This window comes from Streptomyces sp. 7R007 (genome assembly GCF_054850255.1).
The window spans coordinates 1-55,863 of record NZ_JBTWMV010000047.1 but is presented as its reverse complement, the minus strand read 5'-3'; the positions used below and the strand labels follow the sequence as shown (position 1 = coordinate 55,863).

At 71.7% G+C, this 55,863-nt stretch carries 52 protein-coding genes, 1 tRNA gene and 2 pseudogenes (1 of these 55 only partly in view); 39 read left to right on the top strand and 16 right to left on the bottom strand.

The annotated features are described in order from the left end of the window. Positions 1-1,469 carry the 3' portion of a glycosyltransferase gene (locus ACYF6T_RS36665; protein ID WP_461702006.1) on the top strand. The gene continues 730 nt to the left of window position 1, outside the view, so only the last 1,469 of its 2,199 coding nucleotides appear in the window; its start codon lies beyond the left edge, outside the window; it ends in the stop codon at positions 1,467-1,469. Further along, positions 1,466-2,677 (top strand): acyltransferase family protein, encoded by a 1,212-nt coding sequence (locus tag ACYF6T_RS36660; protein ID WP_461702005.1) that lies wholly within the window; start codon positions 1,466-1,468, stop codon positions 2,675-2,677. Before ACYF6T_RS36665 ends, ACYF6T_RS36660 begins: the two co-directional genes overlap by 4 nt. Here the strand turns inward: ACYF6T_RS36660 and ACYF6T_RS36655 are convergent, their stop codons facing one another. Continuing rightward, complete coding sequence (locus ACYF6T_RS36655; protein ID WP_461702003.1) at positions 2,678-3,316, bottom strand: TetR/AcrR family transcriptional regulator; 639 nt, start codon at positions 3,314-3,316, stop codon at positions 2,678-2,680. A 50-nt stretch (positions 3,317-3,366) separates the two neighbouring features. Between ACYF6T_RS36655 and ACYF6T_RS36650 the strand changes: the two genes are divergently transcribed. The 3 genes from ACYF6T_RS36650 (at position 3,367) to ACYF6T_RS36640 (ending at position 5,690) form a co-directional block, all read left to right on the top strand. Further along, complete coding sequence (locus ACYF6T_RS36650; RefSeq protein ID WP_461702001.1) at positions 3,367-4,221, top strand: ABC transporter ATP-binding protein; 855 nt, start codon at positions 3,367-3,369, stop codon at positions 4,219-4,221. After that, positions 4,208-4,969, top strand: coding sequence for an ABC transporter permease (locus ACYF6T_RS36645; RefSeq protein WP_461702000.1), 762 nt, complete (start codon positions 4,208-4,210; stop codon positions 4,967-4,969). Before ACYF6T_RS36650 ends, ACYF6T_RS36645 begins: the two co-directional genes overlap by 14 nt. 94 nt (positions 4,970-5,063) lie before the next feature. Continuing rightward, positions 5,064-5,690 (top strand): Uma2 family endonuclease, encoded by a 627-nt coding sequence (locus ACYF6T_RS36640; protein WP_461701998.1) that lies wholly within the window; start codon positions 5,064-5,066, stop codon positions 5,688-5,690. 15 nt (positions 5,691-5,705) lie between these two features. Here the strand turns inward: ACYF6T_RS36640 and ACYF6T_RS36635 are convergent, their stop codons facing one another. The 3 genes from ACYF6T_RS36635 to ACYF6T_RS36625 form a co-directional block, all read right to left on the bottom strand. After that, on the bottom strand, positions 5,706-6,860 hold the full coding sequence (locus ACYF6T_RS36635; RefSeq protein WP_461701996.1) for a uroporphyrinogen-III synthase: 1,155 nt from the start codon (positions 6,858-6,860) through the stop codon (positions 5,706-5,708). 115 nt (positions 6,861-6,975) lie between these two features. Next, the gene (locus ACYF6T_RS36630) at positions 6,976-8,355 is read right to left on the bottom strand and encodes a nitrate/nitrite transporter (protein WP_461701994.1); all 1,380 of its coding nucleotides are present in this window, start codon (positions 8,353-8,355) and stop codon (positions 6,976-6,978) included. Positions 8,356-8,543: 188 nt separating this feature from the next. Next, positions 8,544-9,365 (bottom strand): hypothetical protein, encoded by an 822-nt coding sequence (locus tag ACYF6T_RS36625; protein WP_461701992.1) that lies wholly within the window; start codon positions 9,363-9,365, stop codon positions 8,544-8,546. Between the two features lie 287 nt (positions 9,366-9,652). Between ACYF6T_RS36625 and ACYF6T_RS36620 the strand changes: the two genes are divergently transcribed. The 6 genes from ACYF6T_RS36620 to ACYF6T_RS36595 all read left to right on the top strand — a co-directional run bounded on the left by ACYF6T_RS36620 (position 9,653) and on the right by ACYF6T_RS36595 (position 16,757). Next, positions 9,653-10,249: a CGNR zinc finger domain-containing protein gene (locus ACYF6T_RS36620; protein ID WP_461701991.1), complete on the top strand. Its 597-nt coding sequence runs from the start codon at positions 9,653-9,655 to the stop codon at positions 10,247-10,249. A 318-nt stretch (positions 10,250-10,567) separates the two neighbouring features. Continuing rightward, positions 10,568-11,089 (top strand): sigma-70 family RNA polymerase sigma factor, encoded by a 522-nt coding sequence (locus ACYF6T_RS36615; protein WP_010039908.1) that lies wholly within the window; start codon positions 10,568-10,570, stop codon positions 11,087-11,089. Further along, on the top strand, positions 11,089-11,913 hold the full coding sequence (locus ACYF6T_RS36610) for an anti-sigma factor family protein (protein ID WP_461701988.1): 825 nt from the start codon (positions 11,089-11,091) through the stop codon (positions 11,911-11,913). Before ACYF6T_RS36615 ends, ACYF6T_RS36610 begins: the two co-directional genes overlap by 1 nt. A gap of 69 nt (positions 11,914-11,982) precedes the next feature. After that, positions 11,983-14,448 (top strand): HelD family protein, encoded by a 2,466-nt coding sequence (locus ACYF6T_RS36605; protein ID WP_461701987.1) that lies wholly within the window; start codon positions 11,983-11,985, stop codon positions 14,446-14,448. A gap of 318 nt (positions 14,449-14,766) precedes the next feature. Then, positions 14,767-16,185 carry a malic enzyme-like NAD(P)-binding protein gene (locus tag ACYF6T_RS36600; RefSeq protein WP_461701985.1) on the top strand — a complete coding sequence of 473 codons (1,419 nt, stop codon included), beginning with the start codon at positions 14,767-14,769 and terminating at the stop codon, positions 16,183-16,185. Positions 16,186-16,475: 290 nt separating this feature from the next. Further along, a complete protein-coding gene (locus ACYF6T_RS36595; protein WP_351222056.1) occupies positions 16,476-16,757 on the top strand; it encodes an HU family DNA-binding protein in 282 nt (93 codons plus the stop codon). Between the two features lie 107 nt (positions 16,758-16,864). On the opposite strand, the gene murA is transcribed toward ACYF6T_RS36595, so the two are convergent. Beyond that, a complete protein-coding gene (murA, locus tag ACYF6T_RS36590; protein WP_461701983.1) occupies positions 16,865-18,205 on the bottom strand; it encodes a UDP-N-acetylglucosamine 1-carboxyvinyltransferase in 1,341 nt (446 codons plus the stop codon). 255 nt (positions 18,206-18,460) lie between these two features. Here murA and ACYF6T_RS36585 point away from each other — a divergent pair, with 255 nt between their 5' ends. The 7 genes from ACYF6T_RS36585 to ACYF6T_RS36555 all read left to right on the top strand — a co-directional run bounded on the left by ACYF6T_RS36585 (position 18,461) and on the right by ACYF6T_RS36555 (position 27,952). Next, on the top strand, positions 18,461-19,033 hold the full coding sequence (locus ACYF6T_RS36585; RefSeq protein WP_461701981.1) for a YqgE/AlgH family protein: 573 nt from the start codon (positions 18,461-18,463) through the stop codon (positions 19,031-19,033). Between the two features lie 30 nt (positions 19,034-19,063). Further along, on the top strand, positions 19,064-19,348 hold the full coding sequence (locus tag ACYF6T_RS36580) for a DUF3039 domain-containing protein (RefSeq protein ID WP_461701980.1): 285 nt from the start codon (positions 19,064-19,066) through the stop codon (positions 19,346-19,348). Positions 19,349-19,636: 288 nt separating this feature from the next. Next, positions 19,637-21,292, top strand: coding sequence for a beta-N-acetylhexosaminidase (locus ACYF6T_RS36575; RefSeq protein WP_461701979.1), 1,656 nt, complete (start codon positions 19,637-19,639; stop codon positions 21,290-21,292). A gap of 308 nt (positions 21,293-21,600) precedes the next feature. Beyond that, positions 21,601-22,494, top strand: coding sequence for an FAD binding domain-containing protein (locus ACYF6T_RS36570; RefSeq protein ID WP_461701978.1), 894 nt, complete (start codon positions 21,601-21,603; stop codon positions 22,492-22,494). Next, the gene (locus ACYF6T_RS36565) at positions 22,491-24,674 is read left to right on the top strand and encodes a (2Fe-2S)-binding protein (RefSeq protein WP_461701977.1); all 2,184 of its coding nucleotides are present in this window, start codon (positions 22,491-22,493) and stop codon (positions 24,672-24,674) included. The genes ACYF6T_RS36570 and ACYF6T_RS36565 overlap by 4 nt, the downstream gene beginning before the upstream one ends. After that, complete coding sequence (locus tag ACYF6T_RS36560) at positions 24,671-26,986, top strand: xanthine dehydrogenase family protein molybdopterin-binding subunit (protein ID WP_461701976.1); 2,316 nt, start codon at positions 24,671-24,673, stop codon at positions 26,984-26,986. Before ACYF6T_RS36565 ends, ACYF6T_RS36560 begins: the two co-directional genes overlap by 4 nt. A 474-nt stretch (positions 26,987-27,460) precedes the next feature. Continuing rightward, positions 27,461-27,952: an SUKH-4 family immunity protein gene (locus ACYF6T_RS36555; RefSeq protein ID WP_461701975.1), complete on the top strand. Its 492-nt coding sequence runs from the start codon at positions 27,461-27,463 to the stop codon at positions 27,950-27,952. Between the two features lie 33 nt (positions 27,953-27,985). Here the strand turns inward: ACYF6T_RS36555 and ACYF6T_RS36550 are convergent. Beyond that, positions 27,986-28,057 (bottom strand) — tRNA-Cys (locus tag ACYF6T_RS36550). 292 nt (positions 28,058-28,349) lie between these two features. On the opposite strand from ACYF6T_RS36550, the gene ACYF6T_RS36545 reads away from it, so the two are divergent. From ACYF6T_RS36545 to ACYF6T_RS36535, 3 genes are all read left to right on the top strand, one after another. Continuing rightward, positions 28,350-30,158, top strand: a complete 1,809-nt coding sequence (locus tag ACYF6T_RS36545; protein WP_461701974.1) for a DEAD/DEAH box helicase — start codon at positions 28,350-28,352, stop codon at positions 30,156-30,158. A 338-nt stretch (positions 30,159-30,496) separates the two neighbouring features. Continuing rightward, complete coding sequence (locus tag ACYF6T_RS36540; protein WP_461701972.1) at positions 30,497-31,138, top strand: IclR family transcriptional regulator; 642 nt, start codon at positions 30,497-30,499, stop codon at positions 31,136-31,138. A gap of 99 nt (positions 31,139-31,237) precedes the next feature. After that, positions 31,238-32,029 (top strand): S16 family serine protease, encoded by a 792-nt coding sequence (locus ACYF6T_RS36535; RefSeq protein WP_461701971.1) that lies wholly within the window; start codon positions 31,238-31,240, stop codon positions 32,027-32,029. 23 nt (positions 32,030-32,052) lie between these two features. Here ACYF6T_RS36535 and ACYF6T_RS36530 read toward each other — a convergent pair whose 3' ends face one another. From ACYF6T_RS36530 to ACYF6T_RS36510, 5 genes are read right to left on the bottom strand one after another with little or no spacing between them, the layout of a single operon-like run. Continuing rightward, positions 32,053-33,012, bottom strand: a complete 960-nt coding sequence (locus tag ACYF6T_RS36530; RefSeq protein WP_461701969.1) for a glycine betaine ABC transporter substrate-binding protein — start codon at positions 33,010-33,012, stop codon at positions 32,053-32,055. Next, the gene (locus tag ACYF6T_RS36525; protein ID WP_461701968.1) at positions 33,009-33,824 is read right to left on the bottom strand and encodes an ABC transporter permease; all 816 of its coding nucleotides are present in this window, start codon (positions 33,822-33,824) and stop codon (positions 33,009-33,011) included. Before ACYF6T_RS36525 ends, ACYF6T_RS36530 begins: the two co-directional genes overlap by 4 nt. Further along, positions 33,821-35,062 carry a betaine/proline/choline family ABC transporter ATP-binding protein gene (locus ACYF6T_RS36520; RefSeq protein ID WP_461701966.1) on the bottom strand — a complete coding sequence of 414 codons (1,242 nt, stop codon included), beginning with the start codon at positions 35,060-35,062 and terminating at the stop codon, positions 33,821-33,823. Before ACYF6T_RS36520 ends, ACYF6T_RS36525 begins: the two co-directional genes overlap by 4 nt. Then, complete coding sequence (locus ACYF6T_RS36515) at positions 35,055-35,702, bottom strand: ABC transporter permease (RefSeq protein WP_461701964.1); 648 nt, start codon at positions 35,700-35,702, stop codon at positions 35,055-35,057. The genes ACYF6T_RS36520 and ACYF6T_RS36515 overlap by 8 nt, the downstream gene beginning before the upstream one ends. An 11-nt stretch (positions 35,703-35,713) precedes the next feature. Further along, a complete protein-coding gene (locus ACYF6T_RS36510; protein WP_461701963.1) occupies positions 35,714-36,196 on the bottom strand; it encodes an Lrp/AsnC family transcriptional regulator in 483 nt (160 codons plus the stop codon). Between the two features lie 125 nt (positions 36,197-36,321). Between ACYF6T_RS36510 and hppD the strand changes: the two genes are divergently transcribed. From hppD to nthA, 5 genes are all read left to right on the top strand, one after another. Further along, positions 36,322-37,467, top strand: coding sequence for a 4-hydroxyphenylpyruvate dioxygenase (gene hppD / locus ACYF6T_RS36505; RefSeq protein ID WP_461701962.1), 1,146 nt, complete (start codon positions 36,322-36,324; stop codon positions 37,465-37,467). An 82-nt stretch (positions 37,468-37,549) separates the two neighbouring features. Then, the gene (locus ACYF6T_RS36500) at positions 37,550-38,413 is read left to right on the top strand and encodes a phage baseplate protein (protein ID WP_461701961.1); all 864 of its coding nucleotides are present in this window, start codon (positions 37,550-37,552) and stop codon (positions 38,411-38,413) included. A gap of 9 nt (positions 38,414-38,422) precedes the next feature. Then, positions 38,423-38,722: a hypothetical protein gene (locus ACYF6T_RS36495; protein ID WP_461701959.1), complete on the top strand. Its 300-nt coding sequence runs from the start codon at positions 38,423-38,425 to the stop codon at positions 38,720-38,722. After that, positions 38,715-39,005, top strand: coding sequence for an SH3-like domain-containing protein (locus ACYF6T_RS36490; protein ID WP_461701958.1), 291 nt, complete (start codon positions 38,715-38,717; stop codon positions 39,003-39,005). Before ACYF6T_RS36495 ends, ACYF6T_RS36490 begins: the two co-directional genes overlap by 8 nt. Then, positions 38,995-39,576, top strand: a complete 582-nt coding sequence (gene nthA, locus ACYF6T_RS36485) for a nitrile hydratase subunit alpha (RefSeq protein WP_461701957.1) — start codon at positions 38,995-38,997, stop codon at positions 39,574-39,576. Before ACYF6T_RS36490 ends, nthA begins: the two co-directional genes overlap by 11 nt. 7 nt (positions 39,577-39,583) lie before the next feature. On the opposite strand, the gene ACYF6T_RS36480 is transcribed toward nthA, so the two are convergent. Beyond that, positions 39,584-41,032, bottom strand: a complete 1,449-nt coding sequence (locus tag ACYF6T_RS36480; RefSeq protein WP_461701956.1) for a tetratricopeptide repeat protein — start codon at positions 41,030-41,032, stop codon at positions 39,584-39,586. 92 nt (positions 41,033-41,124) lie between these two features. Between ACYF6T_RS36480 and ACYF6T_RS36475 the strand changes: the two genes are divergently transcribed. Then, the gene (locus tag ACYF6T_RS36475; protein WP_461701955.1) at positions 41,125-42,531 is read left to right on the top strand and encodes an FAD-binding oxidoreductase; all 1,407 of its coding nucleotides are present in this window, start codon (positions 41,125-41,127) and stop codon (positions 42,529-42,531) included. Positions 42,532-42,544: 13 nt separating this feature from the next. Here the strand turns inward: ACYF6T_RS36475 and ACYF6T_RS36470 are convergent, their stop codons facing one another. After that, positions 42,545-42,958, bottom strand: a complete 414-nt coding sequence (locus tag ACYF6T_RS36470) for an SsgA family sporulation/cell division regulator (protein ID WP_461701954.1) — start codon at positions 42,956-42,958, stop codon at positions 42,545-42,547. A 185-nt stretch (positions 42,959-43,143) separates the two neighbouring features. Between ACYF6T_RS36470 and ACYF6T_RS36465 the strand changes: the two are divergent. The 3 genes and pseudogenes from ACYF6T_RS36465 to ACYF6T_RS36455 all read left to right on the top strand — a co-directional run. Next, a pseudogene (locus ACYF6T_RS36465) lies at positions 43,144-43,317 on the top strand (DUF2510 domain-containing protein); the annotation flags it as partial. A 1,041-nt stretch (positions 43,318-44,358) separates the two neighbouring features. Continuing rightward, a pseudogene (locus tag ACYF6T_RS36460) lies at positions 44,359-45,402 on the top strand (RDD family protein); the annotation flags it as partial. 89 nt (positions 45,403-45,491) lie between these two features. Then, entirely contained in the window at positions 45,492-46,136 is a 645-nt protein-coding gene (locus tag ACYF6T_RS36455) for an RDD family protein (protein WP_461701952.1), read from the top strand. 30 nt (positions 46,137-46,166) lie between these two features. Here the strand turns inward: ACYF6T_RS36455 and ACYF6T_RS36450 are convergent, their stop codons facing one another. After that, positions 46,167-46,436, bottom strand: coding sequence for a hypothetical protein (locus ACYF6T_RS36450; protein ID WP_461701951.1), 270 nt, complete (start codon positions 46,434-46,436; stop codon positions 46,167-46,169). Positions 46,437-46,771: 335 nt separating this feature from the next. On the opposite strand from ACYF6T_RS36450, the gene ACYF6T_RS36445 reads away from it, so the two are divergent. Together ACYF6T_RS36445 and ACYF6T_RS36440 are read left to right on the top strand one after the other, a co-directional pair. After that, positions 46,772-49,117 carry an immune inhibitor A domain-containing protein gene (locus tag ACYF6T_RS36445; protein ID WP_461701950.1) on the top strand — a complete coding sequence of 782 codons (2,346 nt, stop codon included), beginning with the start codon at positions 46,772-46,774 and terminating at the stop codon, positions 49,115-49,117. Positions 49,118-49,238: 121 nt separating this feature from the next. Beyond that, positions 49,239-49,583 (top strand): hypothetical protein, encoded by a 345-nt coding sequence (locus tag ACYF6T_RS36440; RefSeq protein WP_461701949.1) that lies wholly within the window; start codon positions 49,239-49,241, stop codon positions 49,581-49,583. A gap of 26 nt (positions 49,584-49,609) precedes the next feature. Here the strand turns inward: ACYF6T_RS36440 and ACYF6T_RS36435 are convergent, their stop codons facing one another. Together ACYF6T_RS36435 and ACYF6T_RS36430 are read right to left on the bottom strand one after the other, a co-directional pair. After that, on the bottom strand, positions 49,610-50,200 hold the full coding sequence (locus ACYF6T_RS36435; RefSeq protein ID WP_461701948.1) for an isochorismatase family protein: 591 nt from the start codon (positions 50,198-50,200) through the stop codon (positions 49,610-49,612). Between the two features lie 74 nt (positions 50,201-50,274). Then, on the bottom strand, positions 50,275-51,621 hold the full coding sequence (locus ACYF6T_RS36430) for a nicotinate phosphoribosyltransferase (protein ID WP_461701947.1): 1,347 nt from the start codon (positions 51,619-51,621) through the stop codon (positions 50,275-50,277). A gap of 57 nt (positions 51,622-51,678) precedes the next feature. On the opposite strand from ACYF6T_RS36430, the gene clpS reads away from it, so the two are divergent. The 7 genes from clpS to ACYF6T_RS36395 form a co-directional block, all read left to right on the top strand. After that, a complete protein-coding gene (gene clpS / locus ACYF6T_RS36425; RefSeq protein WP_095754611.1) occupies positions 51,679-51,996 on the top strand; it encodes an ATP-dependent Clp protease adapter ClpS in 318 nt (105 codons plus the stop codon). Between the two features lie 31 nt (positions 51,997-52,027). Further along, positions 52,028-52,633: a DUF2017 domain-containing protein gene (locus ACYF6T_RS36420; protein WP_461701946.1), complete on the top strand. Its 606-nt coding sequence runs from the start codon at positions 52,028-52,030 to the stop codon at positions 52,631-52,633. A gap of 323 nt (positions 52,634-52,956) precedes the next feature. Next, positions 52,957-54,396, top strand: coding sequence for an amino acid permease (locus tag ACYF6T_RS36415; protein WP_461701945.1), 1,440 nt, complete (start codon positions 52,957-52,959; stop codon positions 54,394-54,396). A 73-nt stretch (positions 54,397-54,469) separates the two neighbouring features. Continuing rightward, positions 54,470-54,892, top strand: a complete 423-nt coding sequence (locus ACYF6T_RS36410; protein WP_461701943.1) for a M67 family metallopeptidase — start codon at positions 54,470-54,472, stop codon at positions 54,890-54,892. Between the two features lie 102 nt (positions 54,893-54,994). Continuing rightward, positions 54,995-55,090: a putative leader peptide gene (locus ACYF6T_RS36405; RefSeq protein WP_461701942.1), complete on the top strand. Its 96-nt coding sequence runs from the start codon at positions 54,995-54,997 to the stop codon at positions 55,088-55,090. A gap of 85 nt (positions 55,091-55,175) precedes the next feature. Next, positions 55,176-55,454: a MoaD/ThiS family protein gene (locus ACYF6T_RS36400; RefSeq protein WP_461701941.1), complete on the top strand. Its 279-nt coding sequence runs from the start codon at positions 55,176-55,178 to the stop codon at positions 55,452-55,454. Positions 55,455-55,459: 5 nt separating this feature from the next. Then, on the top strand, positions 55,460-55,863 hold a 404-nt coding region (locus ACYF6T_RS36395), incomplete at its 3' end, for a PLP-dependent cysteine synthase family protein (RefSeq protein WP_461701940.1).

Here is a 55,863-nt window from a genome sequence, read left to right as displayed (position 1 = left end):
AGGGCGCCATCGTCCTGATGCACGACTCCGGCGGCGACCGCCACCAGACGGTCGAGGCCCTCGACAGGTTCCTGCCGATGATGCAGGAGCGGGGCTACGAGCTCGACAACCTCACCGAGGCGCTCGACGCCCCCAGCGCGCTGACCAAGGTCTCCGGGCCCGAGCTGTGGAAGGGCAAGGCGTGGATCCTCCTGGTCCGGGCCTCCGACGACATCACCGGCACGATGGTGGTCTGCCTGGCGGTCGTGGGCGCGCTGGTCATCTCCCGGTTCGTGCTGATGCTGCTGCTGTCGGGCGCGCACGCCCGCCGGGTGCGGCGCCGTGGCTTCAGCTGGGGCCCGCCGGTGACGGAACCGGTGTCGGTCCTGGTGCCGGCGTACAACGAGGCCAAGTGCATCGAGAACACGGTCCGTTCCCTGATGGCGAGCGAGCACCCCATCGAGGTGATCGTCGTCGACGACGGTTCGAGTGACGGCACGGCCAGGATCGTCGAGGCGATGGGCCTGCCCAACGTCCGCGTCGTCCGCCAGCTGAACGCGGGCAAGCCGGCGGCGCTCAACCGAGGCCTGGCGAACGCCCGTTACGACATCGTCGTGATGATGGACGGCGACACGGTCTTCGAGCCGTCCACCGTACGGGAGCTGGTGCAGCCCTTCGGCGACCCGCGGGTCGGCGCGGTGGCCGGCAACGCCAAGGTCGGCAACCGGGACTCGCTGATCGGCGCCTGGCAGCACATCGAGTACGTGATGGGCTTCAACCTCGACCGCCGTATGTACGACATCCTGCGCTGCATGCCGACGATCCCCGGCGCGGTCGGGGCCTTCCGCCGCTCGGCGCTGGAACGGGTCGGCGGCATGAGCGACGACACCCTCGCCGAGGACACCGACATCACGATGGCCCTGCACCGGGACGGCTGGCGGGTGGTGTACGCCGAGCGGGCCCGGGCGTGGACGGAGGCACCGGAGACGGTGCAGCAGCTGTGGTCGCAGCGCTACCGCTGGTCGTACGGCACCATGCAGGCGATCTGGAAGCACCGCAGGGCCGTGCTGGAACGGGGCCCGTCGGGCCGCTTCGGCCGCGTGGGCCTGCCGCTGGTGTCGCTGTTCATGGTGGTGGCCCCGCTCCTGGCCCCCCTGATCGACGTGTTCCTGCTCTACGGCGTGGTGTTCGGCCCGACGCAGAAAACGATCGTGGCGTGGCTGGGCGTGCTCGCGATCCAGGCCGTGTGCGCCGCGTACGCCTTCCGTCTGGACCGCGAGCGCATGACCCCGCTCATCTCGCTGCCCCTGCAGCAGATCCTCTACCGCCAGCTCATGTACGTCGTGCTGCTCCAGTCCTGGATCACGGCACTCACCGGCGGCCGCCTGCGCTGGCAGAAGCTGCGGCGCACGGGTGTCGTGGAGGCGCCCGGCGGCCCCGTACCGCGCGAGCGGACCCGCGACACCAGTGATCGGAGGCCCGTGGCATGAAGCACGGATACACGACCGACCTCCCGCACCGGCCCGAGCCGGCGCCCGCGCCCGCCCCGCGCAAGCCGGGCGGCCGGGACCGCTACCTCGACCTCCTGCGCTCGCTGGCCCTGGTCCGCGTGGTCGTCTACCACCTCTTCGGCTGGGCCTGGCTGACGGTCCTGTTCCCGTCCATGGGCGTGATGTTCGCGCTGGCGGGCTCGCTGATGGCGCGGTCCCTCAACCGCCCCGCGCCGAGCGTGATCCGGGGCCGGGTGCGCCGGCTGCTGCCCCCGCTGTGGGCGTTCAGCGCGGTGGCGCTGGCGCTGATGTTCGCGGGCGGCTGGAACCCGGTGAAGGACCCGGACAACGGCGGCACGTGGGGCGTCGTCGACCTGGTCAACTACGTCGTCCCCATCGGCGCCCCGCCCTACCCCTGGCACCTCGGCTCCAAGTCGGGCCTGCTGGAGGACACCTGGGCGGTCCAGGCGTGCGGCCCGCTGTGGTACCTGCGGGCGTATCTGTGGTTCGTGGTGGCGTCCCCCCTGCTGCTGTGGGCGTTCCGCCGGGTGCCGTGGGCGACGCTGCTGGCTCCGCTCGCCCTGACGGCGGTCGTCGGCACGGGCCTGGTGACGATCCCCGGCGAGACGGGCAACGCGGTCACCGACTTCGCGGTGTACGGCGGCTGCTGGGTCCTGGGCTTCGCCCACCACGAGGGCATGCTGCGGCGCGTCCCGCGCTACCTCGCCGTCTCCTGTTCGGCGCTGCTGATGGCGTTCGGCCTGTGGTGGGCGTCGGGCCACCTGGGTCCCGACGGCTGGGACCTGAACGACATCCCGCTGGCCCAGGCGACCTGGAGCTTCGGCTTCGTCGTGATCCTGCTCCAGTACGCGCCGTCCTGGCAGGAGCTCCCCGGCCGCCTGGCCCGCTGGGACCGGCTGGTGACCCTCTCCAACAACCGGGCCGTCACCATCTACCTCTGGCACAACATGCTGATCATGGCCACGGTCCCGATCATCGACCAGGCCTACAACCTCCCCTTCATGCAGAGCGACCGCGCGGTGGCCGCCCTCGACTCCACGTACATGCTCTGGATGTTCTTCCTGGTCTGGCCCCTGATCGCGGTGGCGATCCTGGCCTTCGGGTGGATCGAGGACATCGCGGCGAAGCGCAGCCCGCGGCTGTGGCCGGACGGTTCCCGGCGCGCGGGGGCCCGCAGGAGGGCCTGATCAGGAGCCCTGAGCTGCCGCTGCCGCCGTCTCGACCAGGCGCCGGATGTCCGCCAGGTCGGCCTCGAACTCGGCGGTGAGGTCGGGGGGCAGGTCCAGCCAGGGCGCCAGGCGGGCGTGGCCGGGGAGTTCGGCGTCCGGGAGCCGGCCGCGCCGGCTGCGGGGGTCGAGGCTGCCGGCGCCGAAGCGGCCCGCGGCCTCGGAGGCGGCGAAGCCGATCACGAAGGTGCTCACCAGCCGTTCCAGCCGGGGCACTTGGGACTCCGGCACCCCGGCGTCGAGCAGCGCGGTGTAGATGACGTCCACCGCGCGCACGGCGTCCGGGGTGACGGCCGGCCGGGAGAAGAGCAGGTACGCGGCCCAGGGGTGCCGGCGGGTCACCTCGCGGAAGGCGTACGCGAGGGCGTTCAGGCGCTGGTCCCACGGCTGCTTCCCGTCCGGGTCCGTGGGCGTGAGCGCGGCCAGCAGGCGTCCCACCATGCCGTCCAGCAGGGCGGCCTTGTCCTTCACATGCCGGTACAACGCCATCGGCGTCACGCCGACCCGGTCGGCGACGGCACGCATGGAGACCGCGTCGAGCCCGTGCTCGTCGGCGATGGCCAGGGCCGCGTCCAGAATCTCTTCCCGCCTGCCGCTCATGGGTCTACAGTGTAGACGTATACGGCGTAGACATGTCTGGGGGGTCCGGGATGCTCACCGCAGAGGGACTGGTGAAGTGGTACGGCCGCGGTCGCGCGCTCGACGGTTTCGACCTCACCGTCGCGCCCGGCGAGATCGTCGGCCTGATCGGGCACAACGGCGCCGGCAAGACCACGTTCGTCGAGACGGTCACCGGTCTGGTCCGCCCCGACGCGGGCCGGATCCGCGTAGGGCCGTACGACGCCCTGCGCGACGGGCGGGCCGCGCGACGGCTCATCGGGGTCGCGCCCCAGGAGCTGGCGCTGTACGGCAGCGTCACCGTCCGCGAGAACCTGCGGCTGTTCGCCGGACTGACCGGGCTGCGTGGCCGGCGACGGGACGCCGAGATCGCCCGCGTCCTGGAGGAACTGCACCTCACCGCCGTGACGGACCGGCCCGTCGGCGTCCTGTCCGGAGGGCAGCGGCGCCGCGTGCAGGCGGCCACCGCCATGGTCGGCTCACCGTCGTTGCTGCTGCTGGACGAGCCGACGGCGGGGGCCGACCCGGAGACGCGGGCGGCGCTGCTGGCGGCGGTGCGGGCACGGGCACGGGCCGGCGCGGCCGTCGTCTACACCACCCACTACCTGCCCGAACTGGTCGACCTGGACGCCACGTTGGCCCTCGCCCGAGCCGGCCGCGTCATCGCCCGCGGCACCCAGCGGGAACTGACCCGCGACCTGCCGGGCGAACTCCGCGTCACCTTCGCCGACCCGTCCGAACCCGCCCTGCGCCGCCCGACCACGGACCCCGCGGCCGACCTGGCCGCCGTCCTCGCCTCGGGCCGCACCCCCGTCGCGGTCGACGTCCGCCGCCCCGACCTGGACGACCTCTACCGCTCACTGGAGCCCCGCCATGCCACCTCGTGACTCAGCGGCCCGCCTCGGCGTCGTCATCCGGCACAACACCCTCCTGATGCTGCGCGAACCCGGCCCGCTCCTCAGCCGCATGATCCTCCCGCTGGCCTTCCTCACCCTCCTGCGCCCGCTCTACGTGGCCGCGCAGGGCCGGACCGCGGGCACCGAGCAGGCGGTCGTCGGCACCCTGGTCACCTTCTCGCTGCTCGCCCTGAGCATCTCCGGCAACGCGATCCTCGCCGAACGGCTCGGCCGCACCTGGGACCGCCTGCGCGCCACGTCCCTGCACCCCGCCGCACTGCTCCTCGGCAAGGCGATCCCGGTCTTCACCGCCCTGCTGGCGCAGCAACTCCTGATCCTCGGCTTCGGCGTCCTCACCCTCGGCCTGAAGGTGCCCCACCCCCTTCTCCTGCTGAGCGTCCTGCTCACCTGGAGCTGCACCCTCCTCGGCCTCGGCGCCCTGACGGGCGTCCTGGTCCGCACGATGGGCGAACTCTCAGCGGCCTACGACATCGGCGGCATGCTCCTGAGCAGCGCGGGCGGCGCCCTGGTACCCCTCGCCGCCCTTCCCCCCTGGGTCGCCCACGTGGCCCCGGCGTCCCCCGGCTACTGGGCGGTCCACGGCCTGCACGCGGCCCTCGCCGGCGACCTCCCGGCCGTGACGGAGTCCTGCGGCACGCTGCTCGGGGCGGGGCTGGCCTGCGCGGCACTGGCGTCGACCCGCCTCCGGGGCCGCAGCGGCCGGCTGGTGGCCGTCTGACCTTCCGAGACGACCCGGCTGTGGGATCACCCTGTGCGGTGAGACGACGACGTACCCCTTCGGTACCCTGGGCCGACAGGCGAGACTCCGTCCCATGGGAGCACCGATGACCGCCGCGTCCGATGACAAGCCGGTCGACGAGCCGGCGTACCGCTGGCCCATCCCGCCCCCCGGGGGCTGGACAGCGGACGACCTCGACCGGATTCCGGGCCTCCCGCCGCACACGGAGCTGATCGACGGGAGCCTCGTCTTCATGAGTCCGCAGACGGCGTTTCACGCACGGTGCATGCGCCTGTTGGAGAACGGCCTCCTGGACCAGGCGCCGGGGCACCTCGACGTCATGCGGCAGATGACAGTCAAGCTGGATGCCAAGAACCGGCCGGAGCCGGACATCCTGGTCTTTCCCGTGGAAGCGAACACCGGCCCCGACCAGACCTGGTACAACCCCGAGGACATCCTCCTCGCCGTCGAAGTCGTGTCCGCCGACTCGCGTGAGCGTGACCGTGAGGTCAAGCCCCGCAAGTACGCGGCGGCCGGCGTGCCGCACTTCTGGCGCGTGGAGCAGGACGGCGACAAGGGCCTCCCCGTGGTCTACGTCTACGAGCTCGACCCGGCCACGAAGTCCTACGGCCTCACCGGGATCTTCCACGACAGGCTCAAGGTGTCCCTCCCCTTCGACATCGAGATCGACCTGACGGCCGTCGATCGCCGTGGGCGGTGACGTCCGGTGAGGCGGTCAGGTGTCGGCGTACTTCGCGTCGGCCGCCGGGTCCAGCGCCAGCCGGTAGCCCCGCTTCACCACCGTCTGGATCAGCTTCGGCGCCCCCAGTGCCGTCCGCAGCCGCGCCATCGCCGTCTCCACCGCGTGCTCGTCCCGCCCCGCACCGGGCAGCGCCCGCAGCAGCTCGGCCCGGGCCACCACCCACCCCGGCCGCCGCGCCAGCGCCCGCAGCAGTGACATGCCCGCCGGCGGCACCGGCTTGAGCTCGCCGTCGACGAGGACGGCGTGCCCGCGGATCTCCACCCGGTGCCCGGCGATGGGCAGGGACCGCGCCCGCCCCGGAAGCTCCTGGCACAGCAGCTGGACGAGCGGCCCGAGCCGGAACCGTTCGGGCTGGACCGTGTCGACCCCCCGGGCCTGCAACGGCAGCGCGGTCACCGGCCCCACACACGCCGGCACCACGTCGTGGTGGAGCGCGTCGAGCAGCTCGGCGAGCAGACCGCGCTCCTCGGCCCGGGACAGCAGGGAGGCCGCTGCGGGCGCGCTGGTGAAGGTGAGCGCGTCCAGGCCCCGCGAGACGGCCGCGTCCAGCAGCCGGTCCATCGGCCCGACGTCCTCCGGCGGCATCCACCGGTACACGGGCACCCCGACCACCTCGGCCCCGCCCGCCCTGAGCGCCTCCACGAACCCGGGCAACGGCTCCCCGTGCAGCTGGACGGCGATGCGGCGCCCGTCGACGCCCTCCTCCAGCAGCCGGTCGAGCACCTCCGCCATCGACTCGCTCGACGGCGACCACTCCTCCGTCAGCCCGGCCGCCCGTATCGCCCCCTTGACCTTGGGCCCGCGCGCGAGCAGCTCCACCCCGCGCAGCCGCTCCAGCAGCGGCTCGCCGAGGCCCCATCCGTCGGCGGCCTCGACCCAGCCGCGGAAGCCGATGGCGGTCGTGGCCACGACCACGTCCGGCGCCTGGTCGATCAGGTCCTTCGTCGCCGCCAGCAGTTCGCTGTCGTCGGCGAGCGGCACGATCCGCAGGGCCGGTGCGTGCAGGACGGCGGCTCCCCGTCGCTGCAGCAGCGCCCCCAGTTCGTCGGCGCGGCGCGCGGCCGTCACGCCCACGGTGAACCCGGCGAGGGGTCCGTGTCGTTCCGGTCGCTGCTGTTCGTCGTACATGGCTTCGTCCCGAAGTCGAGTCGTCGTACATGCAGTACGGCGGTACCTACATGCCGAACGAGCCTGTCAACGGTGCGTGACAGGCTCGGTTCGGCTTGATGTCGCCGGTGTTACGTCACACCTCGGCGTAGCTGAGCTGCGGCTTCGCCTCTGCGGCAGCGGCAGCCTGGCCCGTGGCGGCCGTGCGGCGAAGGTATACGGCCCACGTCACGGCGAAGCAGACGCCGTAGTAGGCGAGGAAGGCGACGAAGGCGCCGGTTCCGGAGCCGTAGGAGAGGAAGGACTGCCGGAAGGCGAGGTTGATGCCGACGCCGCCGAGCGCGCCGACCGCGCCGATCAGACCCATCGACGCCCCGGACAGCCGGCGCCCGTACTTGGCGGCCGCCTCGCCCTCCAGCCCCTTGGCGAGGGCCTTGGTCTGGAAGATGCCGGGGATCATCTTGAACGTGGAGCCGTTGCCGATGCCGGTCAGCGAGAACAGCACGACGAAGGCGACCACGAACAGCGGCAGCGACTTCTGCATGCTGGCGACGACCAGGATGGCGGTGGCGGCGGCCATGGCGGTGTAGTTGTAGAGGGTGATCTTCGCGCCGCCGTACTTGTCGGCGAGCCAGCCGCCGACGGGCCGGATCAGCGAGCCGAGCAGCGGACCCATGAAGGTCAGGTACGTCGCCTGCAGCGGCGTACGCCCGAACTGGTTCGTGAGCACCTGCCCGAAGGCGAAGCTGTAGCCGATGAAGGAGCCGAAGGTGCCGATGTAGAGGAAGGACATGATCCAGGTGTGGGCGTCCTTCGCGGCGTCCCTGGCGGCGCCGGTGTCGTTCTTGACGTTCTCGATGTTGTCCATGAACAGCGCGGCGAGGACGGCGGCGACGACGATGAGCGGGATGTAGATCCCGAGCAGCACCCGGGGACCGCCGCCCGCGCCGATGACGGCGAGCGCGACGAGCTGGATCGCGGCGACGCCGATGTTGCCGCCGCCCGCGTTGAGGCCGAGCGCCCAGCCCTTCTTCTTCAGCGGGAAGAAGGCGTTGATGTTGGTCATGGAGGAGGCGAAGTTGCCGCCGCCGATGCCGGCGAGGAGCCCGATCCACAGGAAGGTGTCGAAGGAGGTCCCCGGCTTCATGACCGCGAACGCGGCGACGCTCGGGATGAGCAGCAGGCCGGCCGAGATGATCGTCCAGTTCCGTCCGCCGAAGATCGCGACCGCGAAGGTGTAGGGGACGCGGACGACGGCGCCGACCAGGGTCACCATCGAGGTGAGCATGAACTTGTCGGCCGGGGTCAGGCCGTACTCCGGTCCCATGAAGAGCACCAGCACGGACCACAGGGTCCAGATAGAGAACCCGATGTGCTCGGAGAGTACGGAGAAGGCGAGGTTGCGCCGGGCGATCTTCTCCCCGGTCTCCTTCCAGAACGTCTCGTTCTCGGGATCCCAGTGCTGGATCCAGCGGCCTCCCCTGCTGGGTGCGGGGGCTGTGCTAGGGGCTGTCATGACGCCTCCACGGTGCTTCGGGGCTCGGTGGTGCATGGGGTGCTGAGCGGTATGAGTCCCGAAGGTAGGGAGAGCGCGTTTCCTGCCTGTGGCACTGAGTGACCGTAAAGGAACGTTGCTCTCACCCCGCGGCAGGACGGGATGAGAGGTTCCGTGCCGCTGCGTTACGAACGCCTCCCGGCGCGGAGTCAGCCCTGGGGAGGCTGCCAGGCGGGGTTCTGCTGGGGGTAGGGCTGCTGGGGGGCGTACGGGCCGGGGGCCTGCTGGGGGTAGCCGTGGGCCTGGGGCTGGGGGTAGGGCTGCGGGTAGGGCTGCTGATACGGCGCCGGAGCGGGAGGGGCGCCGTAGGGCGAACCGGCGTAGGGATTGCCCTGGCCGGGCGCGGGCATCGGCCCCGGCATCGCCATACCCGGCAGCTGCATGCCCGGCGGGAGGTACCGCACCCGCCCCGTCTCGTCCGTCGTCGGCACGAAACCGGCGGCCTGGAGCCGGCGGGCGAACTTGGCGTTGCGCTTGCGCGTGACGAGGAGACCGATGCCGAAGACCGCCATGAGGATCAGCCATACGATCCCCGCCGCGACGAAGTCGAAGGACTCCCCGCCGGCGCGGTACGCGAGAACCACGCACCCGACGGTGACACCGAGGGCCCCGTACCCCATCCGCTTCTCGGCGTTCTTGCCCGTGAGGTCGAACTGGATGCGGGCCTTGAGGAGTTCGACGGCGTCCGGCACCAGGGGCGGCAGGGAGACGCCGTCGGCGGCGTTCGGATACTGCGCCCAGTTCTGCGCGGCCCGCGCCCGTGCCTGGGGGCTGGGGTCGGGGACGATCAGCATCTTCAGCGCGTTGTTGCGGGAGCCGGTGTGCCGGGCGTCCACGTACTCGTAGCCGAACTGCTGGGCGATGAAGGCGAGTCGGGACAGCTTCTTCACGGAAGCCAGCGGACTGGTCAGCTCCACGGGCTCCCCGCCGGCCATCAACCGCAGCATGTTCCGAACCTGCCGCTTGCTCATCGCGCCTGCTCCCCCTCGGTCACCCTGTTCACTTGCGCAACCGAGGCAGTCTTTCACGGTCCGAGGGGACGGGGAATCACGGGCGGCGGGGCTTGACCGCGGCTTGACCGTGCCGGTCGCCGGGTTGACGAACGCGACCGGTACCGGTCCCCACCCCCGGTCCAGGGACTTCCGGCCGCGTCGGTGGGCAGGCACTGTTAGGAGGGAACGGAACGCACTCCCAGACCCTCACTGGCATCTCACCGGCCCCCTGCCGACCGGGGGCGACCCTAGGCGGTGACAGGCACATGGCACTGGGTACGGCCACGGCCCCCTACGAGCTGCGGTTCGACGCCGGGCGGATCTGCCTGGATCTGCTCGCCACCACCCACCCCGGGGAACGGTTCGACTCGGTCGAGGTACTGCGCGCGTGGGTCGTCGGGGCGGGGCTCGTGCCGCCGGGCACCGGACTGGCGCACGCCGACCCCTCCTGGCTGGTGGCGTTCCGGGAACTGCGCGGCTGGGTCGGCCAGTTGGTGCACGGAAGCATCGCCGCCGCGCCCTGGCCGTCGTACGACACCGCGCTCGCCCGCGTGAACGAGCTCGCCCGCGTCGCGCCCCCCGCCCCGCGGGCCGTGCGCGGGGCCGACGGGGCGCTCGTCAGGGAGCTGGCCGGGCCGCCCGCGTGCGCCGCGCTGCTCGGGGCGATCGCCCGGGACGCCGTGGAACTGCTCACCGACCCCGTCGCGCGGGCGGGGCTGCGGCAGTGCGAGGGCGACAACTGTCCGATCGTTTATGTCGATTCGTCCCGGGGGCGCAGGAGGCGCTGGTGCTCCAGTGAGGTCTGCGGGAACCGCGAAAGGGTGGCGAGGCACCGTCGGCGGGCCGCTCTGGCCCGCGCCTAGGTGCCCGGTATGCGGCTTCTGTGAGACCGGCATCGACGTGATTTCGATTACACCCCGTTTACCTACGGGACCGTAGGGGCACGTGGCGCGATCTTGCCGATGTGGCGGAAATGTAAAGATCGCGCGGGGGGAATGTGCTCCCATGTCCCCCTCGTCACGTCACTGCGAGAAAAACTGTCGCCTCACTTTGAACATGACGCAACCCACATCCGTACCCAACGCCGAGCGACCGACTGGGGGAACCCCCGGACATCGGAGGTGGGCGTGCGCAAGGATTCCGTCGTGGCCAATGAACGTGGATCGAGGGCCCGACATCGCATGTCCCAGCCCTCGGAACCTGATGAGGAGCTGATGCGTGCCCTGTACAGAGAGCACGCCGGACCCTTGCTCGCGTACGTGCTCCGACTGGTCGCCGGAGACCGTCAGCGTGCCGAGGACGTGGTCCAGGAGACGCTCATCCGTGCCTGGAAGAACGCCGGTCAGCTCAATCGGGCGACCGGATCTGTACGCCCCTGGCTGGTGACGGTCGCGCGCCGCATCGTCATCGACGGCCACCGAAGCCGGCAGGCCCGGCCGCAGGAGGTCGATCCGTCGCCGCTGGAGGTCATCCCCGCGGAGGACGAGATCGACAAGGCGCTGTGGCTGATGACGTTGTCCGACGCGCTCGACGACCTGACCCCGGCCCACCGGGAGGTGCTCGTCGAGACGTACTTCAAGGGGCGTACCGTCAACGAGGCGGCCGAGACGCTGGGCATCCCCAGTGGCACCGTGCGGTCTCGGGTGTTCTACGCCCTGCGGTCGATGAAGCTGGCACTGGAGGAGCGGGGGGTGACGGCGTGATGAGTGTTTACGGGGGAAACCAGGGATTCGGCACAGGTGGGTCGGGTATGTCTGGACCCATGATGGGATCTCCGGGCCCGAGCGAGCACGAGACGGTCGGTGCCTACGCCCTCGGCATCCTGGACGACGCCGAGGCAACCGCTTTCGAGGCACACCTCGCGACCTGCGAGTGGTGCGCCCAGCAGCTCGACGAGCTGGCCGGGATGGAGCCGATGCTGGCCGCGCTCGCGGACCTGCCGGGCTCCGGCAGCCCCGCGATCGGCGAATCGCTGTCGGCCAGGCCCTCCCCGCGCCTCGCGGAGAAGCTGGTCGACGAGGTCGCCGAACGGCGCGCCCAGAAGCGGCGGCGCAGCTTCTACCTGGTGGCCGCGGCGGCCGCCCTGATCATCGGCGGCCCGTTCGCCGCGATGGCCGCGACCGGGGGCGACTCGGGCGGCGGCACCAGCAACCAGGCGACGGCGAGCCCGGCCAAGGCGCTGTTCGACACGCTCGGCGACAAGGTGTCGGCCACCGACTCCTCGACCAAGGTCTCCGCCACGGTCGCCATGGCCGAGAAGGACTGGGGCACCAGCACCGCCCTGCAGCTGAAGAACGTCAAGGGCCCGCTGAAGTGCTCCCTGATCGCCGTCGGCAAGAACGGCGAGCGGGAGACCATCTCCACCTGGTCCGTCCCCAACTGGGGCTACGGCATCCCGAACGGCAAGACGGAGGAGGCCAAGAACCCGCTGTACGTCACGGGCGGCGCTGCCTTCAAGCCGAACGAGATCGACCATTTCGAGGTCATGACCTTCGACGGCAAGAAGCTCGTCGAGGTGGACGCGTAGCATACGTAGCTTTACCGGGTCCCCTTCGCGTACGGTTGACGGCTGCCCAGCACGTCAGAAGGGGGCCCGGTGGCCGCTCAGGCTCAACGATCCGCGGTCGGATCGGTCCACGACTCGGTTCGGGACCGGGAGATCAGCGTCGAACAGGAACACCTCGACCGGGTCTACCGGCGCCTCGAGGAGAAGATCCACGAGGCCGAGTTCCTGATGAACGACGCGGCCAAGCGCGGCCAGGTCGGCACGCCCGGCGCCCTCGCCGAACGGGACGCGCAGGTCTTCCGCGCCGGAGTCCACCTCAACCGGCTCAACAACGAGTTCGAGGACTTCCTCTTCGGCCGTATCGACCTGCTGCCCGGCAAGGACGGCAAGAAGGGACCCGACGGCGCCTACACCGCCGTCGAACCCGCCGAGGGAGCCGTCCGCGAGGACGGCACGGCCGACATCGCCGAGACCCTGCACATCGGGCGCATCGGCGTCCTCGACTCCGATTACGCGCCCCTGGTCATCGACTGGCGCGCCCCGGCCGCCGCCCCCTTCTACCGCTCCACCCCGGTCGACCCCGGCCGGGTCGTACGGCGCCGGGTCATCCGCTCCAAGGGGCGCCGCGTGCTGAGCGTCGAGGACGACCTCATGCGCCCCGAGCTGAAGGCGTTCCTCGACGGCCGGGAGCTGCCCGTCATCGGCGACGGCGCGCTGATGGCCGCCCTCGGCCAGGCCCGCGGCCACACCATGCGGGACATCGTCGCCTCCATCCAGGCCGAGCAGGACCTGGTCATCCGCGCCCCCGCCGCCTCCGTCACCTACGTCGAGGGCGGCCCCGGCACAGGAAAGACCGCCGTCGCCCTGCACCGCGCCGCCTACCTCCTCTACCAGGACCGGCGCCGCTACTCCGGCGGCATCCTCATCGTCTCGCCGACCCCGCTGCTGGTGTCCTACACCGAGGGCGTCCTGCCGTCCCTGGGCGAGGAGGGGCAGGTCGCCATCCGGGCGATCGGGTCCCTCGTCGACGGGGTCGAGGCCACGCTGTACGACTCCCCGGCCACCGCCCGCGCCAAGGGCTCCTCCCGCATGCTCAAGGTGCTGCGCAAGGCGGCGCGCGGCGCGCTGGAGCTGGGGCCCGGCGGCATGGGGGTGAACGGGGCGAGTCGGCCCGGGCCGGGAGACGCGGGGGCGGACCGCGCGGGACAGCTCGCCTTCGGCGACGGCGACTCCGACGCGCCCGCGCCGGTCCCCGCCGGACCCCCCACCCGCCTGCGCGTCGTCGCCTTCGGGCGCCGCCTCGAACTGGAGGCGGACGCGCTGGAACGTATCCGCCGCACCGCCCTCGGCGGCACCGCCCCCGTCAACCTGCTGCGCCCGCGCGCCCGCAAGCTGCTCCTGGACGCCCTGTGGGAGCAGTCCGGCGCCGCCGGCCGGCACACCGACCCCGAGCTCGCCGCCGAACTGCGCTCCTCCTTCGACGAGGACGTCTCCTCGGAGGACGCCTTCACCGAGTTCCTCGACGCCTGGTGGCCCGAGCTCACGCCCCGGGCCGTCCTGGAGGCCATGGCCGACGAGCGGCGCCTGGGCCGCTGGGCCCGCCGCGTCCTCAACCCCGGCGAGGTCCGCCGGGTCGCCCGGTCGCTGCGGCGGGACGGCTGGTCCGTGCACGACATCGCCCTGCTCGACGAGCTCCAGGCGATCCTCGGCCTGCCCGCCCGCCCGAAGAAGAAGCGCGAGCTGGACCCGCTCGACCAGCTGACCGGCCTGGAGGAGCTGATGCCGGTCCGCGAGGAGACCCAGCGCGAACGCGCCGAGCGCCTGGCCCAGGAGCGCACCGAGTACGCCCACGTCATCGTCGACGAGGCCCAGGACCTCACGCCGATGCAGTGGCGCATGGTCGGCCGCCGCGGCCGGCACGCCACCTGGACGGTCGTCGGCGACCCCGCCCAGTCCTCCTGGTCCGACCCCGACGAGGCGGCCGAGGCCCGCGACGAGGCCCTCGGCACCCGCCCGCCCGCCTCCCACCACCCTTCCAAGGAAGGCGCTTCGGGCCGCCCGTCCCGTGGCCGCCGCTTCGAACTCACCGTCAACTACCGCAACCCGGCCGAGATCGCCGAGCTCGCCGCCAGGGTGCTGGCGCTGGCCATGCCGGGCGCCACGTCCCCGTCGGCGGTGCGCTCCACCGGCGTACGGCCACGCTTCACCGTCGTACGCGACTCCCTCGCGCAGACCGTCCGGGACGAGGCCGCCCGGCTCCTCGACCTCGTCGACGGCACGGTCGGCGTCGTCGTCGCCATGCGGCGCCGCGAGGAGGCGGCCCGCTGGCTCGCCGGGCTCGGCGACCGGGTGGTGGCGCTCGGCAGCCTGGAGGCCAAGGGCCTGGAGTACGACGCCACGGTCGTCGTCTCCCCGGCGGAGATCGCGGACGAGTCCCCGGCCGGCCTGCGGGTGCTCTACGTCGCCCTGACCCGGGCCACCCAGCAGCTGACGGTGGTGTCGGGGGAGCGGGACCAGCCGGATACGGAGGGCGTTCCCGACCTGCTCCGCGATTAGCAGGGGATGTCCGATGAACTTGCGGTACGGGAATGGTCTTACGGGATCCGTTTGTTAGCCTGGATGTGGCACCGGCCCGATCCAAGCCCCCGGGCCCAACCTTCGTCGCTACGAGCGACCACTTGCCGCGAGGCGAGCATGGCGGGTCGGTGCCACTGAGCAACACGGGAGGCCCACGTCCTTGTGACGTGGGCCTCTCCTTGTTGCCGCCGCCCGCGAACAAAACGTTCGCAATCCGGGGCGGCTAACGCCTACTCGGCAGTAGGTGCGACGATCGGACGGCATACCCGCGTCACACCCTGAAAGAGGAAGTCGGCCATGGCAACGGCGCCCAGCGTCTCCTACTCGATGACCATCCGGCTGGAGGTGCCCGCGAGCGGAACCGCCGTCTCGCAGCTGACCACCGCCGTGGAGTCCTCCGGAGGCTCGGTCACCGGCCTCGACGTCACCGCCTCCGGCCACGAGAAGCTCCGCATCGACGTCACCATCGCCGCCACCTCCACCAAGCACGCCGACGAGATCGTCGAGCAGTTGCGCGGCATCGAGGGCGTGACTCTCGGCAAGGTCTCCGACCGTACGTTCCTGATGCACCTCGGCGGCAAGATCGAGATGGCGTCGAAGCACCCCATCCGCAACCGCGACGACCTGTCCATGGTCTACACGCCCGGCGTGGCCCGCGTCTGCATGGCGATCGCCGAGAACCCCGAGGACGCCCGCCGCCTGACCATCAAGCGCAACTCCGTTGCGGTCGTGACGGACGGCTCGGCCGTGCTGGGCCTGGGCAACATCGGCCCCAAGGCCGCCCTGCCCGTCATGGAGGGCAAGGCCGCCCTCTTCAAGCGGTTCGCCGGCATCGACGCCTGGCCGATCTGCCTCGACACCCAGGACACCGACGCGATCGTCGAGATCGTCAAGGCGATCGCCCCCGGCTTCGCCGGCATCAACCTGGAGGACATCTCCGCGCCCCGCTGCTTCGAGATCGAGGCACGGCTGCGCGAGGCCCTGGACATCCCCGTCTTCCACGACGACCAGCACGGCACCGCGATCGTCGTCCTGGCCGCCCTGAAGAACGCCCTGCGCTGCACCGGCAAGGCCATCGAGAACATCCGGGTCGTCATGTCCGGTGCCGGCGCGGCCGGCACCGCCATCCTCAAGCTGCTGCTCGCGGCGGGCGTGAAGAACGCCGTCGTCGCCGACATCCGCGGGGTCGTGCACGCCGGCCGCGAGGACCTCGTCGAGGCCCCGGCCGACTCGGCGCTGCGCTGGATCGCCGACAACACCAACCCGGAGAACCTCACCGGTTCGCTGAAGGAGGCCGTTCGCGGTGCGGACGTCTTCATCGGCGTCTCCGCCCCGAACGTGCTGGACGGCGACGACGTGGCCGCGATGGCCGAGGGTGCCATCGTGTTCGCGCTCGCGAACCCCGACCCCGAGGTGGACCCGGCGATCGCCCGGCAGACGGCGGCCGTCGTGGCCACCGGCCGCTCCGACTTCCCCAACCAGATCAACAACGTGCTGGTCTTCCCGGGCGTCTTCCGCGGCCTGCTGGACGCGCAGTCCCGCACGGTCAACACGGACATGATGCTGGCCGCCGCGACCGCGCTGGCGGACGTGGTGACCGAGGACGAGCTCAACCCCAACTACATCGTCCCCAGCGTCTTCAACGACAAGGTCGCGGGCGCAGTGGCCGGTGCGGTACGGGAGGCGGCGAAGGCGGCGGGCGCCGCGTCGTCGTAGGAGTGGCGTACTGTGCAAGGGCTGTGAGCATCACCACGACCGCTGTCGTGACGGCGAGTCGTGGAACCGGGCGCTCGTTGCCACCCTCTAGGGTGGCGGCCACGCTCAGCCCTCTTTTCGTGTGACTCCCTAGGGTGTTCTCACGACTCCTACGGGTGCCGGATTGGCTTTCCCGTCGCAGGTAGGGGCAGGATGCGTCCCTGGGCGCGAGCGCATCGGCTTCGCTGTGCCAATATGCGGTTTCGCCGCTTGGCACACCCCAACGGCAAGAAGAACACGGGAGTAACAACATGAACCGCAGTGAGCTGGTGGCCGCGCTGGCCGACCGCGCCGAGGTGACCCGCAAGGACGCCGACGCCGTTCTGGCCGCGTTCGCCGAGACCGTCGGTGAGGTCGTCGCCAAGGGCGACGAGAAGGTCACCATCCCCGGCTTCCTGACCTTCGAGCGCACCCACCGTGCCGCTCGCACCGCGCGCAACCCGCAGACCGGCGACCCGATCCAGATCCCGGCCGGCTACAGCGTCAAGGTCTCCGCGGGCAGCAAGCTGAAGGAAGCGGCCAAGGGCAACTAAGGGCGCCTGTTCGCCGCCTTGGCCCGGCGCCCCTTGAGGGGCGCCGCACTCAACGCCGATGGGGCGGTCACCCGGACTCGGGTGACCGCCCCATCGGCGTACGTACGTCAGCCGAGTGCCTTGCCCGGCAGTTCCACCTTCGCGCCCAGTTCCACGAGCTTCTCCATGAAGTTCTCGTAGCCCCGGTTGATGAGGTCGATGCCGTGGACCCGGGATGTGCCCTGGGCGGCGAGGGCGGCGATGAGGTAGGAGAAGCCGCCGCGCAGGTCGGGGATGACCAGGTCGGCGCCCTGGAGCTTGGTCGGGCCCGAAACGACCGCCGAGTGCAGGAAGTTGCGCTGGCCGAAGCGGCAGTCGGAGCCGCCCAGGCACTCGCGGTAGAGCTGGATGTGGGCGCCCATCTGGTTCAGCGCGGAGGTGAAGCCCAGGCGGGACTCGTAGACCGTCTCGTGGATGATCGACAGGCCGGTGGCCTGCGTGAGGGCGACGACCAGCGGCTGCTGCCAGTCCGTCTGGAAGCCGGGGTGCACGTCCGTCTCCAGCGCGATGGACTTCAGCTGCCCGCCGGGGTGCCAGAACCGGATGCCCTCGTCGTCGATCTCGAAGGCACCGCCCACCTTCCGGTAGGTGTTCAGGAACGTCATCATCGAGCGCTGCTGGGCGCCGCGGACGTAGATGTCGCCCTCGGTAGCGAGCGCCGCCGACGCCCAGGACGCGGCCTCCAGGCGGTCCGGGAGCGCGCGGTGGGTGTAGCCGCCGAGCTTGTCCACACCGGTGATGCGGATCGTGCGGTCGGTGTCCATCGCGATGATGGCGCCCATCTTCTGCAGGACGCAGATCAGGTCCTCGATCTCCGGCTCCACGGCGGCGTTGGACAGCTCCGTGACGCCCTCCGCGAGCACGGCCGTCAGCAGCACCTGCTCCGTCGCGCCGACCGACGGGTACGGCAGCCGGATCTTCGTGCCCCGCAGCCGCTGCGGCGCCTCCAGGTACTGCCCGTCCGCGCGCTTGTCGATCCGCGCGCCGAACTGCCGCAGCACGTCGAAGTGGAAGTCGATCGGCCGGCCGCCGATGTCGCAGCCGCCCAGACCGGGGATGAAGGCGTGACCGAGGCGGTGCAGCAGGGGCCCGCAGAACAGGATCGGGATGCGGCTGGAGCCCGCGTGGGCATCGATGTCAGCCACGTTCGCGCTCTCCACGTGGGTCGGGTCGAGCACCAGCTCGCCCGGCTCCTCACCCGGACGGACCGTCACCCCGTGCAGTTGCAGCAGACCGCGTACGACACGCACGTCACGGATGTCCGGAACGTTGCGCAGTCGACTCGGCGAGCTGCCCAGCAGGGCGGCGACCATGGCCTTCGGCACGAGGTTCTTCGCACCGCGGACACGGATCTCGCCCTCCAGCGGGGTTCCGCCGTGGACAAGCAGGACATCGTCGTTGACGGTCATGTATCTCGCGTTCCGATGAGTGGGGCAGGGGCCAGAAGGGAAAGGGTAATCGCCGCCCACCCCCCTTCAGTAAGCCCAAGTACCGCCCAGCTACGTCATAGCTGTGTCACAACACGAACCGTTCCCCGCCGGGCACATGCCGTCACGGCTCCTCCCGCGTGCGCCCGCCGTGCTTCTTTCCACCCTGAGCTGCAATCACCCTTCTTACCCGGATTGCCTCCCCGCTCCGCGGGAAGATGCGGGATCATGTCTGGCATGACCGAGGTGTCCTCGCTCACAGGGCGGCTGCTCGTGGCAACGCCCGCCCTGGCGGACCCGAACTTCGACCGTGCGGTGGTGCTCCTTCTCGACCACGACGAGGAGGGCTCCCTCGGTGTCGTCCTCAACCGTCCGACCCCGGTGGACGTGGGCGACATCCTTGAGGGCTGGGCGGACCTCGCCGGCGAACCCGGCGTTGTCTTCCAGGGCGGCCCGGTCTCGCTGGACTCGGCGCTCGGCGTCGCCGTCATCCCCGGCGGCGCGGCCGGCGAGCGCGCCCCGCTGGGCTGGCGCCGGGTGCACGGCGCGATCGGCCTGGTCGACCTGGAGGCCCCGCCGGAACTGCTCGCCTCGGCCCTGGGCTCCCTGCGGATCTTCGCCGGATACGCCGGCTGGGGCCCCGGCCAGCTGGAGGACGAACTGGTCGAGGGCGCCTGGTACGTCGTGGAGTCCGAACCCGGCGACGTCTCGTCCCCGGCGCCGGAGAGACTCTGGCGCGAGGTGCTGCGCCGCCAGCGCAACGAGCTGGCGATGGTGGCCACATATCCGGACGACCCTTCGCTCAACTGATGCGTGTGAGCTTCAGTACCCTTGGTCGGTATGAGCACTCTTGAGCCCGAGCGCGGGACTGGTACGGGGACCCTCGTAGAGCCGACGCCGCAGGTGTCCCACGGCGACGGCGACCACGAGCGCTTCGCCCACTACGTCCAGAAGGACAAGATCATGGCGAGCGCCCTCGACGGCACCCCCGTCGTGGCGCTGTGCGGCAAGGTGTGGGTGCCGGGCCGCGACCCGAAGAAGTACCCCGTGTGCCCCATGTGCAAGGAGATCTACGACTCCATGGGCAGCGGCGGCGGCGACAAGGGCAAGGACGGCGGCAAGTAGCCCCTGCCGCCCGAGAGGCCGGTCCTGGGATTCGCGATGCCCTCGGGACGCGCCGCGGCGTGCCCCGAGGGTTTTCGCATGCCGTCCCGTGCCGCGGTCCGGATCATGGCCGACGTGCCCCGAGCGGGGCCGGCGGCGGGTTTCCGGTCACTATTTCGTCAACGGTGTCGTGGGCAATCCGCGGCGGTGTCGCGGGTAATCCGCAGTGGTGTCGTGGGCAATCCGCAGGGTATTCCGCCTCCGGTTCCGCTCCGGTTCCGATCAGGTTCCGATCAGCAAAGGACTGGCGTGACCAAGGACTGGCGTGCTTCCGAGACGGGACTGATCCCGGCGCCCCTGAGCGTCCGCACCGCGGACGCACAGGCGTTCGTTCTCGACGAGGAGACGGAAATCGAGGCGGACCGCGGCAGCGGGCGCGTCGCCCGCTGGCTGCGGACGACCGTCGGCGCGGCGACCGGGCTGCCGTTGGATCCGTACACCGGCCGTGGAAAACGCGTCCGACTGCGCGTCCGGCCGTCTTTCGCGGACGAACTCGGCAGCCACGAGGCGTATCTGCTGACGGTGGACAGTCAGGAAATCACCATCGACGGCGCGAGCGAATCCGGCGTGTTCCACGGCGCCCAGACACTGCGCCAACTCCTCGGCCCCGACGCCTTCCGCCGCGCCCCGCTCGGCGCCGGATGCACCTGGTCGGTGCCGGCGGTCAGCGTGCGCGACGCGCCCCGTTTCCGCTGGCGCGGCCTCATGCTCGACGTCGCCCGGCACTTCATGCCCAAGGACGGTGTGCTGCGCTATCTGGACCTGATGGCCGCGCACAAACTCAACGTCCTGCACTTCCACCTGACGGACGACCAGGGCTGGCGGATCGAGATCAAGCGGTATCCCCGGCTGACCGAGACCGGCTCATGGCGGGCCCGCACGAAATTCGGGCACCGCGCCTCGCCGCTGTGGGAGGAGAAGCCGCACGGTGGCTTCTACACCCAGGACGACATCCGGGAGATCGTCGCCTACGCCGCCGAGCGGCATATCACCGTCGTCCCCGAAATCGACGTACCCGGGCACTCGCAGGCCGCCATCGCCGCGTACCCGGAACTCGGCAACACCGACGTCATCGACACCACCGCCCTCTCCGTCTGGGACAACTGGGGAATCTCCGCCAACGTACTCGCCCCCACCGACAACACCCTGCGTTTCTACGAGGGGGTGTTCGAGGAACTGCTGGATCTCTTCCCGTCGGAGTTCGTCCACGTCGGCGGCGACGAATGCCTCAAGGACCAGTGGCGCGCCTCCCCGGCCGCGCAGGCCCGCGTCAAGGAGCTCGGGGTCGCCGGCGAGGACGGTCTCCAGGCGTGGTTCATCGGCCACTTCGACACCTGGCTCGGCGCGCGCGGGCGCCGGCTCATCGGCTGGGACGAGATCCTGGAGGGCGGGCTCGCCCCGGGCGCCGCGGTGTCGTCGTGGCGCGGGTACGCCGGCGGGGTCGCGGCCGCGCGGGCCGGGCACGACGTGGTCATGTGCCCGGAGCAGTACGTGTACCTGGACCACCGTCAGGCGCCGGGCGAGGACGAGCCGGTGCCCATCGGGTACGTGCGCACCCTGGAGGACGTCTACCGCTTCGAGCCCGTGCCACCGCAGTTGACGCCGGAGGAGGCCCGGCACGTCCTCGGCACCCAGGCCAACGTCTGGACCGAGGTGATGGAGGACCACGCGCGCGTGGACTACCAGACGTTCCCGAGGCTCGCGGCCTTCGCCGAGGTGGCCTGGAGCTCCCTGCCGGCGCCGCGGCAGCGGGATTTCGCCGACTTCGAGCGGCGGATGGCCGTCCACTACCGGCGACTTGACGCCCTCGGGGTCGGATACCGGCCGCCCGCCGGGCCGTTGCCGTGGCAGCGACGCCCCGGGGTGCCGGGACGGCCCGTCGAGGGGGCGCCGCCCAACAGGTAGCCGGGGGCGGGGAGGAGTCGCCCTGACGGGTGCCGCACTGCCGGAAGGGGCGCCGGGCTTCCCGAACAGGCAGGGGAAAAACCTCGCAAGCATCACCGAAGGGTGCCAATGCGTGCGCTTTGGCGATGCCGTGCGAAAACGGACCATCTCCCTGGTGAGGCGGGCGAATGCCGCCTAGCGGACCCCTGTCTTCGGCCCCTGCGAAGATGTGCCAGAGTTGCCACGTCCGCCCTGTCAGCACGTACCGTACGGCAGCAACAGGCGGGACCAGCTGGGACCAGGTGGGGCAGCGGGAAGGGGCAGCCGGTTTGACCACGCACGCACCGCAGGCGGCGCAGTCCGTCACGCTGCCCACGACCCTGGACGAGGCCGTGGCGGCACTCGCCGCGCTGCCCACCGCCGTGCCCGTGGCGGGCGGCACCGACCTGATGGCCGCCGTCAACTCCGGGCAGCTCAGGCCCGCCGCGCTGGTCGGCCTCGGCCGGATCAGCGAGATCCGCGGCTGGCAGTACCAGGACGGCCACGCCCTGCTCGGCGCCGGCCTCACCCACGCGCGCATGGGCCGCCCCGACTTCGCCGCCCTGATCCCCGCGCTCGCCGCCGCCGCCCGCGCCGCGGGTCCCCCGCAGATCCGCAACGCGGGCACCCTGGGCGGCAACATCGCCACCTCGGCGCCCACCGGAGACGCCCTCCCGGTGCTGGCCGCCCTGGAGGCGACGCTGATCATCGCGGGCCCGGGCGGGGCTCGCCGGGAGATCCCGGTGTCGCATCTGCTGGCCGGCGTGGACATGCTGCGCGGCGGCGAACTCATCGGGTACGTGCGCGTGCCGCTGCTGCACGCGCCGCAGGTCTTCCTGAAGGCGACGGGACGGACCGGCCCGGGTCGCGCGATGGCCTCCGTGGCCCTCGTCCTCGACCCGGCCCGGCGCGGCGTGCGGTGCGCGGTCGGTGCCATAGCGCCGATGCCGCTGCGGCCCCTGGAGGCCGAGCACTGGGTCGCCCAGCTGATCGACTGGGACAACAACCGCACGATCGTCCCGGAGGCTCTCGGCGCCTTCGGCGAGTACGTCGCCGCGGCCTGCATCCCCGACCCGGCCCCCGAGGCCGACGGCTCCGTGCCGCAGCTGCCGCCCGCCGTACTGCACCTGCGGCGCACCGTCGCCGCGCTGGCCCGACGAGCACTGGGGAGGGCGCTGTCGTGACCGACGACCAGCACGGAGACCGGCACGGAGAGGGCACCCCCCAGGGTGCGAGCCGCTGGGACCCGCTGCCCCAGGGCGACTACGACGACGGCGCCACCGCCTTCGTCAAGCTCCCCGAGGGCGGCGTCGACGCGCTGCTCGCCGCGCCCGGGCACGGGTACGTGCCGCCGCGGATAACGGCACACCCCGCGCAGGACGCCGGCACCGATCCGGCCGGCCCTGCGGGTCCGGCGGGTCCCGGCGGGTGGGCGGCGCCGGCCGACGGCGCCCAGTGGCCCGACCCGAACGCCGTGCCCCAGGAGCCGGGCGACGACCGGTTCGCGTACAACCCCGGTGTCACGCAGCAGTGGAACTTCCAGGACACGGGTGCGTCGCCCTCCCGGCCCGGCCCCGGTCAGGACGTGACCGGCCAGTGGTCGATTCCCGTCGCCGACGGCGATCTCCCGGACGAGTCGGGTGAGTTCACCACCTCCTCCCTGGTCCAGCAGTGGGGCGGCACCCCACCGGCCACGCTCCCGGGCGGCGCGCCGGCCCCCTGGGCGACGGAGGCGGCGGGCCGCCCCTGGGACCAGCAGCAGACGGCGCCGGAGGACGGCGGCACGGGTGGTGCCGCGGGGGCTGAACAGCGGCCTGGGAGTGAGCAGCGACTTGGGGCTGAGCAGCGGCCTGGGAGTGAGCACCGGCTCGGGGCTGAGCAGCGGCCCGGGGGCGACGCGGAGCTGACTGGGCCGGGGCGAGGGTTTGAGGCGCCGGGTTCGGAGCGTGGTTTCGCGGCGCCGGGTTCCGAGAGTGGGTTTTCGGCGCCGGGCTCGGAGCACGGCTTCGAGGCGCCCGGTGAGGGCCGTGGTTTCGAGGCGCCCGGTGCGGGGCGTGGCTTCGCGGCGCCGGGCTCGGAGCAGGGGTTCGACGCACCGGGTGCCGGGCACGGGACGGCGGGCTCGGGCGGCGTGCGCGAGGCGTCGGGTACCGGTACGGGTACGGGCACAGGTGTGGGCACGGGCACGGCGCACGGGGCGGGCGACGGGCGGAGCGGTTCCGGGTTCGTACCGGAGAGCGCCTTCGAGTCCACGCAGCCCCTCGGCATCGCGCAGCCTGGCCCGCGCAGGGGCGAGCGGGATCACGCCGCCGCCCCGCACGCCGGCGAGGGCGCCGGAGTCCCGCTCCCGGCCGACGCGCAGGGCGCCGCCTCTCACCCGGCGACTCCCGCAGCCTCCCCGGCCACTCCCGACGAACCCGTCGCAGCCGCCGTAGCCGCCTCACAGGAGGTCCCTGAGGGCCGTGAGGGCGACGGGGCGGCAGAGGACGCTCCGAGGGGCGCCGAGGCCGCTGAGGGGGCCGTAGAGCCGTTCGAGGAGGCTGCCGCGGGCGCGCCCGGTGGCGAGGCCGCTTCCGGCGACGCGCATGAGTCCTCGCGGACGCCGACCGGTCACGAAGCCGGCTCCGCGGACTCCCCGGACTCCGCCAACCCGCCCCCGCACCCCGCCGAAGCCGGCGCCCACCCCACCCCCGAAGCCGACGCCGCCGACGAAGCGGCCCCGCCGCCCCCCGGCGAGGAACACCCCCTCGCCTCCTACGTCCTGCGCGTCAACGGCGTCGACCGCCCCGTCACCGACGCCTGGATCGGCGAGTCGCTGCTGTACGTGCTGCGCGAGCGGCTCGGCCTGGCCGGGGCCAAGGACGGCTGCTCGCAGGGCGAGTGCGGGGCGTGCAACGTTCAGGTCGACGGCCGCCTCGTCGCCTCCTGCCTGGTCCCCGCGGTCACCGCGGAGGGCAGCGAGGTGCGCACCGTCGAGGGCCTCGCCGTCGACGGCCAGCCCTCCGACGTGCAGCGGGCGCTCGCCCGATGCGGCGCCGTGCAGTGCGGCTTCTGCGTGCCCGGCATGGCGATGACCGTGCACGACCTCCTGGAGGGCAACCCCGCCCCGACCGAGCTGGAGACCCGCCAGGCCCTGTGCGGCAACCTGTGCCGCTGTTCCGGCTACCGGGGCGTCGTCGACGCCGTCAAGGAGGTCGTCGCCGAACGCGAGGCGCACGCCGCCGCCGACAGCGCCGAGCACGACGGCGACGAGGCGCGTATTCCTCACCAGGCGGGCCCGGGAGCCGGCGGCGTCAACCCGTCGGCGTTCGCGTCACCCGCACCGCACGACCAGGCGTACGGACAGGACGGAGGCCAGGCGTGAGCAACGAAGCCGCCACCGCGACCACCACCGCGGAGGCAGCACCCGCCCCCGAGCCGATCCCGCACGGCCTCGGCGCCTCCCTGCCGGCCGCCGACGCCCGCGCCAAGACCGAGGGCACGTTCCCGTACGCGGCCGACCTGTGGGCCGAGGGCCTGCTGTGGGCCGCCGTCCTGCGCTCACCGCACCCGCACGCGCGCATCGTGTCCATCGACACCTCCCACGCGCGCGAGATGCCCGGCGTACGGGCCGTCGTCACGCACGAGGACGTCCCCGGCGCCCCCCTGTACGGCCGCGGCAAGGCCGACCGCCCGGTCTTCGCCTCCGAGGTCGTACGCCACCACGGCGAGCCCATCGCCGCCGTCGCCGCCGACCACCCCGACACCGCGCGGATGGCCGCCGCGGCCATCATGGTCGAGTACGAGGTCGTCGACCCCGTCACCGACCCGGAGCAGGCCTTCGAAGCCGAGCCCCTGCACCCCGACGGCAACCTGATCCGGCACATCCCGCTGCGCCACGGCGACCCGGACGCGGCCGGCGAGATCGTCGTCGAGGGCCTCTACCGCATCGGCCGCCAGGACCCCGCCCCCATCGGCGCCGAGGCCGGCCTCGCCGTGCCCCGCCCCGACGGCGGAGTGGAGCTGTACCTCGCCTCCACCGACCCGCACGCCGACCGCGACACGGCCGCCGCCTGCTACGGCCTGGAACCCGAGCGCGTGAAGATCGTCGTCACCGGAGTCCCCGGCGCGACCGCCGACCGCGAGGACCAGGGCTTCCAGCTCCCGCTGGGCCTGCTGGCGCTGAAGACCGGCTGCCCGGTGAAACTGACCGCCACGCGCGAGGAGTCCTTCCTCGGCCACGCGCACCGCCACCCCACCCTCCTGCGCTACCGCCACCACGCCGACGCCGAGGGCAGGCTGGTCAAGGTCGAGGCGCAGATCCTGCTGGACGCGGGCGCGTACGCGGACACCTCCTCCGACGCGCTGGCCGCCGCGGTCGCCTTCGCCTGCGGCCCGTACGTCGTGCCGAACGCCTTCATCGAGGGCTGGGCCGTACGCACCAACAACCCGCCCTCGGGCCATGTGCGCGGCGAGGGCGCCATGCAGGTGTGCGCCGCCTACGAGGCGCAGATGGACAAGCTGGCGAAGAAGCTCGGCGTCGACCCGGCGGAGCTGCGCCTGCGCAACGTGATGGCCACGGGCGACGTGCTGCCCACCGGCCAGACGGTGACCTGCCCGGCGCCCGTCGCCGAACTCCTCCAGGCCGTCAGGGACTTCCCCCTCCCTCCGCTGCCCAAGGACACGCCCGAGGACGAGTGGCTGCTGCCCGGCGGCCCCGAGGGCGCGGGCGAGCCGGGCGCGGTGCGCCGGGGCGTGGGCTACGGCCTGGGCATGGTGCACATGCTCGGCGCCGAGGGCGCGGACGAGGTCTCCACGGCGACCGTGAAGGTGCAGGACGGGGTCGCGACGGTGCTGTGCGCGGCCGTCGAGACCGGCCAGGGCTTCACCACGCTGGCCCGCCAGATCGTCCAGGAGACGCTGGGCATCGACGAGGTGCACGTGGCGCCGGTCGACACCGACCAGCCGCCGGCCGGCGCGGGGTGCCGGGGCCGCCACACCTGGGTGTCGGGCGGCGCGGTGGAGCGGGCGGCGAAGATGGTCCGCACCCAGCTCCTCCAGCCCCTCGCCCACAAGTTCGGCATGTCCACGGAGCTGCTGCAGATCACCGACGGCAAGATCACGTCGTACGACGGCGTCCTGTCGACCACCGTCACCGAGGCGATGGACGGCAAGGAGCTGTGGGCGACGGCCCAGTGCCGCCCGCACCCCACCGAGCCCCTGAACGAGGCCGGCCAGGGCGACGCCTTCGTGGGCCTCGCCTTCTGCGCGATCCGCGCGGTCGTGGACGTCGACATCGAGCTGGGTTCGGTACGGGTGGTGGAGCTGGCGCTGGCCCAGGACGTGGGCCGCATCCTCAATCCCGCGCAGCTGAACGCGCGGATCGAGGCGGGCGTCACCCAGGGCGTGGGCATCGCGCTGACGGAGAACCTGCGCACGGCCCGCGGCCTGATCCGCCACCCGGACCTGACGGGTTACGCCCTGCCCACGGCCCTGGACGCCCCCGACATCCAGATCGTGAAGCTCGTCGAGGAACGGGACGTGGTGGCCCCCTTCGGCGCGAAGGCCGTCAGCGCGGTGCCGGTGGTGACGTCACCGGCGGCGATCGCCTCCGCGGTCCGCGCGGCAACGGGCCGCCCCGTCAACCGCCTCCCCATCCGCCCCCAGGCGGCGGTGGTGACGACACCGGCGCAGTGACGGGACGCACGGCGCCGTCCTCATCACGGGCGTCATGGCATCGGGCAGGTCGACGGTCGCGCGGGCACCGGCGGAGCGCTCGCCGAGGGCGGCGCACATACGCGGCGACGCGTCCCGCAGGATGACCGCGTCCGACCGAGCGGACCACAGCCCCCGACCGCCGCCGGCACAGACGACGCCGGCCGCCGACTCGATCTACGGCGCGGGGACGATCGCGGCCCTCGACACGACTGACACGACCCTCCCGCATCGGCCTGTGGCCGGACACGTCACGACTGACGGTGCCGGAGACGGTCGACGCGATCCTCGCCGGGGCGGAACGGGCGAGGGGCGCCTGACGTCTTGTGCTGCGGGGCGTTGTCAGTGGGGCGGCGTAGTGTTCCGGGCAGTGGGACGGAACGGCCGCGGACCTCACGGGACCCGGACGGTCGACCGTGCCCTGCACGGGGACGAGCGAGCAAGCACGGGGGACCAATGCACACGACGATCACACCACCGCCCGAGTCGGCGGCCTACGACAACCCGGCGCCGGCCCCCTCCGCAGCCGCCCTCCACCGCTTCGCCCGCCTCCTGGACCGCGAGTTCGGCCCCGGCCGGGTGGCCCGCTTCGAGGACGTCGACTTCCCACCGACCCTCACGCACGCCCCGACCCGCCGCTTCCTGACCGAGGTGGGCCTCCCGGAACACCCCGACCTCTTCCACCACGACTCGGCCACCCCTCTCCCGACCCTCGCCGAGTACTACACAGAAGAGCACCCGGACACCCTCCCCACCCACGAACTCCCGCCGCGGTCAACCCACTTGATACGCCTGGGAACCGTCCCCGGGGAGGACGCGGTCGTGGCCGACGGAGAAACGGGCGGACTCCTGACCTGGAACGAACTCACCAGGACCGTCCACCCACTGCACAACGAGGTCTCTGCCCTCGTCTTCACCCTCTGGCTCCGCCGCCACGAACGCCGGTAGACCAGAACAGACAAACCAGGCCAGACAAAACAGAGGCCGTGGCGGGAATCGAACCCGCGTAACTCGCTTTGCAGGCGAGTCCCTGAACCACTCGGGCACACGGCCGTGTTGATGTGACGACCGTAGGGCGGGGGCGGAAGGGGCGACAAGGGAGGCCCGGGGGCTGCAACGGGACTGCCATACGCCGTTCATGAAACGGGGGGCGCACCCGGCGAGCGGTGCGGGCGTATGCCGCGGAGTGTGAGGTGAATCGCACCCAGGGGTGACCCGGCGATGTCCGGGCATGGACCGGCCGGGGGCGCCGGTAGGGTGGCCCGGTTGTCATACGTAGCCCAGTAGCCCCAGTGGTCCAGTAAGCACACAGCGTCACCCGACCCGCCCGACCCCCACGGAGACCGTGACTACCACCGCCGCCAGCTCCGCCTCGCACCCGCACTCCCACCACCTCTCGCCCGCCTTCCCCGGCCGCGCCCCCTGGGGCACCGCCAGCAAGCTGCGTGCCTGGCAGCAGGGGGCGATGGAGAAGTACATCCAGGAGCAGCCGCGTGACTTCCTCGCGGTCGCCACGCCCGGCGCCGGCAAGACGACCTTCGCGCTGACGCTGGCCTCCTGGCTGCTGCACCACCACGTCGTGCAGCAGGTGACCGTGGTCGCGCCGACCGAGCACCTGAAGAAGCAGTGGGCCGAGGCGGCGGCGCGGATAGGGATCAAGCTGGACCCGGAGTACAGCGCGGGCCCGCTCGGCCGGGAGTACGACGGCGTCGCGGTCACCTACGCCGGTGTCGGCGTGCGCCCCATGCTGCACCGCAACCGCGTCGAACAGCGCAAGACCCTGGTCATCCTGGACGAGATCCACCACGCCGGCGACTCCAAGTCCTGGGGCGAGGCCTGCCTGGAGGCCTTCGAGCCGGCCACCCGCCGGCTCGCCCTGACCGGCACGCCGTTCCGCTCCGACACCAACCCCATCCCCTTCGTCACGTACGAGGAGGGCAACGACGGCATCCGGCGCTCGGCCGCCGACTACACCTACGGCTACGGCAGCGCGCTGTCGGACGGGGTCGTGCGCCCGGTCATCTTCCTCTCCTACAGCGGCAACATGCGCTGGCGGACCAAGGCTGGCGACGAGATCGCGGCCCGGCTCGGCGAGCCCATGACCAAGGACGCGATCAGCCAGGCCTGGCGTACGGCGCTGGATCCGCGCGGCGAGTGGATGCCGAGCGTGCTGCGCGCCGCCGACCAGCGGCTGACCGAGGTCAGGAAGGCCATCCCGGACGCGGGCGCCCTCGTCATCGCCTCCGACCAGGACTCGGCGCGGGCGTACGCCAAGCTGATCCGCGAGATCACCGGCACCAAGGCCACCCTCGTGCTGTCCGACGACGCCGGCGCCTCCAAGCGGATCGACGACTTCAGCAACAGCACCGACCGGTGGATGGTCGCCGTCCGCATGGTGTCCGAGGGCGTCGACGTGCCCCGCCTCGCCGTCGGCGTCTACGCCACCACCATCTCCACCCCGCTCTTCTTCGCGCAGGCCGTCGGCCGCTTCGTGCGCTCCCGGCGCCGCGGCGAGACCGCCTCCGTCTTCCTGCCCACCGTGCCCGACCTGCTGACCTTCGCCAACGAGATGGAGGTCGAGCGCGACCACGCCCTCGACAAGCCGAAGAAGGAGGGCGAGGAGGACCCGTACGCCGAGTCCGAGAAGGAGATGGAGGAGGCGAACAAGGAGCAGGACGAGGACACCGGCGAGCAGGAGCAGTTCTCCTTCGAGGCGCTGGAGTCCGACGCCGTCTTCGACCGGGTCCTCTACGACGGCGCCGAGTTCGGCATGCAGGCCCACCCGGGCAGCGAGGAGGAGCAGGACTACCTCGGCATCCCCGGACTGCTGGAGCCCGAGCAGGTGCAGCTGCTGCTGCAGAAGCGGCAGCAGCGGCAGATCGCGCACAGCCGCAAGAAGCCGGACGCCGAGGCCGACCTGCTGGAGCTGCCCGCCGAGCGCCGGCCCGTCGTCTCCCACAAGGAGATGATGGAGCTGCGCAAGAAGCTCAACACCATGGTCAGCGCGTACGTCCACCAGAGCGGCAAGCCGCACGGGGTGATCCACACCGAGCTGCGCCGGGTGTGCGGCGGACCGCCCAGCGCCGAGGCCACGGCCGGGCAGCTCAGGCAGCGGATCGCCAAGGTGCAGGAGTGGGCCACGCGGATGCGCTGAGGCGCGGCGGTGGCCGGGCGCGCCGCGGCGATGGCGCAAAAGCTGCTGATGACGGTTGTTGCACCCCGTACGAACCAGGACATACGGAGGTAGTCCCTCCTTACGGATGCCCGGATTCTGGACGGAGACTTCCGCTGAGCGAACCCGTTTCGCTACTGTCCCCGCTACGCACACGCCCCGTGGCAGCGCCGCCGCGGAGCGCAGCCGTGAAGCGACGCGGTCCGGGACGTTCCGGGCCGCCGGCCGATCGGCGGCCTCTGTTGCGCGTCACTGACGGGACTCGGTGACGCACCGCCGCGCGGAGGCCGTCGACCTCACCACTTGGAGGAGTGGGCGTCGTGACCGCGGAGACCTCTCAGACGCTCGACCGAGGACTGCGCGTCCTCAAGCTGCTGGCCGATACGGACCACGGGCTGACCGTCACCGAGCTTTCCAACAAACTGGGCGTGAACCGGACCGTCGTGTACCGGCTGCTCGCCACCCTGGAGCAACACGCGCTCGTACGGCGTGACCTGGGCGGTCGCGCCCGGGTCGGGCTCGGCGTGCTGCGGCTGGGCCGCCAGGTGCACCCCCTCGTACGGGAGGCCGCGCTGCCCGCGCTGCGGTCGCTGGCGGAGGACATCGGCGCGACCGCGCACCTCACGCTGGTCGACGGGGCCGACGCCCTCGCGGTGGCCGTCGTCGAGCCGACGTGGACGGACTACCACGTGGCCTACCGGGCCGGTTTCCGCCACCCGCTGGACCGGGGGGCCGCGGGCAAGGCGATACTCGCCGCGCGGCGGCAGCCGCTGAGCGAGCCCGGGTACACCCTCACCCACGGCGAGCTGGAGGCCGGCGCGAGCGGCGCCGCCGCACCGCTGCTGGGGGTCACGGGCGTCGAGGGCAGCGTGGGGGTCGTGATGCTGGCGGACGCGGTGCCGGACCGGGTCGGGCCGCGGGTCGTGGACGCCGCGCGGGAGGTCGCCGAGGCGTTGCGCTGACCGGGGCGGGACGGGGCGCAGGCACCGCGCGACACTGTACGTACGCCCCCGGCCGCAGGCCGGAATCCGCCCTGACCCGTCGTCCCGTAGATTGATCCCGTGCTCTCTCGCCTCACCCGCCTCCAGGCCCTCGCCGTCTGCGCTCTGCCCGTGGTCGGCCTGATCGCCACGGCCGTGTTCGCGCCGCTGCCGTTCTCGCTGGCGCAGCCCGGTATGACGGCGAACGTGCTGGGCGAGAACAAGAACACGCCGGTGATCACCATCTCCGGCGCGGCGACCCGCAAGACGAGCGGGGAGCTGCGGATGACGACGATCGAGGCGACCAATCCGGACACGCACGTCTCGCTCGGTGACGTGCTCTCCGCGTGGTTCGCCACGGACCGGGCGGTGATGCCGCACGACTCGGTCTATCCCGGCGGGCAGAGCACCAAGGAGATCGAGCAGCACAACACCGCGCAGATGAAGGAGTCCCAGGACGCGGCGACCCGGGCCGCCCTGGACTACCTGCACCTCAGCGACGAGAAGGTCAAGGTCACCCTCAGGCTCGCCGACGTGGGCGGCCCCAGCGCGGGGCTGCTGTTCACCCTCGGCATCATCGACAAGCTGGACGGCGACGGGAAGGGCGGCGACCTCACGGGCGGGCGCACCATCGCCGGCACGGGGACGATCGACGCCGACGGGACGGTGGGCGCGGTCGGGGGAGTGGCCCTGAAGACGCAGGCCGCCCGCCGCGACGGCGCGACGGTCTTCCTGGTCCCGAAGGCCGAGTGCTCCGACGCGAAGTCGGAACTCCCCAAGGGCCTGCGCCTGATCCCGGTGACGACCCTGAAGGGAGCGGTGAACTCCCTGGTGGCCCTCGAAAACAACAAGGGCTCCGTACCGAGCTGTTAGCCGACGGTCCGACGCACCGGCCCCTACTTGACGAACCCCTCCCGTTTCATCCAGTCCAGGGCCACCTGGTGGGGGTCCTCGCCGTTGACGTCCACCTTCGCGTTCAGGGTCTGGGCCACCGTGTTGTTCAGCTTCTTCGTGATGGGGGCGAGGATGGCCGTGATGGCGGGCCACTTCTTCAGGGTCTTGGAGTTGATCACCGGGGCCGCGTTGTAGTTGGGGAAGAACTTCTTGTCGTCCGCCATGACCGCGAGGTTCATGGACTTGATGCGGCCGTCGGTCGTGAAGACCTCGCCGTAGGTGCAACTCCCCTTCTGGACCTGCGTGTAGATGATCCCGGTGTCCATCTGCGTGATGTTCTTCGCCGGCACGCTCATCCCGTACGCCTTCTCCATCCCCGGCAGCCCGTCCGCCCGGTTGGCGAACTCGCCCTCCACGCACAGCGTCACCGCCCCGGGGTCCCTCTTCGCCAGCGCGGCCACGTCCGACAGCGTCTTCGTGCCGTACTTCTTGTACGCGGCCTGGTTCATGGCGAGCGCGTAGGTGTTGTTGAGGGCGGACGGCGCGAGCCACGTCAGGCCGTTCTTCGCGTCCGCGTCCCGCACCGCCTCCCACTGCCGGTACGGGTCGGCGATCGGATCGCTGTTGCCCTGGTACGTGATCCAGGCGGTGCCCGTGTACTCGTACATGGCGTCCGCGTCACCGGACTTGACCGCCTCGCGGGAGCCGATGGAGCCCTGGATGCCCGTGCGGTCCAGCACGTCCGCGCCGGCCGCCTGGAAGGCGATGCCCATCATCGCGCCGAGGACGAGGTTCTCGGTGAACGACTTGGACGTGACGGTCAGATGCGCGCCCTTGAGCGGCTCGCCCCGCCCGACCGCACCCGGCGCGACGTCGTCCGCCATGGGGGAGCCGCTGGTCAGCCCGCAGCCGCCGGCCGCCGTGAGCACCCCGGCCAGCAGCACACACGTACCGCGTCTCATGTTCCGGCCTCCAACCCCCGTGGCCGCAGCAGCAGTTCGGCCAGCGAGGCCAGCCAGTCCACCAGCAGGGCCAGGACGACGGTGAGGATCGAGCCCAGCATCAGTACCGGCATCCGCTGGTTGGTGATGCCTGTGGTGATCAGCACCCCCAGCCCGCCGCCCCCGCCGAACGTCGCCAGCGTCGCCGTGCCGACGTTCAGGACCAGGGCCGTGCGCACGCCCGCGAGGATCAGCGGGACCGCCAGCGGGAGTTCGACCTTCGCCAGCACGCCGAGCGGGGACATGCCGATGCCGCGGGCCGCCTCCAGCAGCGTCGGGTCGTTCGCCTTCAGACCGGCGATGGTGTTCGACAGCACGGGCAGGACGGCGTAGACGATGATGCCGATCAGCGCCGCCTTCATGCCCGTGCCGAGCCAGATCACCAGCAGGGCCAGCAGACCGATCGCGGGCGTCGCCTGGCCGGTGTTGGCCACCGCCATCGCCACGGGGGCCGCCTTCCGAAAGGCCCTGCGGGTGAGCAGGATGCCCAGCGGGATCGAGATGACCAGCACGAAGAACGTGGAGACGACGGTCAGTTCGACGTGCTGCCACAGCGCCTTCGTCACCTGGCCGTTGGAGAGCGCGTTGCGGGAGATGGAGTCCAGGTCGGCCTGCGCGAACCACAGCCAGGTCACCAGCAGCACCACGACCAGGGCGGCCGGCAGCACGGTCAGCTTCCGCCAGCCGACCCGCCGGCGTACCGGACGCGGCGGCGGGGCCCCCGGCTCGGCCGTCCGCTGCTCCTCCAGCTCCTCCAGGTCCTCGGCGCTCACGCCTTCGCCTCCCCTCCGGGGCCCTCCTGCTCGGCGTGCGTCTGCGCGGCCCGGGCCTCCTCCAGGTCGTGCTGGTGCTCCAGCGCGTCCAGCCGGTCGGCCTCCAGCAGCTCGTGCACGGAGTTCATCAGCGTCTCCATGTCGACGACGCCCTCGTACTCGCCGCGCCGCCCGGTCACCGCGACCCGCCCCGCGTTGTCCGTCAGCACCGCCTCCAGCGCGTCCCGCAGCGTCGCGTCCCGGGTCACCGTGTCGCTGACCATCGTGCCCGCGCGGGCCAGCGAGCCCCGGGCCCGCATGAGGTCGCCCCGCCGCAGCCACTTGTAGGGGCGGCGGCGCTTGTCGAGCAGCAGGATCTCGTTGGTGCCGCTGCCCCGCAGCCGGTTGAAGATCTCCTGGAGCGGGTCGTCGACGGTGACGGTCGGGTAGTCGGTGATCCCGACGTCCCGTACCCGGGTGAGGTTCAGGCGCTTGAGGGCCGCGCCCGCGCCGACGAAACCGGAGACGAAGTCGTCGGCCGGGTTGGTGAGGATCGCCTCCGGGGTGTCGAACTGGGCGATGTGCGAGCGCTCGCGCAGCACGGCGATGCGGTCACCCAGCTTGATCGCCTCGTCGAAGTCGTGGGTGACGAACACGATCGTCTTGTGCAGCTCGTGCTGGAGCCTGATCAGCTCGTCCTGGAGGTGGTCGCGGGTGATCGGGTCGACCGCGCCGAACGGCTCGTCCATCAGCAGCACCGGCGGATCGGCCGCCAGCGCCCGCGCCACGCCGACGCGCTGCTGCTGGCCGCCGGAGAGCTGGCGCGGATAGCGGCCGTGGAACTCGCCCGCGTCCAGCCCGACCAGGTCCAGCAGCTCCTCGACCCGTGCCTTGATCCGCCCCTTCGGCCAACCGATCATCCGCGGCACCAGGGCGATGTTCTGCGCGACCGTCATGTGCGGGAACAGCCCGGCCGACTGGATCGCGTAGCCCACCTTGCGGCGCAGCCTGACCGGGTCGATGTCGGTCACGTCCTCGCCGTTGATCCGGATGCGGCCGCTGGACGGCTCGATCAACCTGTTGATCATCTTGAGTGTCGTCGACTTACCGCAGCCGGACGGCCCGACGAAGATGACGGTCTCGCCCGCCTTGATCTCCATGGTGACGTTGTCGACGGACGGCTGGGGGTTGCCGGGATACCGCTTGGTCAGGTTCTCCAGCTCGATCGTGGCCCCCTGGCCGGCGGTGGACTCAGACACGGATCCCCCTGGGAATGGTCAGCCGTCCGATCAGGACGTACGCGGCGTCGAACAGCAGCGCCAGGACGATGATCCCGAGCGTGCCGGCGAGGACCTGGTTGAGCGCGTTCTTGCTGCCCAGCGAGGCGATCCCGCGGAAGATCTCGTTGCCGAGCCCCGGCCCGGAGGCGTAGGCGGCGATCGCGGCGATGCCCATCAGCATCTGCGTCGAGACCCGGATGCCGGTCAGGATCGGCGGCCAGGCCAGCGGCAGCTCCACCCGCACCAGCCGCGCCGCCCGCGACATCCCGATGCCCCGGGCCGCGTCCACCAGTGACGGGTCGACCCCGCGCAGGCCCACGATCGCGTTGCGCACGACCGGCAGCAGCCCGTACAGCGTCAGCGCGATCACCGTCGGCGGCACGCCCAGGCCCACGACCGGGACGAGCAGACCGATCATGGCCAGCGACGGAATGGTCAGGATGGTCGAGGTGGCCGTGGTGGCAAGGTTGCCCGCCCAGTCGCTGCGGTAGGTGACGACGCCGATCAGCACGCCGAGCACGGTCGCCACCACCATGCACTGGAAGACGGCGCTCGCGTGCTGGTAGGCGTCCGTGAGCAGCTGCTGGTGGCGGTTTCCCAGGTACTCCCAGAAGGTCACGTCGGCTCACCTCACGGCTGTCTCTCCTGGTCCTCCGCCGCCTGCTCCACCAGCGGGATGATCCGCAGCGGAACGGGGTTCTCCATCACGATCGCGGTGGACGCCCGGACGATCCCATCGAAACCGACGACCCGGTCGATCACACGTTGGAGATCGGCGTTGGAGCGGGCCACCAGCCGGCACAGCATGTCCCCGCTGCCGGTGGTGGTGTGCAGTTCCAGCACCTCCGGCACGGTCGCCAAGTGCGCCCGTACGTCCGCCCCTTGCCCCTGCCGGATCTGCAGCGTGGCGAAGGCGGTGACCGGGTAGCCGAGGGCCGCCGGGTCCACCTGCGGACCGAATCCGCGGATGACTCCGTTCGACTGAAGCCGGTCCAGCCGGGCCTGCACGGTCCCGCGGGCCACCCCCAGCCGCCGGGACATCTCCAGCACCCCGATACGCGGCTCCCGCGCGAGCAGCACGATGATGCGCCCGTCCAGCCCGTCGATTCCCATACCGCGCCTCCCAAGGTGGTCATCCTGTACAGAAAGGCCGCGCATACGGGCCTCACGCTCTACAAATTGCCCAGCGAATCCGCAAACTATTGCGCACCTTGCCGGGCACGCCTCACGCTTCCGCTATGACGCAGACCACACACCACACTCCCGACACCGCCCGGCAGGCCGACCCCTTCCCGGTCAAGGGAATGGACGCGGTCGTCTTCGCCGTGGGCAACGCCAAGCAGGCGGCGCACTACTACTCCACCGCCTTCGGCATGCAGCTGGTCGCCTACTCCGGACCGGAGAACGGCAGCCGCGAGACCGCGAGCTACGTCCTGGAGAACGGCTCCGCCCGCTTCGTCTTCACCTCGGTCATCAAGCCCGCCACCACCTGGGGCCACTTCCTCGCCGACCACGTGGCCGAGCACGGCGACGGCGTCGTCGACCTGGCCATCGAGGTCCCGGACGCGCGCGCCGCGTACACGTACGCCGTCGAGCACGGTGCGAAGAGCGTCGCCGAGCCCTACGAGCTCAAGGACGAGCACGGCACGGTCGTCCTCGCCGCGATCGCCACCTACGGCAAGACCCGGCACACCCTCGTCGACCGCTCCGGCTACGACGGCCCCTACCTGCCCGGCTACACCGCCGCCGCGCCGATCGTCCAGCCGCCCGCGCAGCGCACCTTCCAGGCCATCGACCACTGCGTCGGCAACGTCGAGCTCGGCCGGATGAACGAGTGGGTCGAGTTCTACAACAAGGTCATGGGCTTCACGAACATGAAGGAGTTCGTGGGCGACGACATCGCCACCGAGTACAGCGCGCTGATGTCGAAGGTGGTGGCCGACGGCACGCTCAAGGTCAAGTTCCCGATCAACGAGCCCGCCATCGCCAAGAAGAAGTCCCAGATCGACGAGTACCTGGAGTTCTACGGCGGCGCCGGCGTCCAGCACATCGCGCTCAACACCAACGACATCGTCCAGACGGTGCGCACCATGCGCGCGGCCGGCGTGCAGTTCCTCGACACCCCGGACTCGTACTACGACACCCTCGGCGAGTGGGTCGGCGACACCCGCGTCCCCGTCGAGACCCTGCGCGAGCTGAAGATCCTCGCCGACCGCGACGAGGACGGCTACCTGCTGCAGATCTTCACCAAGCCGGTCCAGGACCGGCCGACCGTCTTCTTCGAACTCATCGAGCGGCACGGCTCGATGGGCTTCGGCAAGGGCAACTTCAAGGCCCTGTTCGAGGCGATCGAGCGGGAGCAGGCCAAGCGCGGGAACCTGTGAACGGAAACGCTTGCAACCGGTGAACGGCAGTTGACACTCTCCTGTCCTGGGGGTGCCGAAGGGGCGCCCACAGGACCGGGGGATGCCAGTGCCCACCACCGCCATCGACCTCGCCGCGCCGTCCAACCGCTGGCTGTGGCAGAAGGCCACGCTCAAAGAACCCACGGTGCTCCAGTCGTTCGCCTTCGACGAGAAGAACAGGCACCTGTACGTCGTCCAGGTCACCGCCACCGGGCACGAGGACGGCGACCTGTGCCTCAACCAGCTCGACTACGAGGGCAAGCGGCTCGGGTACATGTACCTCAAGGGCTTCGGCCACGGCGTGGCGTTCGGCGTGCAGAACGACGAGGACGGCACCGCCTGGATCTGGACCGAGTGCGCGGCCGTGGGCGGCTACGGCCGGGGCGTCACCCGCTTCCGCTTCGCCGACGGCACCACCCTCACCAACGCCGACATCACCGTCCGCAGGCCGATACCCGGCTCCACCAGCAACCAGCCGTCCGTGGACATGACGTCGAAGCGCGTCTGCGTCCGCCACCGGATGCACGGCGTGCCCCGCTACCGCGTCTGGGACCTCGACGCCTTCACCGCCGAGAACTACGCCGACCCGATCGCCGACTTCGCCCAGACCGGCGCGCACCCCGACCCGGACATCGCCTTCCAGGGCTACGCGCTGCACGGCGACCAGGTCTACCAACTCGCCGGCACGGCCTACGACGACACCACCAACCCGCCCGCCGGCCACGGCAACGCCTACGTCTCCTGCCTCGACATCCACACCGGCGAGCTGCTCCAGCGCACCCGCACCCAGGCCGGCTACTCCCTCGTCTACCGCGAGCCGGAGGGCGTCGGCATCCGCGCCGGCAAGGTCCATCTGGGCTTCGCCTCCGGGGAGTTGGGGGCACGCCGGTTCTCCATCTACGTCAAGGAACCCGACGCGTCGTAGCCTGTCCGCATGGCCAGGATCAACGACGTGGGCGGCACGGAGGGCTTCGGCGCGATCGACACCACCGACGACACCGAGCCCTTCCACGCGGACTGGGAGGCCCGGGTCGTCGGGCTCTACAACGCCCTGCGCGCACAGGACGTCTTCAACACCAACGAGTTCCGCGACGCGATCGAGTCGATCCCGCCGGCGGAGTACCTGCGGATGTCGTACTACGAGCGCTGGTTCACGGCGATCTGCGCGCTGCTGGAGCGCAAGGGCGTGCTGAAGCCGGGGGAGCCGGCCGAGCCGGGTGAGCCGGATGCCTGACGACCGCTTCGCGCCGGGCACCCGCGTGCGGACCTACCGCCACGACCCCGCCCACCACACCCGCCTGCCGCGCTACGCACGCGGCAAGCGGGGCGTCGTCGTCGAGCCCGAGGGCCCGGCGGAGCTCGCCGACGTCAGCGCGCGGGGCCGCGCGGACGCGCCGGTCGAGCAGATCTACGCCGTCCGCTTCGAGGCCCGCGACCTCTGGGGCGAGGGCGACCACCATGTCGTACTGGACCTGTGGGAAAGCTATCTGGAAGAGGACCGTGGCGATGAGCGGTGACCACGCGGACGCGACGATCGCGCGACGGGTACGGCGCCTGGAGACCCTGCTGGAGGAGAAGGGCGTGGTCTCGGGCGGCCAACTGGACGAGGTGATCGACGCGTTCCTCGCCAAGGCGTCCCCGGCGAACGGGGCCCGGGTGGTCGCCCGCGCCTGGACCGACCCGGAGTTCAGGGCCCGGCTGCTGGCCGACGGCACGGCGGCCGTGCGCGAACTCGGTTACATGGAGGGCGGCTACCAGCGCCTGCGTGTGGTGGAGAACACGCCGAGCACCCACAACGTCATCGTCTGCACCCTCTGCTCCTGCTACCCCCTGCGGCTGCTCGGCCCGTCCCCCAGCTGGTACAAGTCCGAGGCGTACCGCTCCCGCGTGGTCCGCGAACCCCGCGCCGTGCTCGGCGAGTTCGGCCTGACCCTGCCCGCGGACACCGGCATCACCGTCTGGGACTCCAGCGCCGAGACGCGCTACATGGTGCTGCCCCGCAGGCCGCGGGGGACGGAGGGGCTCACGGAGGAGGAACTGGCGGCGCTGGTCACCCGCAACGCCCTGATCGGCACCGCGGCGGTGTGACCGGCGCCTACTCGTCCGGTGACTGCGGTGACTGCGGTGACTCCGGTGACGCGTCCGGCGGTTCGTCCGGGGGCTCGCCCAGCCCCGCCAGCGCGGCCCGCGCCTGAGGCGCCCGCAGCGGAGAGAAGTACGGGTTGATCCGCAGCGCCTCCTCCAGATGCCGGCGCGCCGGCCCGTACAGCTCCAACTCCCGCTCGATCATGCCCCGGTGATAGGCGTAGGGCGCACTGCGCACGCCGCCCCCGTGCGCCTTGTCCGTCGCCGCGGTCGCGAACCGCAGCGCCTCCTTGTCGGCGCCGGCCCGGTGCAGGGCCCACCCCAGCGCGTCGGCGACCTCGATGCCGGGCTGCCGGCGCCACTCCGCCCGCAACCGCCGTACCGCCACCGCCGGATCCCCGTGGTCGGCCTCGAACGCCCCCAGCAGCAGCTCGTCGTCCACGCCCCCCGCCGTCTCCGCCCGCACCCGCGCCCGCAGCAGGTCGTACTGCACCCGCGCCGCCTGCCCCAGTCCCAGCGACTCGTACAACTCGCCCAGTTCCAGGGCGTACTGCGGGCAGGGCTGCCTGGCGAGCGCCACCTGGTACGCGGTCAGCGCCTCCGTCGTACGCCCCAGCGCCGCCAGCGCCCGCCCCTGCCCCGCCTGCGCCGCCCGCTGGTCCGGGTCGAGGCGCACCGCCTCCTGGAAGTACCGCAGGGCCGTCTCCCGGTCCCCGCGCTCCCACGCCAGCTGCCCCGACCGCTCCAGCCACGCCGCCCGCTCGGCCGGCGCCGGGGCCGCCGCCACCGCGTCGGACAGGGCGGCCGCCGCGTCCTCACGCCAGCCCCGGTCCCGGTACACGGCAGCCGTCTTCGCCCGCACCGCCGGCCCCGACCCCAGCTCCGTCATCCGCTCCAGCGCCCGCCCCGCCGCGGCGTGATCGCCGAGCCCCGTATAGGCGTCGATCAGCTGCGCGTACGTCGTCCACCGCCGCGACCCGGCCCGCAGCGCCGCCTCCGCCCAGGTCAGCGCCGCCCGGAAGTCCCGGCGCGTGTTCGCCAGCGCCGCCAGAGCGTCCAGCGCCTCGGCGTCGCCCCGCGCCCGCGCCCGCAGCGAGGTCCGCAGCGCCCGCTCGGCCCGCGGGAACTGCGCCGGGTCCGCCGTCCGCCGCCCCTGCTCCGCGTACGCCGCCCCCAGCACCGCCCACGACCGCCCGTCGCCGGGTCGCTCCCGCACCCGCGCCTCCCGCGCACCGATCAGCGCGGCCAGCTCCGGCAGCCCGGCCGGCACCCCCGAGGCGACCGCCGTCAGCGCCTGGGCCCCGGGCACCGGCGCCACCGGCCGGGGCACCGGCCGCTGCCACGGCCACAGCATCAGCACCCCGCCCAGCACGGCACACCCCGTGACGGCGGCGAGCACCGCCAGCCCCGCGGCCCGCCCCCGCCGCCCGCTCGCCGTCCTCTCCTCCTGCGTCTCCATGCCGCTCACTGTGCGTCGGCGCGGCGGCCGCACCCCGGCATACGACACCTGCCGTACACGGGGTTCACACCGATGGCCGCCGGTGCGACGCTGTGATCATGAGCCGTATCGAAGCGCCCCGCGACGAGGTGACCGGCAATCTGCTCGACCGGCTCCACGCCGGCCTGCCCGCCGAGGCCGTCCTCACCGACCCCGACGTCACGGCCTCCTACGCCAACGACATGGCGAGCTTCTGCCCGGCCGGCGCCCCCGCGGTCGTCGTCCTGCCGCGCACCGTCGAACAGGTCCAGCACGTCCTGCGCACCGCCACCGAACTGCGCGTCCCGGTCGTCCCGCAGGGCGCCCGCACCGGCCTGTCGGGCGCCGCCAACACCACCGACGGCTGCATCGCGCTCTCGCTCGTCAAGATGGACCGCATCCTGGAGATCAACCCGGTCGACCGGATCGCCGTCGTCGAACCGGGCGTGGTCAACGCCACCCTCTCCCGCGCCGTGGGCGAACACGGCCTCTACTACCCGCCGGACCCCTCCAGCTGGGAGATGTGCACGATCGGCGGCAACATCGGCACCGCCTCGGGCGGCCTGTGCTGCGTCAAGTACGGGGTCACGGCCGAGTACGTGCTCGGACTGGACGTCGTCCTGGCCGACGGACGGCTCATGTCCACCGGCCGGCGCACCGCCAAGGGCGTCGCCGGGTACGACCTCACCCGGCTGTTCGTCGGCTCCGAGGGCTCGCTCGGCGTCGTCGTCCGCGCCACCCTGGCGCTCAAGCCGCAGCCGCCGCAACAGCTGGTGCTGGCCGCCGAGTTCGCCTCCGCGTCGGCCGCCTGCGACGCGGTGTGCCGGATCATGGCGGGCGGTCACGTGCCGTCGCTGCTGGAACTGATGGACCGTACGACCGTCAAGGCCGTCAACGACCTGGCCCACATGGGCCTGCCCGAGAGGACGGAGGCCCTGCTGCTCGCGGCCTTCGACACCCCGGACCCGGCCGCCGACCTCGCCGCGGTCGGCGCGCTGTGCGAGGCCGCGGGCGCCACGCAGGTCGTCCCCGCCGAGGACGCGGCCGAGTCCGAACTGCTGCTGCAGGCGCGGCGGCTGTCCCTGACCGCGCTGGAAGCGGTCAAGGGCACGACGATGATCGACGACGTGTGCGTGCCGCGGTCCCGGCTCGGCGCCATGCTGGAGGGCATCGAGCGCATCGCCGGCACGTACGGCCTCACCATCGGCGTCTGCGCGCACGCCGGCGACGGCAACACCCACCCGACCGTCTGCTTCGACGCCGCGGACCCCGACGAGTCGCGGCGCGCGCGGGAGTCCTTCGACGAGATCATGGCCCTCGGCCTGGAACTCGGCGGCACCATCACCGGCGAGCACGGGGTGGGCGTGCTGAAGAAGGAGTGGCTGGCGCGGGAGATCGGCCCGGTGGGGGTGGAGATGCAGCGGCAGATCAAGCAGGTCTTCGATCCGCTGGGCATCCTGAACCCGGGCAAGCTGTTCTGAGTCGCGCGTGAGGTCACTGGGCGAGCAGCTGGTCGAGCGCGTCGTCGATCCCGAGCTGCTCGCCCTCAGTCCCCGGGGGCACCACCCGCAGCGTCCGCTCCAGCCAGGCGGACACCTGGGCGGCGGGTGCCTCCAGCAGGGCGTCTCCGTCGGGTGAACTCAGCGCCATCAGCACGACGCTGCGGCCGTCGGTCTTCGTCGGCCACACCCGCACGTCCCCGTGGCCGCACGGCCGGAACACCCCCTCCACCAGCAGGTCGCGGGAGAACGTCCAGTGGACCGGGTGCTCGGAGTTGATGTGGAAGGTGACGTGGACGGCGTACGGGTCGTCGGTGCGGTAGGCGAGCCGGGCCGGGACCGGGATGCTGCGTTCCGGCGACAGGATGAGCCTGAGCTCCAGCTCGCGCTCCACCACGGTGTAGTGCATGGCCTGGGGTTCCTCTCTCGGTCGGGGCCCGGTGGGCGGGCCGTCACGAGGGGAGAGGCGGTGCGGGCGCGACCATTACGCGGGTTCGGAAATTTTTTCCGGAACGTGTGAAGCCGTTGCACGGGGTTGCCCGGAAAGGGGCGGGAGTGACGGGACTGGCGGTGGGGGCGCATCCGGTCTGATAGATGTGGAGCCCCCCATATCCACCCGCGAACAGATACGGGACGACGGACATGAGCGCCCCAACCCCGGCACCCGGCGACGACAGGCCCCGCGAGGGCTATTACCCCGACCCGTCCATCCCCGGATACATCCGGTACTGGAACGGCGCCGCCTGGGTACCGGGCACCAGCCGCCCGGCCCCGGCCGACGGCGAACCGCTCGCCCCGCCTCCGGGTCCGGCGTCGGTGGAGGAGACGGGCCCGCACTTCTTCGACGAGGACCCGGACGCGCAGCCGTCCCCGTCCGACGCGCAGCACGGCAGCCGGCCGGAACCCGCCTCCGCGTGGGGCGCCGACCGTTCCCAGCAGTCCGGTTTCGCCGACGACCAGAACCGCCGCGTCTCGTGGGGCTCCCCGCAGCCGGCGGACCCCCGCGTCCCGACGGACCCCGCCACCCACACCACCCACACGGACGGCACGGCGACCATCCCCCCGGCGGACACCGCCCCACCGGACGGCACCTTCGTCTTCCGCAGGCCCACGACGGGGCCGGGCGGCGGGGGGCCAGGGGGCAGCACCGAGCAGAGACCACCGACTCCCGGCAGGAGCGACGGGAGCGCGCCGGGCGGGTCGGGTGGACCGGGCGCGCCGGGCGGACCGGGTGCGCCCGGAGGGGCCAGTACGCCGGGCGGATCGGGTGTGCCCGGAGGGTCCAGTGCGCCGGGCGGATCGGGTTATGGCTCGGGCGCGGTGGGTCCGGGTGCGTCTGGCGGTCCGGGGGGGCCTGGTGCGGTGGGTGGATCGGGTTATGGCTCGGGCTCGGGGGGTCCCGGTGTGTCCGGTGGTCCCGGTGGGGCCGCTGCTGCGGGCGGACCGGGTTATGGCTCGGGCTCGGCGGTTTCGGGTGCGTCCGGTGGTCCGGGTGGGGCCGGTGCGGCGGGTGGAGCGCGCTATGGCACGGGCTCTGGGGGGCCAGGTGCGTCTGGTGGTCCCGGTGGGGCCGGTGCGGTTGGTGGAGCGGGCCATGGCTCCGGTTCCGGAGGGGACGGAGCGGCCGGTGGGTCGGGTGCGTCCGGGGCCGGCGGGGGGGTGGGCCATGGCGCGGGTGCCGGCGTGCCCGGTACGCCCGGAGCTGTCGGTGGACCCGCCTTCAACGCCGGTGCGGCCGGCGCGGATCGCGGTGCCGTCGGCTCCGGTCACCCGGGAGCCTCCGGTGGGCCCGCCTTCCACGCGGGCGGCGGTGCCGCGAGTCCGGCCCGTCCCGGCGTTCCCGGTCCTGGTGGGGCCCTTGACGACGAGGGCACCATGACGTTCCGCGCGCTGACCCCGCGCACGGGTCGGCAGGGCGGGGCGCAGGCCGGGGGCACAGGGGCGCCCGGCTCCTCGTCCGGCGCGTCCGGCGCCCCCGGTTTCGGCGCGGGCAAGGCCGCCGCCGAACGCGCCGCCGCGCAAGCGCAGGCGCAGGCACAGTCCCAGGCTGGCGCGAGCGCGAACCCCGCTGCCGCCCCCACCGCCCTCTCCGTCCCCCAGCCCCCTGCCGCCCCGGCCGTCCCGCAGCAGCCAGGCGCCCCGGCCGTCCCGCAGCAGCCAGGCGCCCCAGGCACGCCCGGTACGCCCGGCGCCCCAGGCACGCCAGGAACCCCCCAACCCTCCACTCCCATGACCACCGGCCCCGGTGGCGGGCAGCCCTCCTGGGCGCAGCAGGTGCACCGGCTCGCCGGAGCCGAGGACGAGGGGTCCGTCGCGCCCTGGAAGCCCCCCGTGGAGGACGTCTTCCAGGCGGCGGCCCGGCGTCAGGCCGCCGCCCGCCCCGCAGGGCTCGGCAAGCGGCTCGCCGCGCGGCTGCTGGACACGGTCGTCGTGCTGGGCGTCACCGCCGTGGCCGCCCTCCCCCTCGGCACGAAGGCCCTCGACCACGTCAACGACAAGATCGACGCGGCCAAGCTGTCCGGCCGGACCGAGACCGTCTGGCTGCTCGACGGCACGACCTCCGTCTACGTCGGGATCATCCTGGCCGTCCTGCTCCTGACCGGCGTCCTGTACGAGGCCCTGCCCACCGCCAGGTGGGGCCGCACCCTCGGCAAGAAGCTGCTCGGCCTGGAGGTGCGGGACATCGAGGCGCACGAACCGCCGGCCTTCGGCGCCGCCCTGCGCCGCTGGCTCGTCTACAGCGTGCCCGGCGTCCTCGGCATCGGCCTCGTGGGCGTCGTCTGGTGCCTGTTCGACCGCCCCTGGCACCAGTGCTGGCACGACAAGGCCGCACATACGTTCGTAGCAGGCTGACCCGCTACGTCGAACAGCCGAGCCGATTCCGTACTCCGGACGGCCGCTCGCCGGATGCGGGGGAAAGGGGTTCGCGGTCCACTCGGGCCATGAGCACCGAACCGCCCCCCGGCGACGGCCGTCCGCCGGAAGACGACCCGTTCAGGAAGCAGCCCCCGTCCCAGGAGCCAGGGGCGGGCTCGGGCTCCCCGTACGACACGCCGTACGGCGGAAACCAGCCACCGCCGCCCCCCTACGGCGGTGATCCGTACGGCGCCGGCCCCTACCCCGGCGACCCGCTGGCCGGCATGCCCCCGCTCGCCGACAGCGGCAAACGCACGCTCGCGCGGATCATCGACCTGATCCTCGTCGGCATCGTCGTCTGGCTGGTCACCTGGCCGATCGGCGTGCACGAATACAAGGTGAACGGCAACGACATCGCGGTCGGCAAGTCCTTCGCGCAGTCCCTGGTCGCCGCCGTGCTCTACATCGCCTACGACATGGTCATGATCAGCAGGTCGGGCCAGACGCTCGGCAAGAAGTGGCTGCGGATGCGCGTGGCCAACCTCGACAACGGCGCCACGCCCTCCGCCCAGACGTCGCTGGTCCGCGCGGCCGTGCTGTGGATCCCGTTCGCCTTCTGCTGCGCCTGCGTCTGGACCGCGATCTCCGGCGGCTGGAGCTACTTCGACAAGCCCTACAAACAGGGCCTGCATGACAAGGCGGCGAAGACGGTGGTGGTCAGCACCGACTGAACCGGCGGCGCGCGGGACGGGCGGACCGGCTCAGGCGGAGGTCGACGAGCCGGTCGCCGCGACCGGCACGGGCTCCTCGGCGTGCTCGGCGGTCCGCTCGGCGGGCTGGTGCTCCGCGACCACCCGGGAGCCGGGCAGCGGAACCGTCATGGCGACCAGGAGGCCGAGGGCGAGCGCCGCGACGGCGATGACCGCGATCCCCACGCCCGAAGTCGTCTGTGACAGCAGCAGCATGGCGAGCGTCGAGAAGATCACGGTGCAGGAACCGTAGGCGAGCTGTGCGACGGTCGGACGAGGCATGGCAATCGTGTCCTCGGAAGTGGGGGTCCACGGGGGTGTCGGCCTGGCTTTCCGCCGGATTCGGGGCGTTCCGCCAATCGACTCTAATCGCGTGCATGCCCGAGCGGAACGAACAGTAAGCGTGACCTAACCAACAGTACCGGTGCACAGGGGGCGCACGGAGTCATGGCGTCCACCCAGTGGACCGAAGCGCGCGCCTGTTCGGACGGGGTGCCGGGTGTCCGTAAAGCGAACCCCCGCTCCGCATAGTGCACTTGTCCTGTGCAAGTCAAGATCTGTCTTTTTCTCGGCAACCTCTAGTCAAATGTCGTCACTTGACTTAAGGGGAGGTTCAAGTGACCCACAGACCCTGGCTGTTCAGGGCGACGGCGATCGGCGTCGCGCTCACCGCGGCGACCGCCGGCTTCTCCGCGTTCGCCGTGGCCGAGGCCGCCTCGACCCCGGCGCACGCCGACCGGCACGACCCGGCGCCCGCCCGGAGCGCGGCGCAGGACACCCTCGACGGCCCGCTGACCAAGACGCAGCAGGCGCAGAAGCAGGAGGCGCTCGACCAGGTCATATCCGGCGCCGCCACGGTGAAGGACCGCGACGGCTCGAAGGTCGTCAAGCTCAAGGGCGACGACAAGTACGTGGAACTCGGCCGGGAGAAGACCGACGAGATCTTCACCATCCTGGTGGAGTTCGGCGACCAGGTCGACAGCCGCTACGGCGGCACCGCCGGCCCGCTGCACAACCGGATAGCCCAGCCGGACCGCACGCAGGACAACTCCACGGCGTGGCAGGCGGACTACAACCGGGCGCACTACCAGGACCTCTACTTCGGCGACACCACCGCCTCGCTCAAGTCCTACTACGAGAAGCAGTCCTCGGGCCGCTACTCGGTCGAGGGCGAGGTCACCGACTGGGTCAAGGTCCCCTACAACGAGGCCCGTTACGGCTCCAACGACGCCCCCACCGGCGCCTGGTACGCGGTCCAGGACGGGGTGAACGCCTGGGTCGCCCAGCGCGAGGCGGCCGGTGACACCGCCGCCGAGATCAAGGCGGAGCTCGCCAGGTTCGACCAGTGGGACCGCTACGACCACGACGGCGACGGCGACTTCAACGAACCCGACGGCTACATCGACCACTTCCAGATCGTGCACGCCGGCGAGGACGAGTCCGCGGGCGGCGGCGCCCAGGGCGCGGACGCCATCTGGGCGCACCGCTGGTACGCCTTCGCCACCGACGCCGGCGCCACCGGCCCCGACGGCAACAAGCTGGGCGGCACCGAGATCGGCGACACCGGCGTGTGGGTCGGCGACTACACCATCCAGCCGGAGAACGGCGGCCTCGGTGTCTTCGCCCACGAGTACGGGCACGACCTCGGCCTGCCCGACGAGTACGACACCTCCGGCGGCGGCGAGAACTCCACCGGCTTCTGGACGCTGATGTCCTCGGGCTCCTGGCTGGGCACCGGCAAGGAGGCCATCGGCGACATGCCCGGCGACCTCAACGCCTGGGACAAGCTCCAACTGGGCTGGCTGGACTACGACGTGGCGAAGGCGGGCGTGCGGTCCACGCACCGGCTCGGCGTCGCGGAGTACAACACCGGCAACCCGCAGGCGCTCGTCGTGCAGCTGCCCGACAAGACGGTCACCACCCAGGTGGTCACCCCGGCGCAGGGCTCGACCCAGTGGTGGAGCGGCAGCGGCAACGGCCTCACCAACACCCTGACCCGTTCGCTCGACCTGACCGGCAAGGCGTCGGCGGCGCTGACGCTGGACGGCTGGTGGAGCATCGAGCAGGACTACGACTACCTCTACACCGAGGTCTCCACCGACGGCGGCGCCAACTGGACGCCCGTCGACGGCACTTACGGCGACGGCACCGCCATCCCGCGCGACGGCAGCGGCAAGCCGGCCCTCACCGGCACGGTCGACGCCTACCAGAAGCTGACCTTCCCGCTGGACGCCTACGCCGGCCGGAAGATCCAGCTGCGCTTCCGCTACGCCACCGACGGCGGGGTGGCCCTCAAGGGCTTCACGGCCGACGAGATCACGGTGACCGCCGGGGACACCCCCTCCGGGGGAGGCACGGTCCTGTTCGCCGACGACGCCGAGTCCGCCGACGCGGCCTGGAGCGCCGACGGGTTCTCCCGCATCGGCGCGTCCGTCACCGACGACTACCCGCAGTACTACCTCGCGGAGAACCGCCAGTACGTCTCCTACGACCGGACGTTGAAGGTCGGCCCGTACAACTTCGGCTTCTCCACGACCCGTCCGGACTGGGTGGAGCACTACCCGTACCAGAACGGCCTGTTGATCTGGAAGTGGGACACCTCGCAGGCGGACGACAACACCAGCGAGCACCCCGGCGAGGGGCTGATCCTGCCGGTCGACGCCCACCCGGCCGCGCTGAAGTGGTCCGACGGGACGGCGATGCGCAGCCGCATCCAGTCCTTCGACGCCCCCTTCAGCTGGTACCCGACGGACGCGATCACGCTCCACAACGCCGACGTGGCGACCAGGATCAAGGCCCGTCCGGGGGTGCCGGTCTTCGACGACGGACGGTCGTCCTACTACGACGAGACGATCCCGTACGCCGGAGTCAAGATCACTGACACCGACACCAGGATCGGGATCGTCAAGGAGCCCCTGAGCGGCTCGACGATCACCCTCCAGGTCGGCCCGTCCGCGAAGTAAACGGTAAAACCCCAGGTCAGAAGCGTATCGGCGGGAACCCCTGGCGGGTTGCCGCCGATCCGTGTTTAGGTGCGTCCTGTGCCCTTCTTATTGACACCGACACGCACGGGGGTGTGACCGCATGGCCGCAGGAGGTTTCTGCAAGCTGCCGACAGGCAGTGTGGTGGTGGCGTTGAACCTGCCCAGACCCACCGCCGACGGCACGGGCTGCGTCCGCGTCCTCGTCCATGCCCGCAACCGCGCCCGAGCCCTGACCAGGCTGCGCAACCTCGGCATGCGCGCGGTCTACCTGCGCGGCAACGCCGCCCCGCCCACCCCCGACGAGGTCACCGCGGTCCTGCACCACCCCGACGGCCTCATATGGCGTACGGCACCTGACAACGGTGTCGTCACCGGCCCCGAGCTGCCCCAGGAGCTGTGGCACCCGATCCGGGCCCTGCTGAGGAGACCGGCGGCGACGGCCTGACCCGCCACCGCCGGGGCGGGCGGGCCCTAGGCGACGACCGGCTTCCCGGACAGTTCGACGCCCGCTTGCCGCATCTCCTCCAGCGCCCGGTCCGTCGTCTCCGCGGCCACCCCGGCGGTCAGGTCCAGCAGCACCTGGGTGCGGAAGCCCTCGCGTACCGCGTCCAGTGCCGTCGCCCGCACGCAGTGGTCGGTGGCGATGCCGACGACGTCCACCTCGCCGACCTCCCGGGCGCGCAGCCACTCCGCGAGCTTCACCCCGTTCTCGTCGGCCCCCTCGAACCCGCTGTAGGCCGCCGCGTACGCCCCCTTGTCGAAGACGGCGTCGACGGCGCCCGAGGCGACGGCGGGCGCGAAGTTCGGGTGGAAGCCGACGCCCTCCGTGCCGGCGACGCAGTGCGCCGGCCAGGAGTGGACGAAGTCGGGGTTGTCGGCGAAGTGGCCGCCGGGCGCGATGTGGTGGTCCCGGGTGGCCACGACGTGCTGGTAGCCGGATCCGCCCGCCTGCCCGATCAGCTCGGTCACGGCGGCGGCCACATCGGCACCCCCGGCCACCGCGAGGCTGCCTCCCTCGCAGAAGTCGTTCTGCACGTCTACGACGATCAAGGCGCGGCGCATGGTGGGTGTCCTTCGACTATGAGTGGCTTACGAGCCTAGAGACTCGGACGGCGTTGCGGGAGGGCGCACCCGCACTAGCTACCCGGGCGCCCGTGCACGTACTCGGTGGGCAGGACCGCTTCCCCGCGGGAGAGCTGGGTCGCCGACATCGGCAGGGTGCCGCGCGCCGTCACATGGCGGTCCCGGACGACGTCCAGGGGCTCGCGGGCCACCACGTCCCCGCCCTTGACCAGCTCCACCAGCAGCTGCTGGTCGGCCAGCTCCGCCGGAACGGCGCCCGTGCCGACCACCTCGGCCTCCGCGACCCCGTCCGCGTCCAGCCGGCGCGCCGCCCACTTGCGGCCCCCGACGGAGGTCTTGCCGCCGCTGGACTTCTTCGCCACCGGCACCAGCGGCGCCTTCGGGTCGGCGGACTCGGCGCGGGCGACCAGCTTGTAGACCATCGAGCAGGTCGGGTGCCCGGACCCGGTCACCAGCTGTGTGCCGACGCCGTACGCGTCCACGGGGGCCGCCGCCAGCGAGGCGATGGCGTACTCGTCGAGGTCCGAGGTGACGATGATCTTCGTGTCGGTGGCGCCGAGCTCGTCCAGCTGCTGCCGCACCCGGTGCGCGACCAGCAGCAGGTCGCCGGAGTCGATGCGCACGGCGCCGAGCTCCGGCCCGGCGACCTCGACGGCCAGCCGTACCGCCTCGGCGACGTCGTAGGTGTCCACCAGCAGCGTGGTGCCCCGGCCCAGGGAGTCGACCTGGGCCCGGAAGGCGTCGCGCTCGTGGTCGTGCAGGAGGGTGAAGGCGTGGGCGGAGGTGCCCACGGTCGGGATGCCGTAGCGGAACCCGGCCGCCAGGTCGGAGGTGGAGGTGAAGCCGCCGACGTAGGCGGCGCGGGAGGCGGCGACGGCGGCGAGCTCGTGGGTGCGGCGGGCGCCCATCTCGATCAGCGGGCGGGTGCCCGCGGCCGAGGACATGCGGGAGGCGGCGGCGGCGATCGCGGAGTCGTGGTTGAGGATGGACAGGATCACGGTCTCCAGCAGCACGCACTCGGCGAAGGAGCCCTCCACCCGCATGATCGGCGAGCCGGGGAAGTACACCTCGCCCTCGGGGTAGCCCCAGATGTCGCCGGAGAAGCGGTAGTCGGCGAGCCACCGGAGGGTCTGCTCGTCGACGATCTCCCGCTCGCGCAGGAAGCCGAGGACGCCCGCGTCGAAGCGGAAGTTCTCGACGGCGTCCAGGACCCGCCCGGTGCCCGCCACGACGCCGTAGCGCCGCCCTTCGGGCAGTCTCCGGGTGAAGACCTCGAACACCGACCGCCGCTCGGCGGTGCCCGCCCTCAGCGCGGCCTGCAGCATCGTCAGCTCGTACTGGTCCGTGAAGAGCGCCGTCGAGGGAACATCCACCGGCAGCCCAAGGTCCGCTGTGTTCATGGCAAGCATGCTACACCCCTTCGCGTCAGTGTGACGATTTATCGGGCCCGTGGCAGCATGGGCCATGTGACGTCACCCGCGCCCGTAGAGATCGAACGCACCGAGTCGGCGGAGGAGGTCTTCGCCGTACCCGAGCCGGACGTCCCCTGGGTCACGATCGTCCACAACGACCCGGTCAACCTCATGAGCTACGTGACGTACGTCTTCCAGACGTACTTCGGCTACAGCAAGGACAAGGCCACCAAGCTCATGCTCGACGTCCACCACAAGGGCCGGGCGGTCGTCTCCAGCGGTACTCGCGAGGAGATGGAGCGCGATGTCCAGGCCATGCACGGCTACGGCCTGTGGGCCACCCTCCAGCAGGACCGCAAGTAGCGAGCACGCCCGCCCACCAGCGAAAAGACTCATGCCCGGACACTTCGAACCGCTCCCCGGCGGCGGCGCGGCCGTCGCCCTCGACGACGTCGAGATCTCCATCATCCGGTCGCTGGCCGTCCAGCTCCTGGAGCTGATCGGCCCCGGTCCCGCCGAGGACGCCCCCGACGACCCGCTGGCCGAGCTCTTCGCCGAGGGCCCGAGCGAGCCGCCCAAGGACCCCGTGCTGCGCCGCCTGTTCCCGGACGCCTACAGCGATCCCGAGCAGGCCCCGGCCTCTCCGGACGAGGCCGAGGAGCGGCGGGCGTACTCCGCCGAGTTCCGCCGCTACACCGAGAACGACCTGCGGGCCGGCAAGCGCGAGAACGCCCTCGCGGTGATCCGCACCCTGGACGCGCTGTCGGCGGCGGGGGACGGCGGGGCGGTGCTCAAGCTGTCGGCCGAGGAGTCCCGGCAGTGGCTGGGCGCCCTCAACGACCTGCGCCTGGCGATCGGCTCCCGCCTCGACATCACCGACGAGGACGACACCGACGTCCTGTACGGGCTGCCGGACGACGACCCCCGCAAGCCGATGGTGATGGCGTACCTGTGGCTGGGCGGCCTCCAGGAGACGCTGGTCTCGACGCTGATGCCCTGATGTGTGACGGTTCGGTGTTCGCTCAGAGGACGCTCAAATCCGGATAACGATCACGTCACCGTGACTGCCGCATACGTCCCCGGCCGGCCCTCTTTGCCCGCTTCTTCCTGTGGTGTGCGCCACTTCCGCCGCAGGTGATCAGCGGTGCGCCCGTGATAAATCTTCACGACCGCCCGGCGAACACCACCCGCATGTCCGCCGGGTGCGCCACAGCGCCGACGACCGTCGGCCTGGCACCGCTCCATTGCAATCCGGGGGGATCGAGAACCGGTCCGCGGCCGACGAGAGGCCCGGGTCGGCATGGAGAAAGGCGCACCACACACATGACCTCCGCTCAGGTCGACACAGGCACGCAGAAGACGCCCCCGGCCTCCGAAGAGGGGTACGAGCGCGGACTCGGCAGCCGTCAGGTCCAGATGATCGCCATCGGCGGCGCCATCGGCGTGGGCCTCTTCCTGGGCGCCGGCGCGAACATCGCCAAGGCCGGCCCCAGCCTCATCCTGATGTACGCCCTCGCCGGCGCGATCGTCTTCTTCATCATGCGCGCGCTCGGCGAACTGCTGCTGTACCGCCCGGTCTCGGGCTCCTTCGCGGAGTACTCCCGCGAGTTCCTGGGCCCGTTCTTCGGCTACTTCACCGGCTGGACGTACTGGCTGATGTGGGTCGTCACCGGAATGGCCGAACTGACCGCCGCCGCGATCTACGTCAACTACTGGTTCCCGGCCATCCCCCAGTGGGTGACCGCCCTGGCCTTCCTGGTGGTCCTCTTCGGGGTCAACCTGATCTCGGTGAAGGTCTTCGGCGAGCTGGAGTTCTGGTTCTCGATGGTCAAGGTCACCGCCCTGATCGGCATGATCGTGATCGGCCTCGGCGTGCTCACCTTCGGCTTCAGCAGCGCCGGCGACACCGCCGCGGTCTCCAACCTGTGGCAGTTCGACGGCTTCTTCCCCAAGGGCATCGGCTCCTCCCTGATGACGCTGCAGGGCGTCATGTTCGCCTACCTCGCCGTCGAGCTCGTCGGCGTCACCGCCGGCGAGTCGGAGAACCCGGAGAAGACCCTCCCCAAGGCCATCAACACCCTCCCCTGGCGCATCGCGCTGTTCTACGTCGGCGCGCTCACCGTCATCCTGTGCGTGGTGAAGTGGACCGAGTTCGCCCCCGGCGTCTCGCCCTTCGTCGCCGCCTTCGCGAAGATCGGCATCCCGGCCGGCGCCGGCATCGTCAACTTCGTCGTCCTGACCGCGGCCCTGTCCTCCTGCAACTCCGGCATGTACTCCACCGGCCGCATGCTGCGCACCCTGGCCGACAACGGCGAGGCCCCCAAGGGCTTCCAGCAGCTGTCCGCCTCCCGCACCCCGGCCCTCGGCATCACCGTCTCGGTCCTGTTCATGGGCATCGGCGTGGTGCTGAACTACATCGTCCCGGAGAAGGCCTTCGGCTACGTCACCTCGGTGGCCACCGCGGCCGGCATCTGGACCTGGCTGATGATCCTGATCAGCCACGTCCTCTACCGCCGCGCGGTCGTCGCCGGCCGCCTGCCCGCCTCCGCCTTCCCGGCGCCGGGCGGAGCGGTGTGCAGCTGGATCGCCATCGTCTTCCTGCTCTTCGTCACCGGCCTCATCGCCTACGACGCCGACTCCCGCGTCTGCCTGTACGTGATGGCCGGCTGGGCCGCCGCGCTCGGCGTCGGCTGGGCCGTGCTCAAGGCCCGCAACCCGCAGATCGCGGAGCGCCGGGAGCGCGAGCTGGAGCAGGTCGGCTGACCTTCCGCTCACTATCCGGACCGCCCCGTACCACCCTTCGGTACGGGGCGGTCTTCTGCTTATCCTGACGCACATGCTGACCATCACCCAGGCCCTCGTCGACCAGATCGTCGCCCACGCGCGCAAGGACCACCCCGACGAGGCGTGCGGCGTGGTCGCGGGTCCGGCGGGCTCGGACCGCCCCGAGCGCTTCATCCCCATGCTCAACGCGGCCATGTCGCCCACCTTCTACGAGTTCGACTCGGGCGATCTGCTCCGGCTCTACCGCGAGATGGACGACCGGGACGAGGAACCGGTGGTCGTCTACCACTCCCACACCGCGACCGAGGCCTACCCCTCCCGCACCGACATCTCCTACGCCAACGAGCCCGGCGCCCACTACGTCCTGGTCTCCACCGCGGACACCGACGGCCTCGGCGACTTCCAGTTCCGCTCGTTCCGCATCGTGGAAGGCGAGGTCACGGAGGAGGAGGTCAGGGTCGTGGAGGCGTACTGACACACCCGTCGACCCGTCCTCGATCTCGCAGTTCGGTCAGAATTCATCCAGCATGCGAGATCACACTCCGGGACCCTGACCGGGAATCGATACGATGACCCCATGGTTCTGAACGACGTGGGCATCGAGGCGCCGAGCGTGCTGCTCGTGGCGCGGCTGCACGTCGACCTGTGCAGGCTGAACAGCGCCATCTGTTGACGTTCCCTGCCGCCGTACGGCCGTGAGCCGCGGCGGGCCGCCGCGCGCCCACAGACCACACCTCTTCCGACAGGAGCCCGCAACCATGGCCATCGAGGTCCGCATCCCCACCATCCTCCGCACCTACACCGACGGCCAGAAGGCGGTGCAGGGAGACGGGGACACCCTCGCCGAACTCTTCGCCGACCTCGAGACCCGGCACGCGGGCATCCAGGCCCGCATCGTGGACAACGGCGAGCTGCGCCGCTTCGTCAACGTCTACCTCAACGACGAGGACGTCCGCTTCCTCGACGGCATCAACACCAAGGTCGCCGACGGCGACAACGTGACGATCCTGCCGGCCGTGGCCGGCGGCATGGCCTGATCCAGATGCGCTACGACTCCCCGATCGCCGCGGTCGGCAACACCCCGCTGGTGTGCCTGCCGCGGCTGTCGCCGTCCGAGGACGTCCGCATCTGGGCCAAGCTGGAGGACCGCAACCCCACCGGCTCGGTCAAGGACCGCCCCGCCCTGCACATGATCGAGCAGGCGGAGAAGGACGGCCGGCTCACGCCCGGCTGCACGATCCTGGAGCCGACCTCCGGCAACACCGGCATCTCCCTCGCCATGGCCGCCAAGCTCAAGGGCTACCGCATGGTGTGCGTGATGCCCGAGAACACCTCGCAGGAGCGCCGGGACCTGCTCGGCATGTGGGGCGCCGAGATCATCTCCTCCCCGGCCGCCGGCGGCTCCAACACCGCCGTGCGGGTCGCCAAGGAACTGGCCGCCGAGCA

Bases quoted from the DNA above. Each gene is read 5' to 3' on its own strand.
- ACYF6T_RS36660 (WP_461702005.1), top strand. From the start codon at position 1,466: ATGAAGCACGGATACACGACCGACCTCCCGCACCGGCCCGAGCCGGCG.
- ACYF6T_RS36655 (WP_461702003.1), bottom strand. From the start codon at position 3,316: ATGAGCGGCAGGCGGGAAGAGATTCTGGACGCGGCCCTGGCCATCGCC.
- ACYF6T_RS36650 (WP_461702001.1), top strand. From the start codon at position 3,367: ATGCTCACCGCAGAGGGACTGGTGAAGTGGTACGGCCGCGGTCGCGCG.
- ACYF6T_RS36645 (WP_461702000.1), top strand. From the start codon at position 4,208: ATGCCACCTCGTGACTCAGCGGCCCGCCTCGGCGTCGTCATCCGGCAC.
- ACYF6T_RS36640 (WP_461701998.1), top strand. From the start codon at position 5,064: ATGGGAGCACCGATGACCGCCGCGTCCGATGACAAGCCGGTCGACGAG.
- ACYF6T_RS36635 (WP_461701996.1), bottom strand. From the start codon at position 6,860: ATGTACGACGAACAGCAGCGACCGGAACGACACGGACCCCTCGCCGGG.
- ACYF6T_RS36630 (WP_461701994.1), bottom strand. From the start codon at position 8,355: ATGACAGCCCCTAGCACAGCCCCCGCACCCAGCAGGGGAGGCCGCTGG.
- ACYF6T_RS36625 (WP_461701992.1), bottom strand. From the start codon at position 9,365: ATGAGCAAGCGGCAGGTTCGGAACATGCTGCGGTTGATGGCCGGCGGG.
- ACYF6T_RS36620 (WP_461701991.1), top strand. From the start codon at position 9,653: ATGGCACTGGGTACGGCCACGGCCCCCTACGAGCTGCGGTTCGACGCC.
- ACYF6T_RS36615 (WP_010039908.1), top strand. From the start codon at position 10,568: ATGTCCCAGCCCTCGGAACCTGATGAGGAGCTGATGCGTGCCCTGTAC.
- ACYF6T_RS36610 (WP_461701988.1), top strand. From the start codon at position 11,089: ATGAGTGTTTACGGGGGAAACCAGGGATTCGGCACAGGTGGGTCGGGT.
- ACYF6T_RS36600 (WP_461701985.1), top strand. From the start codon at position 14,767: ATGGCAACGGCGCCCAGCGTCTCCTACTCGATGACCATCCGGCTGGAG.
- ACYF6T_RS36595 (WP_351222056.1), top strand. From the start codon at position 16,476: ATGAACCGCAGTGAGCTGGTGGCCGCGCTGGCCGACCGCGCCGAGGTG.
- murA (WP_461701983.1), bottom strand. From the start codon at position 18,205: ATGACCGTCAACGACGATGTCCTGCTTGTCCACGGCGGAACCCCGCTG.
- ACYF6T_RS36585 (WP_461701981.1), top strand. From the start codon at position 18,461: ATGACCGAGGTGTCCTCGCTCACAGGGCGGCTGCTCGTGGCAACGCCC.
- ACYF6T_RS36580 (WP_461701980.1), top strand. From the start codon at position 19,064: ATGAGCACTCTTGAGCCCGAGCGCGGGACTGGTACGGGGACCCTCGTA.
- ACYF6T_RS36555 (WP_461701975.1), top strand. From the start codon at position 27,461: ATGCACACGACGATCACACCACCGCCCGAGTCGGCGGCCTACGACAAC.
- ACYF6T_RS36530 (WP_461701969.1), bottom strand. From the start codon at position 33,012: ATGAGACGCGGTACGTGTGTGCTGCTGGCCGGGGTGCTCACGGCGGCC.
- ACYF6T_RS36510 (WP_461701963.1), bottom strand. From the start codon at position 36,196: ATGGGAATCGACGGGCTGGACGGGCGCATCATCGTGCTGCTCGCGCGG.
- hppD (WP_461701962.1), top strand. From the start codon at position 36,322: ATGACGCAGACCACACACCACACTCCCGACACCGCCCGGCAGGCCGAC.
- ACYF6T_RS36500 (WP_461701961.1), top strand. From the start codon at position 37,550: ATGCCAGTGCCCACCACCGCCATCGACCTCGCCGCGCCGTCCAACCGC.
- ACYF6T_RS36495 (WP_461701959.1), top strand. From the start codon at position 38,423: ATGGCCAGGATCAACGACGTGGGCGGCACGGAGGGCTTCGGCGCGATC.
- ACYF6T_RS36490 (WP_461701958.1), top strand. From the start codon at position 38,715: ATGCCTGACGACCGCTTCGCGCCGGGCACCCGCGTGCGGACCTACCGC.
- nthA (WP_461701957.1), top strand. From the start codon at position 38,995: ATGAGCGGTGACCACGCGGACGCGACGATCGCGCGACGGGTACGGCGC.
- ACYF6T_RS36480 (WP_461701956.1), bottom strand. From the start codon at position 41,032: ATGGAGACGCAGGAGGAGAGGACGGCGAGCGGGCGGCGGGGGCGGGCC.
- ACYF6T_RS36470 (WP_461701954.1), bottom strand. From the start codon at position 42,958: ATGCACTACACCGTGGTGGAGCGCGAGCTGGAGCTCAGGCTCATCCTG.
- ACYF6T_RS36455 (WP_461701952.1), top strand. From the start codon at position 45,492: ATGAGCACCGAACCGCCCCCCGGCGACGGCCGTCCGCCGGAAGACGAC.
- ACYF6T_RS36450 (WP_461701951.1), bottom strand. From the start codon at position 46,436: ATGCCTCGTCCGACCGTCGCACAGCTCGCCTACGGTTCCTGCACCGTG.
- ACYF6T_RS36440 (WP_461701949.1), top strand. From the start codon at position 49,239: ATGGCCGCAGGAGGTTTCTGCAAGCTGCCGACAGGCAGTGTGGTGGTG.
- ACYF6T_RS36435 (WP_461701948.1), bottom strand. From the start codon at position 50,200: ATGCGCCGCGCCTTGATCGTCGTAGACGTGCAGAACGACTTCTGCGAG.
- ACYF6T_RS36430 (WP_461701947.1), bottom strand. From the start codon at position 51,621: ATGAACACAGCGGACCTTGGGCTGCCGGTGGATGTTCCCTCGACGGCG.
- clpS (WP_095754611.1), top strand. From the start codon at position 51,679: ATGGGCCATGTGACGTCACCCGCGCCCGTAGAGATCGAACGCACCGAG.
- ACYF6T_RS36420 (WP_461701946.1), top strand. From the start codon at position 52,028: ATGCCCGGACACTTCGAACCGCTCCCCGGCGGCGGCGCGGCCGTCGCC.
- ACYF6T_RS36415 (WP_461701945.1), top strand. From the start codon at position 52,957: ATGACCTCCGCTCAGGTCGACACAGGCACGCAGAAGACGCCCCCGGCC.
- ACYF6T_RS36410 (WP_461701943.1), top strand. From the start codon at position 54,470: ATGCTGACCATCACCCAGGCCCTCGTCGACCAGATCGTCGCCCACGCG.
- ACYF6T_RS36405 (WP_461701942.1), top strand. From the start codon at position 54,995: ATGGTTCTGAACGACGTGGGCATCGAGGCGCCGAGCGTGCTGCTCGTG.
- ACYF6T_RS36400 (WP_461701941.1), top strand. From the start codon at position 55,176: ATGGCCATCGAGGTCCGCATCCCCACCATCCTCCGCACCTACACCGAC.